Origin of the sequence: Pseudomonas sp. GD04015, assembly GCF_029837675.1 — a bacterium.
Lineage (GTDB): Bacteria > Pseudomonadota > Gammaproteobacteria > Pseudomonadales > Pseudomonadaceae > Aquipseudomonas > Aquipseudomonas paralcaligenes.
Genome location: NZ_JAOEEE010000012.1, coordinates 55,939 through 112,511, shown reverse-complemented (window position 1 = coordinate 112,511; position 56,573 = coordinate 55,939). Strand labels below are relative to the sequence as shown.

The following is a 56,573-nucleotide window of genomic DNA, read 5'->3' as shown; positions in this document are numbered from 1 at the left end:
CGAAGTGCTTGGCGGTGCGCTCGGCCTTGATCGGATCACCCATGGCGCACCCCCTTGTCGACCAGGGTGGTAGAGGCGCAGTAGAGGTTGATGCGTTTTATCCGCTCATCCTGGGCCACGATGGCGTGGAAGCGCAGGGTCATCCTGCTTGTGTCGAGGTCGAGCAGCACCGTGTCCAGCGACATGGCCTGGGAAATCCGCGAGCCGTCCTCGTAGCTGCACACGGCCGCCGCATCGTATGGCGGAATGGTCAGTTCCAGGGGCGCGCCGGGACGGATGCCCGCGAGGCGGATGCGGTCACCGGCCTTGAGGTAGCCGGCCGGGCGCTGGTCGGCGGGCGCGGTGTTCCAGTAGCGCAGGTCCATGTCGTGGGGAATGTTCGGCGCCACTTCCTGCTGCCACTTCTCGTCGTAGGTGCCGGCATGCTGCAGGCGCTCCGGAACGTAGGCCGGCAACGGCCCGAAGCCACCCGGGCGTACCGGCCGGCCGAATTCCCGCAGCGGTGAGTCCCAGGCTTCGATCTGGGCGGCCCGGTAGCGTTGCGCCTTGTCCGCCTGGCGAACGTCGATGAAGCCGCAGCCAACGGGGTTGTCGGGGAAGTATTCGCCGTCCTCGTAATGCGGCTTGTCGCCGATGCAGCCGCCGAAGGCGTTTTCGTAGAGCAGCGCGACGCCGTCGGTGGGTTCCGGCTCGCTCAGTGTCCAGCCGCTCAGAGCGCCGTACTGCCAGTGGCGTGGACCGAAGAAACGCAGGCGCTTTTCCAGCTCGCCGATCTGCAGCGAGGCGTACCACATCGGCAGGGGCCGCTCTTCCGGCGGGCGGACGGTGCCCAGGATCAGCACGTCCGTGCTCGGCTTGAACGGAATCAGGTCGCTCGGGTAGAGCAAGCTGGAGCGCTCGGGCTGGTCGCGCCAGGTGTCGTGCAGGCATAGCGGATGTTGGCGCTCCAGCGCTGTGAGCCTGCCGTCGGCGTCCCAGGTCAGGGTCACCTTGGTGGAGAGACAGTGATAGCGATTGCCGTGATAGAAGCGATGCTCGAATCCCTGCGCCGGGAACGAGGACTGGCTGACAATGATCGTCATGGCGTCCTTGCCTTAGTTGAGGTCGATCTTCTTGGCGTCTACGTCGACCAGTTCCGTTCCGTTGACCGCGATGTTCAGCCCTTCGATCGTGATGGTGCCGTTGTCCTCCAGGACGATCTTGGATTTGCCGACCTGCAGCAGGATGCTCTTCTCGTCCATGACGACGGTGCTGTTGCCACCGGCGGTCAGGGTGTAGACATCCCCTACCGATGCGCTGTGGTTCTTGAGGATGGTGTCGGTACGGCTCATGCCCACGTTGGTGACCATCATCATGCCGACGTTGAGGTTGTAGGCCGCGCCGATGTTCACCATCTTGCCCAGCCCCACGTTCTGCATGTACGCCAGGCTGATCGTCTCGGTCTTGTTCATCCCCACGTTGATCGACCAGTTCTTGCCGATCCGGTCCGTCTCGTTCAGGTCCACCTTCTTCGTGCGGTTCTTGTGGATCGTCACCTTCTCGTTGCCATCCACCGTCTCTGTACGGTTCTGGTGGATGTCGATGGTCTCGTTGCCGTCCACTTCTTCCTTGCGGTTGCCGTGCACCGTGATCGTCTCGTCACGGTCCACCGTCTCCGTACGGTCACGCTTGATGTGGCTGGTCTCGTCGCGGTCGATGGTCTTGCTGCGGTCGTTACCTACCCAGTGTGTCTCGTCGTTCTCGACTTCGATGTCCTGGTTCTTCTCGGCATGGATCCACAGCTGCTCCTCGCCCTTGCGGTCCTCGAAGCGCAGCGCGTTAGCGTTCTCGTAGCCGCCGCCCAGGCTCGACCGGGTCAAGATGCCCGACTGGGTGGCATTGGCCGGCAACTGCCACGGCGGCATCTGGAAGGCGTTGTACAGCCGGCTGGTGATCACCGGTCGGTCCGGGTCGCCGTTCAGGTAGTCGACCAGCACTTCCTGGCCGATCCGCGGCAGGTGGATGCCACCGAAGCTCGACCCCGCCCACGGGTGCGATACCCGTATCCAGCAGGAGCTGTTCTCGTCCTTGCTGCAATAGCGGTTCCACGGGAACGACACCTTCACCCGGCCGTATTCGTCGGTGTAGATTTCCTGGCCCTTCGGCCCCGTCACCGTCGCCGTGTCCGGGCCCATGGTCTGCGGCCGAGGCGTCAGCCGCTGGGCGCGGAACGGCTGGTCCGACGGGTGCGTCTCGACCCGGATGCGCAGCACGTGGCTGCTTGAGCCGCCCGCCGCCTCGTAGTCGTTGTCGCTGAACTGGTAGTGCGCCGCCACCACCAGGTATTCCCGGTTCTGGCTCGCGCTGGGGTGGCGCTCCAGGGTGAACAGGTAGCCCGGCGCTAGTCCCCGCGCCCGCCCAGTCGCCTGGCCGCGCAGGTGCGCGCTCTGCAGCTCCTCGACCCGCACCCGGGCGTAGGCCTCGCCCTCGCCCAGGTTGGTGTAGCCGCCGGGGTAGTCGAAGATCTCGTAGCTGCCGTGGGCATGCCCGGGCGACTGGTCGCGGCGCACCGCCAGGTCCGAACGCGGCATGGTGAAGTTGTAGTCGTGGGACATGTACTGCCCCGGCTTGACCGAACCACCGGAGGACCAGGTGTCGATGTGGTCCTCGTCCGGGTAGGTCACGTCCGGATCGAAGTAGGGAATGCTGGCGTAGCCGGGATAGGGGTTGCACAGCCCGATGTCGTCGGTGATGACCATCACGTGCTCACCGGCGCTGTGCTCGAACCAGAACCAGATGCCCTCGTTCTCCAGCATGCGCATCACGAACTGGGTGTCGCTCTCGCGGTACTGCACGCAGTACTCCCACACACGGTAGCTGCGGGTGAGCATGAAGCGGGTCGGGAACGGGTAGTTGCCCAGCACCTGCTTGACCATGTCCGGCGCGGTCATGTTCTGGAAGATGCGGTAGTCGCTGCGGCGCGTGCCGTACCACAGCCAGGGCTTGAGCCGGGCCTGGTAGAGGTAGTGGCGGCCCTCCTTGCCGACCAGGGCGAATTGCTCGCACTGGCCATTGATGTGGCGCCGCGCACCGCCGGCCAGCTCGATCGCCACCGTCACCGGGGTGCCCAGGATGGCCTGGGGGTCCAGGCCCTTCTGCTCGCTCTTCATGACCAGCGTCATGTCGAACAGCCGGGAGATTTCCTCGTGGCCGTTCAGGGTCGAAAAGCGCAGCGCGTCGTCACCGAATACCGTGGTGACATTGAGGACTCGATTCATCTGCCCGCCTCCCTGCAAGCTACGCTGACCGTCACCCTCCAGCGACGGTCGTTTCAAGTGCGCGGATTTCACCCGAAGCAGACAGCCTCAACAAGGAGGCCCGTGCCGTAAACGCCGAACAGGTCTCATCTTGAATCCCGATTCTGGGATGTCCGCCGCATCTCGCCGGGTGTATCGAGCGGAAACGAAAAGGCCCGCGCTAGCGGGCCTTTTCCTGTTTACGGGACCAGCCTCAGCGGCTGGCCTTCATCGCTTCGCGCGGCACATACTTGCCCACCTCGAACTTGCCGATGGCGGCGCGGTGCACTTCGTCCGGGCCGTCGGCCAGGCGCAGGGTGCGCTGCATGGCGTAGAAGTAGGCCAGCGGCGTGTCGTTGGAGACGCCGGCGCCGCCGTGGATCTGGATGGCGCGGTCGATCACGTTCAGCGCGACGTTGGGCGCCACCACCTTGATCTGGGCGATCTCGCTCTGCGCCACCTTGTTGCCCACGGTGTCCATCATGTAGGCGGCGTTGAGAGTCAGCAGGCGGGCCTGGTTGATCTCGATGCGCGAGTTGGCGATGTGGTCGATGTTGCCACCCAGGCGCGCCAGCGGCTTGCCGAAGGCGGTACGGCTGACGGAGCGCTTGCACATCAGTTCCAGCGCGCGCTCGGCCATGCCGATGGAGCGCATGCAGTGGTGGATACGGCCCGGGCCGAGGCGACCCTGGGCGATCTCGAAGCCCCGGCCCTCGCCGAGCAGCACGTTTTCGTAGGGCACGCGCACGTTCTCGAACAGCACTTCGGCGTGGCCGTGGGGGGCGTCGTCGTAGCCGAACACCGGCAGCGGACGAAGTATCTTCACGCCGGGGGTATCGGTCGGCACCAGGATCATCGAGTGCTGCTGGTGGCGCGGCGCGTCCGGGTTGGTCAGGCCCATGAAGATCATGATCTTGCAGCGCGGGTCGCAGGCGCCGGAGGTCCACCACTTGCGGCCATTGATGACCCACTCGTCACCGTCGCGCACGGCGTTGGCCTGCATGTTGGTGGCGTCCGAGGAGGCCACGCCCGGCTCGGTCATGGCGAAGGCGGAACGGATCTCGCCGGACAGCAGCGGCTCCAGCCACTGCTTCTTCTGCGCCTCGCTGGCGTAGCGCACCAGGGTCTCCATGTTGCCGGTGTCCGGCGCGGAGCAGTTGAACGGCTCGGAGCCCATCAGCGAGCGGCCCATGATCTCGGCCAGCGGCGCGTATTCCATGTTGGTCAGGCCGGCGCCGTACTCGGATTCCGGCAGGAACAGGTTCCACAGGCCCTCGGCTTTCGCCTTGGCTTTCAGCTCTTCCATGATCGCGGTCGGCTGCCAGCGATCGCCTTCGTTGACCTGCTGCTCGAACACCGCTTCGTTCGGGTAGACGTGGGCTTCCATGAAGGCGGTGACGCGTTCACGCAGTTCCTGGACCTTGGGGGAGTAGGCGAAATCCATGGGGACACCTTGGTGGTTGGCTTCGATGGGGAATGATGCTAGAACAGCACCCACGATTTATCTAAGCTATTTTCCTGCCTTATCAACATTCATAAGCAATATGTGATGAGGCTTGATCCCGCGGAGAAGGCCATGAACTTGAACAAGGTAGACCTCAACCTCTTCATCGTCTTCGATGCCATCTATACCGAGGCCAACCTGACCCGCGCCGGGCAGATCGTCGGCATTACCCAGCCGGCCGTGTCCAACGCCCTGGCCCGCCTGCGCGAGACCTTCAACGACCCGCTGTTCGTGCGCACCGCCCAGGGCATGGTGCCCACGCCCATGGCGCAGAACATCATCGGCCCGGTGCGCAACGCCCTGCAGCTGCTGCGTGTGTCGGTGCAGGAGAGCCGCACCTTCGACGCCAAGCAGGCGAACAAGACCTACCGCATCAGCATGACCGACCTGTCCGAGCAGATCCTGCTGCCGTCCCTGTTCCAGCGCCTGCGCCGCCTGGCTCCGGCGGTGCAGATCGAGAGCTTCCAGTCCAAGCGCCGCGAGACCACCAAGGAACTGGCCGCCGGCCGCCTGGACTTCGCCGTGGATGCTCCGCTCAACACCGACCCGCAGGTGCGCCACGTCAAGCTGATGGAGGACCGCTACGTCTGCGCCATGCGCCCCCGCCATCCGCTGGCCAAGGACAAGATCAGCCTCGACGAATACCTGTCGCTGGCCCATATCCAGATTTCCAGCCGCCGTAGTGGCCTCGGCTACATCGATCTGTCACTGGGCAAGATGGGCCTGCAGCGCAAGGTCGCCCTGCGCTCGCAGCATTACCTGATGGCCTCCACCGTACTGCACAACACCGACATGGCGATGACCGTGCCGGAGCGCTTCGCCCGCCGCCACGGCCTGCATTTCGTCGACCTGCCGGTAAACGATGTGCCGGCACTGGAGACCCACCTCTACTGGCACGAGAGCACTGACCAGGACCCGGCCAACCGCTGGATGCGCGAGCAGCTGATCGAGCTGGCACAGCAGATCATCGTCCAGGAGAAGAAGGCTCCGGAGCCGGTCTGATGTGGCCGTAGGGTGCGCCGTGCGCACCGGAGATTGATTCGATGCTTCCTGAGCAGAGTGAGGGCATCACAGACGGCTCGGAATAGCCTGGAAAAACCCTCACCCCCGCCCCCTCTCCCACAGGGAGAGGGGAGCACTCACAGGCTCCGCGCGATCACCATCCGCTGCACATCGCTGGTGCCTTCGTAGATCTGGCACACGCGCACGTCGCGGTAGATGCGCTCCACCGGGAAGTCCTTGAGGTAACCGTAGCCGCCTAGGGTCTGGATCGCCGCTGAGCAGACCTGCTCCGCCATTTCCGAGGCGAACAGCTTGGCCATCGAGGCCTCGGTCAGGCATGGCAGCCCGGCTTCGCGCAGGGCGGCGGCGTGATGCACCATCTGCCGTGCCACGGCGATGCGGGTCGCCATGTCGGCCAGGCGGAAGGCCACCGCCTGGTGCTCGATGATCGGCTTGCCGAAGGTCTTGCGCTCATGCGCGTAGTCGCGCGCCGCCTCGAACGCGGCGCGGGCCATGCCCACCGACTGCGCGGCGATGCCGATGCGCCCGCCCTCCAGGTTGCTCAATGCGATGCGATACCCCTCACCCTCCTCTCCCAGGCGCAGGCTGGTCGGGATGCGCACTTCGTCGAGCTGGATCTGGCAGGTGTCGGAGGCATGCTGGCCGAGCTTGTCCTCGACCCGTACCACCGAGTAGCCGGGCGTGTCGGTCGGCACGATGAAGGCACTGATGCCCTTCTTGCCAGCTGCCGGGTCGGTCACGGCGAAGACGATCACCAGCCCGGCGTGGCTGCCGGAGGTGATGAACTGCTTGGCGCCGTTCAGCACATAGTGGTCGCCGTCGCGACGCGCGCGGGTGCGCAGGTCGCTCGCGTCGGAGCCGGCCTGGGGCTCGGTCAGGGCGAAGGCGCCAAGCATGGCGCCGCTGGCCAGCGGCTGCAGGAAGCGCTGCTTCTGCTCCTCGCTGCCGAACTTGAGGATGGGCATGCAGCCCACCGAGTTGTGCACGCTCATGATGGTCGAGCAGGCGCCGTCGCCGGCGGCGATCTCCTCCAGGGCCATGGCGTAGGCCAGGTGGCCGGTCTGCGCGCCACCCCACTCCTCCGGTACCAGCATGCCGAGGAAGCCGAGATCGGCCATTTCCTTCAGCGCCTCGGCGGGAAAGCGATGATCGCGGTCCCAGTCGGCGGCAAAGGGCTTCAGCCGCTCCTGGGCGAACTGGCGGGCCATGTCGCGGATCAGGATGTCCTGTTCGGCGGGAATCATCGGCTCACCTCACTTGGCAGCCATGCGCAGCGCGCCATCCAGGCGGATGACCTCGCCGTTGAGCATGGCGTTCTCGACGATATGGCGGACCAGCGCGGCGTACTCGGCCGGACGCCCCAGGCGCGGCGGGAACGGCACGTTAGCGGCCAGGGAGTCCTGCACCTCCTGGGGCATGCCGGCCATCATCGGCGTCTCGAAGATGCCGGGCGCGATGCACATCACGCGGATGCCCGAGCGCGCCAGGTCGCGCGCCGCCGGCAGGGTCATGGCGGCCACGCCGCCCTTGGAGGCGGAATAGGCGCTCTGCCCCATCTGCCCGTCGAAGGCCGCCACCGAGGCGGTGTTGATGATCACGCCGCGCTCGCCGCCCGCGTTCGGCTCGTTACGGGCCATGGCTTCGGCGGCCAGGCGCAGCATGTTGAAGCTGCCGATCAGGTTGATCTCGATGGTGCGGCGGAAGCTGTCCAGGCCGTGGGCGCCATTGCGGCCGATGACCTTCTCGGCCGGCGCGATGCCGGCGCAGTTGACCAGCCCATGCACGGCGCCGAAGGCCTGCAGCGCCTCGTCCACGGCGGCGCGACCATCGGCCTCGCTGCTGATGTCGGCGCGCAGGAAGCGCGCCCGCTCGCCCAGTCCGGCGGCCGCCCTGGCGCCGGCCTCGGCATTGATGTCCAGCAACAGCACCCTGGCGCCCTGCTCCGCCAGTTCTCGGGCGGTGGCTAGGCCGAGGCCGGAGCCGCCGCCGGTGATCAGGAACACGGAATCTTCGATGCGCACAGCCCACTCCTCATCCAACGATGAATGTCGAATCGGGCCGGAGCCCGAGATTGACAGTCAGGCTGGCACAAGTTTACGTTAACGTAAAGGTAAACGAGAGCCGGTCATGTCCATCACCTATTCGATCTCCGATCTGGCCCGCGAGCTGGACGTCACCACCCGTGCCATCCGCTTCTACGAGGAGCAAGGCATGCTCGCCCCCGAGCGCCGCGGTCAGGAGCGCATCTACCGGCCCAAGGACCTGGTGGCCCTCAAGCTGATCCTGCGCGGCAAGCGCATCGGCTTCTCCCTGGCCGAGTGCAAGGAGCTGATCGACCTCTACGACCCCGCCAGCGGTAATCGCAGGCAGCTGGAGACCTTCATGAGCAAGATCGCCGCCCGCCGCGCCCAGCTGGAGCAACAGCTGCTGGACATCGAACAGATGCAGCTGGAGCTGGACACCGCCGAGGAACGCTGCCTGGCGGCGCTGGCCGAGACGACCGCGTAGGGCAGCGAGCCGTCCAGGCTGAGTCCCTACCCAACAGCCCCGGTGCGCGCGGCGCACCCCATGACAACAAGAGCAGGTGCACCATGAGCTACCCGACCCTCAACTTCGGTCTCGGCGAAACCATCGACATGCTGCGCGACTCGGTGTACCAGTTCGCCCAGGCCGAGCTGGCACCGCGCGCCGCGCAGATCGACCGCGACAACGAATTCCCCATGGACATGTGGCGCAAGTTCGGCGACATGGGCTTGCTCGGCATGACCGTGGAAGAGGAATACGGCGGCACCAACATGGGCTACCTGGCCCACGTGGTGGCGATGGAAGAGATCAGCCGCGCCAGCGCCTCGGTCGGCCTGTCCTACGGCGCCCATTCCAACCTGTGCCTGAACCAGATCCGTAAGAACGGCACCCATGAGCAGAAGCTCAAGTACCTGCCCAAGCTGTGCTCCGGCGAGCACGTCGGCGCCCTGGCCATGAGCGAGCCCAATGCCGGCTCCGACGTGGTATCGATGAAGCTGCGCGCCGAGAAGCGCGGCGACCGCTATGTGCTCAACGGCAACAAGATGTGGATCACCAACGGCCCGGACGCCAACACCTACGTGATCTACGCCAAGACCGATATCAACGCCGGCTCGCGCGGCATGACCGCGTTCATCGTCGAACGCGACCTCAAGGGTTTCTCCCGCCACCAGAAGCTCGACAAGCTGGGCATGCGCGGCTCGAACACCTGCGAGCTGGTGTTCGAGGACGTGGAAGTGCCGGAAGAAAACATCCTCGGCGGAGAAGGCCGTGGCGTGGCCGTGTTGATGAGCGGCCTGGACTACGAACGCACCGTGCTCTCCGGCGGCCCGACCGGGATCATGAGCGCCTGCATGGACGTGGTGCTGCCCTACGTGCACGAGCGCCAGCAGTTCAAGCAGTCGATCGGCGAGTTCCAGCTTGTACAGGGCAAGCTGGCCGACATGTACGCCGGCATGAACGCTTCCAAGTCCTACCTGTACACCGTGGCCAAGGCCTGCGACCGGGGCGAGGAATCGCGCAAGGACGCCGCGGCGGTGATCCTCTATACCGCCGAGATGGCCACCAGGATGGCTCTCGACACCATCCAGTTGCTCGGCGGCAACGGCTACACCAACGAGTACCCGGCCGGCCGCCTGCTGCGCGACGCCAAGCTCTACGAGATCGGCGCCGGCACCAGCGAAATCCGCCGCATGCTGATCGGCCGCGAGTTGTACAACGAGACGAAATGATCCTTCTCCCTTTGGGAGAAGGTGCCCGAAGGGCGGATGAGGGAGCCATGACCAGCACCCTCACCCTAGCCCTCTCCCAGAGGGAGAGGGAATCAAAGCATACGAGGCATCCATGGCCATCCTGCACACCCAGATCAACACCCGCTCGCCGGAGTTCGCCGCCAACCAGGCGGCCATGCTCACCCAGGTGAACGACCTGCGCGCCCTGCTCGCCCGCGTCCACGAAGGTGGCGGCGCCAAGGCCCAGGAGCGCCACACCTCGCGTGGCAAGCTGCTGCCGCGCGAACGCATCAACCGCCTGTTGGACCTCGGCTCGCCCTTCCTCGAAGTCGGCCAGCTGGCCGCCCATGAGGTGTACGGCGAAGACGTGCCGGCCGCCGGCGTGGTCGCCGGCATCGGCCGCGTGGAAGGCGTCGAGTGCATGATCATCGCCAACGACGCCACGGTGAAAGGCGGCAGCTACTACCCCCTGACCGTGAAGAAGCACCTGCGCGCCCAGACCATCGCCCAGCAGAACCGCCTGCCGTGCATCTACCTAGTGGACTCCGGCGGTGCCAACCTGCCGCGCCAAGAAGAGGTGTTCCCGGACCGCGAGCACTTCGGCCGGATCTTCTTCAACCAGGCCAACATGAGCGCCCAGGGCATCCCGCAGATCGCCGTGGTCATGGGTTCCTGCACCGCCGGCGGCGCCTATGTGCCGGCGATGAGCGACGAGACCATCATGGTGCGCAACCAGGCCACCATCTTCCTGGCCGGCCCGCCGCTGGTGAAGGCCGCCACCGGCGAGGTGGTGACCGCCGAGGAACTCGGCGGCGCCGACGTGCACTGCAAGACCAGCGGCGTGGCCGACCACTACGCCGAGAACGACGAACACGCCCTGGCCCTGGCCCGCCGCTGCATCGCCAACCTCAACTGGCGCAAGCTCGGCCAGCTGCAGGCCCGCACGCCCATCGCCCCGCTGCATGACAGCGAGGAGCTGTACGGGGTGATCCCGGCCGACGCCAAGCAGCCCTTCGATGTACGTGAAGTGATCGCGCGCATCGTCGACGGCAGCGAGCTGGACGAATTCAAGGCGCTGTTCGGCACCACCCTGGTCTGTGGTTTCGCCCATATCCACGGTTACCCGGTGGCCATCCTGGCGAATAACGGCATCCTGTTTGCGGAAGCGGCGCAGAAAGGCGCGCACTTCATCGAACTGGCCTGCCAGCGCGGTATTCCGTTGCTGTTCCTGCAGAACATCACCGGCTTCATGGTCGGCAAGAAGTACGAGGAAGGCGGCATCGCCAAGCACGGTGCCAAGCTGGTTACCGCCGTGGCCTGCGCCAAGGTACCGAAGTTCACCGTGATCATCGGCGGCAGCTTCGGCGCCGGTAACTACGGCATGTGCGGCCGCGCCTACGACCCACGCTTCCTGTGGATGTGGCCCAACGCGCGCATCGGCGTGATGGGCGCCGAGCAGGCTGCCGGCGTGCTGGTGCAGGTCAAGCGCGAGCAGGCCGCCCGTGCCGGCCAGCCGTTCAGCGACGAGGAAGAGAGCCGCATCAAGCAGCCCATCGTCGCCCAGTATGAGCAGCAGGCCCACGCCTACTACTCCAGCGCCCGCCTGTGGGACGACGGTGTGATCGACCCGGCGCAGACCCGCGACGTGCTCGGCCTGGCGCTGTCCGCCAGCCTCAATGCGCCCATCGAGCCGACCCAGTTCGGCGTGTTCCGGATGTAAGGCACTACTCCCCTCTCCCTCCGGGAGAGGGGCCGGGGGTGAGGGACAGCCTGTCGAACGCAGAGCACCCTCACCCCAGCCCTCTCCCAAAGGGAGAGGGAGAACCACAGAGTTTCCTGGAGCCGCCATGACCGACTTCACCACCGTACAGCTTGAAACCGACCCGCGCGGCTTCGCCACCCTGTGGCTGAACCGTCCGGACAAGAACAACGCCTTCAACGCCGAGATGATCCGCGAGCTGATCATCGCCATCGACGCGGTGAGCGCCGACAAGACCCTGCGTTTCCTCCTCCTGCGCGGGCGCGGCAAGCACTTCTCCGCCGGCGCCGACCTGGCCTGGATGCAGGCCTCAGCCAAGCTCGACTACAACGCCAACCTCAACGACGCCCGCGAGCTGGCCGAGCTGATGTACAACCTCAACGCCCTGAAGATCCCGACCCTGGCCGTGGTCCAGGGCGCGGCCTTCGGCGGCGCGGTGGGTCTGGTTAGCTGCTGCGATATGGCCATCGGTGCGGATGACGCGCTGTTCAGCCTGTCCGAAGTGCGCATCGGCTTGGCCCCGGCGGTGATCAGTCCCTTCGTGGTCCAGGCCCTCGGCGAGCGTGCCGCGCGCCGCTACGCGCTGACCGCAGAACGCTTCTCCGGCAATCGCGCCCGTGAGCTGGGCCTGCTGGCCGAAGCCTACCCGGCCGCGGAGCTGGAGGCCCAGGTCGAGAGCTGGGTCAGCAACCTGCTGCTCAACAGCCCGCAGGCCATGCAGGTGAGCAAGGACCTGCTGCGCGAAGTGGCCAGCGGCGTGCTCAACCCGCCGCTGCGCCGCTACACCGAGAATGCCATCGCCCGCATCCGCGTCAGCCCCGAAGGCCAGGAGGGGCTCAACGCCTTCCTGGAAAAACGCACGCCCGCCTGGCAGGAGCCGCAAGCATGAGCCGCAAGCACATCGATACCCTGCTGGTGGCCAACCGCGGCGAGATCGCCTGCCGGGTGATGCGCACCGCCAAGGCCCAGGGCCTGAAGACCGTGGCCGTGCACAGCGTCATCGACACCAACGCACGGCATGTACGCGAGGCCGATATCGCGGTGAACCTCGGCGGCGCCAAGCCGGCTGACAGCTACCTGCTGGTCGACAAGATCATCGCCGCGGCCAATGCCAGCGGCGCCCAGGCCATCCACCCGGGCTACGGCTTCCTCTCCGAGAACGCCGGCTTCGCCCGCGCCATCGAGGCCGCCGGGCTGATCTTCCTCGGCCCGCCCGCCTCCGCCATCGACGCCATGGGCAGCAAGTCGGCGGCCAAGGCGCTGATGGAAGACGCCGGTGTGCCGCTGGTGCCCGGCTACCACGGCGAAGCCCAGGACCTGGAGACCTTCCACGCCGCTGCCGAACGCATCGGCTACCCGGTGCTGCTCAAGGCCGCTGCCGGTGGTGGTGGCAAGGGCATGAAGGTGGTCGAGACGGAAGATCAGCTCGCGGAGACCCTAGAATCCGCCCGGCGCGAGGCCCAGTCGGCCTTCGGCGACTCCCGCATGCTCGTGGAAAAATACGTGCTGCAGCCGCGCCACGTGGAGATCCAGGTATTCGCCGACAGCCACGGCAACTGCCTGTACCTCAACGAGCGCGACTGCTCGATCCAGCGCCGCCACCAGAAGGTGGTCGAGGAAGCTCCGGCCCCTGGCCTGACGCCCGAACTGCGCCGCGCCATGGGCGAGGCGGCGGTCAAGGCCGCCCAGGCCATCGGCTACGTCGGTGCCGGCACTGTGGAGTTCCTGCTCGATGCCCGCGGCCAGTTCTTCTTCATGGAAATGAACACCCGCCTGCAGGTGGAGCACCCGGTTACCGAAGCCATCACTGGCCTCGATCTGGTGGCCTGGCAGATCCGCGTGGCCCGTGGCGAGGCGCTGCCAATCACCCAGGATCAGGTGCCGCTGAATGGCCACGCCATCGAAGTGCGTCTGTACGCCGAGGACACCGATAACAACTTCCTGCCCGCCTCCGGCGACCTGAAGCTCTATCGCGAACCAGCCGCCGGCGAAGGCCGCCGCGTCGACAGCGGCGTAGCCCAAGGCGACACGGTTTCGCCGTTCTACGACCCCATGCTCGGCAAGCTGATCGCCTGGGGCGAGGACCGGGAGCAGGCCCGCCAGCGCCTGCTGGCCATGCTCGAAGAAACGGTGGTCGGCGGCTTCGCCAGCAATCTGCCCTTCCTGCGTCGCGTGCTGGCCCATCCGGCCTTCGCGGCTGCCGAGCTGGATACCGGCTTTATCCCCCGCCACCAGGCGCAGCTGCTGCCGGCAGTGACCGAGCTGCCGAGCGAATTCTGGCAACTGGCCGGCGAAGCCTGGCTGCAGAGCGAGGCACCGCGCCGCAGCCACGAGGACTATCTCTCGCCTTGGAGCGGCAACCTCGGCTGGCGCGCCGGCCTGGCCAGCGAGACCGATCTGCAGCTGAGCTGCGGTGAGCAGCGCCAGACCGTGCACCTGCGCGGCGCGCTGCAGTCAAAGCTGCTGGGCGAGCAACTGTGGCTCGAGCACGACGGCCTGCGCCGTGCCCACCGCGCCATCCGCCAAGGCGATGCACTGTATCTGGAGTGGCAGGGCCGCCTGCACGAGGTGCGCAAGGTCGACCCGATCGCCGAGGTCGAGGCCAGCCACGCCCAGCACGGCGGGCTGACGGCGCCCATGAACGGCAGTATCGTGCGCGTGCTGGTCGAACCCGGCCAGGCTGTGGAAGCCGGCACCGCCCTGGTGGTACTGGAAGCCATGAAGATGGAGCACAGCATCCGCGCACCCCACGCTGGCACGGTCAAGGCGCTGTACTGCGCCGAAGGCGACATGGTCGGCGAAGGCGCCGCACTGGTAGAGCTGGAAGAGGCCTGAGGGCCACCCACGAAGCGAGAGAGAACAGATGAACCTGCCGCAACACGTCCGCCTGGTCGAAGTCGGCCCGCGCGACGGCCTGCAGAACGAGAAACAGCCGATCAGCGTGGCCGACAAGGTGCGCCTGACCGATGACCTGAGCGCCGCCGGCCTGAGCTACATCGAGGTGGGCAGCTTCGTCTCGCCCAAGTGGGTGCCGCAGATGGCCGGCAGCGCCGAAGTATTCGCCGGCATCCAGTACAAGCCCGGCGTGGTCTACGGCGCCCTCACCCCCAACCTCAAGGGTTTCGAGGCCGCAGTCGAGGCCGGCGTGAAGGAAGTGGCGGTGTTCGCCGCTGCCAGCGAGGCCTTCTCGCAGAAGAACATCAACTGCTCCATCGCCGAGAGCCTGGAGCGCTTCGTGCCGGTGATGGAGGCGGCCAAGGCCCACGGCATCACCGTGCGCGGCTATGTCTCCTGCGTACTCGGTTGCCCCTACGAGGGCGAAGTGGCGCCCGAGCAGGTCGCTGCCGTGGCGCGCGAGCTGTTCGCCATGGGCTGCTATGAGGTATCGCTGGGCGACACCATCGGCACCGGCACCGCCGGCAAGACCCGCACCATGTTCGAGGTGGTCGGCCGCGATATCCCGCGCGACAAGCTGGCCGGGCACTTCCACGACACCTACGGCCAGGCCCTGGCCAATATCTACGCCAGCCTTTTGGAAGGTATCGCCGTGTTCGACAGCTCGGTCGCCGGCCTCGGCGGCTGCCCCTACGCCAAGGGCGCCACCGGCAACGTCGCCACCGAGGACGTGCTCTACCTGCTGCAGGGCCTGGGCATCCACACCGGCATCGACATGGATAGGCTGATTGCCGCCGGCGCGCGCATCTGCCAGGTGCTCGGCCGCGATAACGGCTCGCGGGTGGCCAGGGCTTACCTGGCCCGCGCCTGATCGCTGTCAGCTTTTCCTGACAGCCTGTAAAGCCGCGCCACAGCGGCGAGCGTGCCCCGTAGCGCCTGGCGCACGGCCAGAAGCCGCGACAGGCATCGTGCCATGTGAGACAGATGCGCCATCGCCTCGCCCCAGGCCTTAGGCTAGGGCCAACAAGAACCATCGAGGAATCGAGATGCTGCAACCGCTCTGGACCCCTTCTGCCGAACGCATCGCCGCCACCCGCATGGATGCCTTCCGCCGCTTCGTCAACCAGCAGCACGGCCTGCAGTTGGCCGACTACCCGGCCCTGCACGCCTGGAGCGTGAGCGAGCGCGAGTCCTTCTGGCAGGCCATCGCCGACTTCTTCGAGGTACGCTTCGGCGCCCGGCCCGAAGCTGTGCTGCGCGAGGGTGTGGCCATGCCCAGCGCCCACTGGTTCCCTGGCGCCACGCTGAATTTCGCCGAGCACCTGCTGCGCCGCCGCGACGGCACGCCGGCGCTGGTCGCCATCGGTGAGGACGGCTCGCGAGAAGTGCTCAGCCACGCCGACCTGGCGGCCCACGTCGCCGGCCTGCAACGCAGCCTGAAGGCGGCCGGCGTAGGCATCGGCGACCGCGTCGCGGCCTTCATGCCCAACACCTGGCAGACCGTGGTCGGCATGCTCGCCACCGCCAGCCTCGGCGCCACCTGGTCGAGCTGCTCGCCGGACTTCGGCACCCAGGGTGTGATCGACCGCTTCGGCCAGATCGAACCCAAGGTGCTGATCGCTGCCGCCGGCTACCGCTATGCCGGCAAGCACCTGGACCTGACCGACAAGCTCAACGAAATCCTCGCCCAGCTGCCGACCCTGCAGCAGCTGGTGGTGGTGCCCTACTCCCGGCCCGAGGCCAGAACAACTGATTACAAGTCAGTTGCTCAACCCGCCCTGTGGGGCGACTTCTACCAGCCCGGCGGCGAGCCCGAGTTCACTCCGGTGGCCTTCGAGCAGCCGCTCTACATCCTCTATTCCAGCGGCACCACGGGCGTGCCCAAGTGCATCGTCCACGGCGTCGGCGGTACCCTGCTGCAGCACCTCAAGGAACTCGGCCTGCACAGCGACCTGGGCGAGCGCGACCGGCTGTTCTACTACACCACCTGTGGCTGGATGATGTGGAACTGGCTGGCCTCCGGCCTCGCCGTCGGCGCCACCCTGGTGCTGTTCGACGGCTCACCCTTCCACCCGGGGCCGGAGCGCCTGATCGACCTGATCGACGCCGAGGACATCAGCCACTTCGGCACCAGCGCCAAGTACCTGGCTGCCCTGGAGAAGGCCGGCGTCCGCCCGCGCGACAGCCATCGCCTGGACAGCCTGCGGGCGATCTTCTCCACCGGCTCGCCGCTGGCCCACGAGAGCTTCGACTACGTGTACCGCGACATCAAGGCCGAGCTGTGCCTGTCCTCCATCTCCGGCGGCACCGACATCGTGTCCTGCTTCGCCCTCGGCAACCCGGTGCTGCCGGTGTGGCGCGGCGAGCTGCAGAGCAAGGGGCTGGGCATGGACGTGCAGGTGTGGAACGACGCCGGCCAGGCGGTGACCGGCGAGAAAGGCGAGCTGGTCTGCGCCCGCCACTTCCCCTCGATGCCGGTGGGCTTCTGGAACGACGCCGACGGTGCCAGGTTCCGCGCCGCTTACTTCGAGACCTTCCCCGGTGTCTGGGCCCACGGCGACTACGCCGAGGAAACCGCCCACGGCGGCCTGGTGATCCACGGCCGCTCCGACGCGGTGCTCAACCCCGGCGGCGTGCGCATCGGCACCGCGGAAATCTACCGCCAGGTGGAAAAGGTCGAGGAAGTGCTGGAGTCCATCGCCATCGGCCAAGACTGGCAGGGCGACGTGCGCGTGGTGCTGTTCGTGCGCCTGCGCGACGGCGTGCCCCTGGACGACGCGCTGCGCCAGCGCATCTGCGCCACCATCCGCGCCAACACCACGCCACGCCACGTGCCGGCCAAGGTGATCCAGGTGACCGACATCCCGCGCACCATCAGCGGCAAGATCGTCGAACTGGCCGTGCGCAACGTGGTGCACGGCCAGCCGGTGAAGAACACCGACGCCCTGGCCAACCCGCAGGCGCTGGAGCTTTACCGCGACCTGCCCGATCTGAGGGACTGACCCAGACGGAGCGGCGCTTGCAGCCGCTCCACCCACCTTGAGCAAAGCGCCAGCATTGGGGCAGACTGCCCTGCCGTCGCTTTGCAGAACCAGCAGCCCCGGCTAGCTCAAGGTCAGAATGGGTAAAGCATGAGCAAACTCAGGCTCTCTTTAATCTACATTGGCGCGGGATTATCACTGCCCGCCTTTCTTGTTGCAGCCGTCCTTATCCTTCCAGAACCCTATTCAAACCCAATCATCTGGTTCGCTACAGCGCCATCCGAGTGGATCCCACTGCTCAAAGATCAAGATACCCTGCACCAACTTACGCTCATGGTTTTCAGAAGACCGACGCCAAACTACGCTCCAATCTTGATGGTCTTCCTATCCCTGTTCTGGTTTACCACCGCGGTGATCGTGTTGCTCTTTGCGAGAGCCCTTCGCAAAAAACTCAAAGCCCGTGCATGCCGCTAGCGCACCGTTCAATTACCGCCTCCCCCCCAATGTGGCAACCGATACCACTGAATGAACTGGAAGCACTGATTGCCAGGCAGCTCGCAGGGTGCACGCCCGGAACCCACGCGCTGTACGAACTCAACGCCATCCCCAGGCAGAAATGGGCGCGCTCACCTTGGGCGATGCAGGCGGCGGCTTTTGGGCTATAGCCATTCTTGGCAACTCCGTGCTCTGGTACAACGATATTGAAGATGGCTTCAATGCATCTACATAAACGAAGGGGAAATCGAGCATTACTGGTGTAACCAGAACACACTGCATATCGCGCTACTTGGTCTAATCCGAAACTCACCGAAGCTGGGGACACCCGATTTACTTGCGTAAGATCCACCCTCTCACTCAAGTCACTTAGTCCATGAACCTGAACCGTACCCGACAACTTCTTCGAGAAGACATCGACCGGGATAACCCTCTGGAAAGTCTCGTTCATCTCCTGGAATCGGTCCTGGAGCTGCTTTCGCTACCCGACAATGATTTCCTCTGGTCATTCTGGAAAGATGAGGATGAGGCGAAACGGGACATCGTGGAGTTGATAGGCACCCTGCGCAATGGCGCCTTGCCGGAAAAAGTGAAGGTCTCGGGGCTGTTCGTTCCCACGGGGCCGCTGCAGGAAGTCAGTCTCGGCAGCGGCTGGGGCGATGCGTTCATCGCGGTAGCCGCGAAATATGATGAAGTCGAAGCACTGCTGTGGCGGCAAGGCAGCCAATAGACGGGAAACTCATGCACGAAACGCTCAAGGTATCCGCGATCCTCTGGGCCTGGGGATGCTGGGCCTGGGCGGCCTATAGCCATCAATGGTTCTGGCTGGCGATCTCGCTGTTTCCCTACCTGGCGCTCAACTGGCTCGACCATCCCGACCAGCGCAAGGAATGACCGCGAGCCGCCAAAACCAGCACCTGCTGCTCAGAACCGCTCCATACCGACAGGTATCCTACCGCATGCCGCAGGGTGCGCCGCGCGCACCGCCGATGCAGCCCATTTCTGCACCGCAGCCTCTCGGGAAGCCTATGAACATTACCGAAGAAAGAGTCGATCAAACGACCATCGACAAGCTCACAGCCCTGACCGAATCGGTCATGACCCAGATACGCCCTTCCGGAGCGGAAGACCTGATCGGGTTCGTGGACAAGACCGTCCATGAATGGCAGGTCTCGGGCACACCGCCGAAGGCTTACAACCTGGACCAGGACGACCTTATCTACGCCTTCGGTACCGCCTGGGGCGACGCGGTCATCGCCCAACATGGCTGGCACTGGGCGGACCTGACGTTCCACGACCATGGCGACTGGACCGGAAGAGCGGTCGTCTCTGCCGATGGCAGCCTCTTCATCCTCCCCTACGCCCATATTCACGAATGCCTGAGCCAGGAAGACGAGGTGAAGATCGGCATGTCGCTCAACGTGATCAGCTCCGATCTGATCCCTGCTCTCGAGCCAGGGACCTATACCAACCTGACCCACAACATCCAGCGCATCATCCCGCGGCAATGATCTTCGCGGGTCCAATCGATTCAGTCGCCCAGCGGCATGACTGACCACCTTCAGGGAGATTTCATGGAACAGGAAGACCTCCAGGCATCCGGCTGGGATGCCATCGACCAGGCGCTCGCCCCCCTCTACGCGGGCCAGGAGCCGAAGCACTACGGCAACCTGATCGCCTACGAGCTGGGCGGCCCGAACCCGCTCAGGGGGATCAGTGCGTACAAGCGGCTCGAGCCCGTTCCCCACTGGCATTTCGTCACCTACGGCTTCACCGAACTCTACGACAAGGAATCCACGGACCTGCTGGTGAGCGGCTGGGGCTTCGAGCTGACCCTGCGGCTGAAGACCGAGCCGGATGCCGAGGAGCCGCCGGCCTGGGCGATCAACTTCCTGCACAACCTCGCGCGCTATGTCTTCGGCTCCGGCAACGTCTTCGCCAACGGGGACTACCTGAACGCCAATGGTCCCATCGCGGTGGAAAGCGATACCCTCCTGCGCTCAGTGGCCTTCATCCAGGACCCCGAACTGGCCCCCATCGATACGCCCAACGGGCGCGTCGAGTTCCTCCAGGTGGTCGGCATCACGAACGACGAAGAGCTGGCCATCAAGCAATGGAAGACCCTGCGAGTGCTGGAGGTCTTCGAGGAACACCTTCCCCTGCTGGTGACCGACCTCTCGCGGGCATCCCTGCTGGAGCTGCAGGACGTGCGGGAAAGGCTGAGCGCAGGCGCTGCCAGCGAAGGCTCCAGCACAGGCTATCTGTTCGTCGACCAGCTCGCCTGGGCGGAGCGCAAACGCCTCCTGCGCAAGCCGGAGTTGCAGGTGACCCTCGGTGCACGGCAGGTCCGGGAAGTGCTCGGGGTACTGCCCAACCGGCTACCGTTCGACCGGGAACTCACCCTGGTCGGCGAGGAAACCCGGGTAGTGTTCGCCCCGGGCGACGAGAACCGCTACACGACGGAGGACACCACCCTGCGTCTGGAGATTCGTCCGGAGGTGCTCGACGAGGTCCGCTCATGCCTGAAGCCGCAAGAGGGCTCCTACGGCCTGTCCCGTTTCCCGGGCGTGGTGCTTCAGGTCAGGAAGACCCTTATCAAGGACAACGACGGCCAGGTGGTCGATACGGTCGGCTAGCGCGGTTGCCTGGTCATGAGACACGCGAGCGATGAGTAGACGTAGAACACTGAAGGGAGTCGCGGCCGGTGTATCCTCCAGCTTCGCCTCCCGGAACAACGACATCGAGGGGTACTGGGGGCTGGGCATCATCTACCGGGAGATAGACACGGCCGGCAGATCGAGCGTCCACCTCGACATCTTGAGCGGCGAATCATGCCCACCCATCAGGCACGCGGAAAGACTGGCCGAAACCTATCGCTCGTTCCTGTTCGCACGGGTGAAGAGCCTGGGCCTGCAAGAACACCACATCAGCAACGCCGCCATAGAACTGGCTTTCAATATACCCTCCACTGGAAAAGATCTTGCCAGGCAATCTCGCGGCGAGGCCTTCAGGTGCCAGGTGAGCATTACCGATGACCTTGGCAAGACGTGGGTGCATAGCCATGAAGGCCGATGTCGCAGACACAACCCCCGCATGGAGCAGAGAAGCGGCAGGTATGTCTTGTAACACTCATCCTGGCTCACTCGGACCCGTCGTCACCCAACCCTGGAAGGGAATCCACAAGGAGTTTTTCATGTCCGCGATCGAACACGGGATCATCTGTCAGGCCTCTGACGAGAAGGCGCTGGTAAGGAATGTCAACTCATTCCTGGCGAGCCTTGGCTACAGCAAGATGTACAAGCGCCCTCCTTCCGGCCTGCGCAATCCCGAGCGGCCGGAGGACGAACCGCGTTACTCGCATTACTACTATCAGTTCCTGAAAGAGCACCCACGCTGGTACTTCGATCTCTATCCGAATGTCGATCTGGACGGCAAGGCCCGATTCCCCGATCGGCCAGAGGTGGGCTGGACCCTCTATGTCAGCAAGACCATGCCGGAACAGAACTCCGCGGCAGACGATGCCAGCCTGGACAGCTTCTTTTCCGCCCTGATACTCGGCACCGGCTTTTCGAGCGTTCTGCTTCACACCTACCGACAAGACGAAGATCGGTTGTGAACGCTCGCGTGTCGCTTCCGGGCCATCAAGCGTTCTTCCCTTGCAGAGGCGGAGCATAACGATGCAGGACGCACCGCCCTCCGAACGGGAGCTGACCGAGGCAATCAGGCAGGCCGCCTGCCTGGCATTGCGCGACCTGTTCACCAGTCGATTCGAGCGCTTCTACTACATCGCTCTGATCACCACCGGAGAGGCGCTGCCGCCCTTTCTATCGGCGTGGTCCCGAGAGGCGCTGGCAACGGAAGTGGAAAAGGCCGGGCTCGCGGACGAGACGTTTCTCAAGTGGTCCTACGCCGACTCTCCCTACCTGTGCTTCGGCGATCGCCATTTCGCCGAGGTGAACCGGCTGTTCGCCTTGCGCCCCGGAATCGACACGCTCGACGAAGACGGCTGGCAGAAGGAATACACCTTGCGCCTCGATGCCATGGAGCAGGCCATCAGGCTGCTGGATGACGAAGGTGCGTTCGGCACGGGCGACGAGCGCAGCAATCTGGTCATCAACGTCGAAGTGATGCCGCCGGACCGCACGAACACCGAACGCGCCTACCGCCTGAACCCCGAGGGCTCGCCGGCATTGATCGAGTGGCTGGAGGAAGCGGGCGAGGAATGAAAAACCCTGTGTCCGCCTAGATCCCCTGCCGCCCCGGGTCTTCCGGCGGGCTCTCCTCCTCGATGTCCTCCAGCTTCAGCTCCATGCCCCAGCTCGCCACGTCGGCCACCGGGGCGGGCGCGGGCTTGGCAGCGGTGGTGCTGGCGGCGGCGTTGGCCGGGTTGTCGCGGTACAGCTTGAGCTTGAGGCGCACGTTGTTGGCGGAGTCGGCGTTCTTCACCGCCTCTTCCTCGTCGATCACCCCTTCATGGACCAGGTCGATCAGCGCCTGGTCGAAGGTCTGCATGCCGAGGTTCTTCGACTTCTCCATGATCTCCTTGAGCTCGGAGAACTCGTTGCGCTTGATCATGTCGCGCACGGTCGGCGTGCCCAGCATCACTTCCACGGCGGCGCGGCGCTTGCCGTCGACGGTCTTGACCAGGCGCTGGGAGACGAAGGCCCGCAGGTTGTTGCCGAGGTCGTTGAGCAACTGCGGGCGGCGCTCCTCGGGGAAGAAGTTGATGATCCGGTCCAGCGCCTGGTTGGCGTTGTTGGCGTGCAGGGTGGAGATGGCCAGGTGCCCGGTGTCGGCGAAGGCCAGGGCGTGCTCCATGGTCTCGCGGTCGCGGATCTCGCCGATCAGGATCACGTCCGGCGCCTGGCGCAGGGTGTTCTTCAGCGCGGCGTGGAAGCTGCGGGTGTCCACCCCCACCTCGCGCTGGTTGATGATCGACTTCTTGTGCCGGTGCACGTACTCCACCGGGTCCTCGATGGTGATGATGTGGCCGCCGCTGTTGCGGTTGCGGTAGTCGATCAGCGCCGCCAGGGAGGTCGACTTGCCCGAGCCGGTGCCGCCGACGAACAGCACCAGGCCGCGCTTCTCCATCACCGTCTTGAGCAGCACCTCGGGCAGCTTGAGGTCTTCGAACTTGGGGATTTCCATCTTGATGTTGCGCGCGACGATGGAAACCTCGTTGCGCTGCTTGAAGATGTTGATACGGAAGCGGCCGACGTTGGGTATCGAGATGGCCAGGTTCATCTCCAGCTCCTTCTCGAACTCGCCGCGCTGCTCGGCGTCCATCACCCCGGCGGCGATGGCGGCCACGTCGCCGGGCTTGAGCGGCTCCTGGCTGAGCGGCTTGAGCACGCCGTTGAACTTGGCGCAGGGCGGCGCCCCGGTGGACAGGTAGAGGTCCGAACCGTCCTGGCTGGACAGGATTTTCAGCATCTGGGTGAGGTCCATCGCGCGCGCTTCCATCCGAATCACGTTAACAAGGTAGGCCAGCCTGGCCGGAGCGTTTGGCCTGAAAATTGGCGTCATTCTGATGGCGCACGAATTGCTGGCACAATAGCGCCTTCGCAAAATGAGGAGCCGATCATGCCCAAGGCGATGGCCCGCCACATCCTGGTGAAGACGGAAGCCGAAGCGGCCGCCCTGAAGAAGCGCATCGCCGCCGGCGAGGCCTTCGACGTACTGGCCAGGAAGTACTCCACCTGCCCCTCCGGCAAGAAGGGTGGCGACCTGGGCGAGGTGCGCCCGGGGCAGATGGTGCGCGCGGTGGATCAGGTGATCTTCAAGAAGGCCCTGCGCGAGGTGCACGGACCGGTGAAGACCCAGTTCGGCTATCACCTGATCCAGGTGTTCTACCGCGAGTGAGCGTCGCTCAGGTCCGGCTCAGGCCCAGTCAGGTAAGGCCCAACCCAGTGGCGCCCAGCCCAGCGTGATGGCGGCCAGCGCCAGGTAGCGGCCGGTCTTGGCCAGGCCGACCAGCAGCAGGAAGCTCCACCAGGGCTCGCGCATCACCCCCGCCACCAGCGTCAGCGGGTCGCCGATCACCGGCACCCAGCTCAGCAGCAGCGACCAGCGCCCGTAGCGCCGATAGGTGGCCTTGGCCCGCTCCAGACGCGCTGGGCTCACCGGGAACCAGCGCCGCTCGCGGAAGCGCTCGAGCCCCCGCCCCAGGGCCGCGTTCAATACCGAACCCAGCACATTGCCGACGCTGGCCACCGCCAGCAGCGTGGCCACCGGCTGCCCGCCGCCCAGCAGCAGGCCGACCAGCAGCGCCTCCGACTGCAGCGGCAGCAGGCTGGCGGCGCCGAAGGCGGCGAGGAACAGGCCGAGGTAGACGGAGAAATCGAGCAATGCGCAATCCGGCGAGAAGGTCGGGCCAGCCTTATAGCCTGTTCGGCGCCGGACGCGAAGCCCGGCGGGCGCGGCAACTGGCCTAGACCAGAGATGAAACGGCGCTGTCATGAGCGCGCCGTGCGTGCCTTGCAAAACTGTAACAGTGCTCCAGGATTCTTCGGGCGCCTGGTCTATTCCAGACCGGGAACGCCACCGACAAGAGGCCGTAAAGGCCACAGGAGTCCTTCAGGATGAAGTCCATCACGCTCGCCTGCTGCACCCTCGCCCTGCTCCACTTCTCCATCGCGCCGGCATCTGCATCCCCCGGCGACCAGTACAAGCTGCTGGCCCACAACGTGTTCTTCCTGCCCGCCACGCTCAAGCCCGGCTGGGGCCAGGAAACCCGCGCCCGCCTCATCGCCCAGGCCGACTACATGAAGGGCCAGGATGCGGTGATCCTCAACGAACTGTTCGACAACCCGGCCGCCGCCATCCTGCTCGACGGGCTGAAGGCGGAATACCCGTACCAGACGCCCATCCTCGGCCGTTCGCGCAACGGCTGGGACGCCACCCTCGGCGCCTATGCTGAGACCACGCCGGAGGACGGCGGCGTGGCCATCGTCAGCCGCTGGCCGATCCGCGAGCGGGTGCAGTACGTCTACGCCCAGGGTTGCGGCGCCGACTACTTCTCCAACAAGGGCTTCGTCTACGTCCGCCTCGACCGCGGCGGTCAGCCGCTGCACGTGATCGGCACCCACGCCCAGGCCGCCGACACCGGCTGTTCCGACGGCAAGGGCGCGGCGGTGCGCGCCAGCCAGTTCGACGAGATGCGCACCTTCATCGAGAGCAAGGGCATCGCGCCGAACGAGGTGCTGTTCATCGGCGGCGACTTCAACGTGATCCGCGACACCACCGAATACCACGACATACTCGACCGCCTGCAGGTGCACGCGCCGGACAGCTTCGCCGGCAGCGACACCACCTTCGACACCCGGCGCAACGGCATCACCCACTACCAGTATCCCAACCACGCGCCGGAATACCTGGACTACATCTTCGTCTCGCGCCACCACGGCCAGCCGGACTACTGGCACAACCAGGCGCTGGACGTCCCGTCGCCGCGCTGGAGCGTGACCCAGGCCGGCGCCACCTGGCAGTTCCAGGACTACTCCGACCACTCGCCAGTGGCCGCCTTCGTGCGCGCCGACGCCGGCACCCCGACCCGCGCCGCCAAGCCCCGGGAGAACCGCTATGGCCAGGTCACCCTGCGCAGCCAGAGCAACGGCAAGACCCTGCGCACCAGCGCCGGCCAGGCCAACGACTGGCTGCGGGTGACCGGTGACGGCAGCGAGGCGGAAAGCCTGTTCAGCCTGCGCAACTGGCACTACCCGGTGAGCTTCTGCATCCGCAGCGGCGACTATCTGGAGATCGAATCGGTGCGCCATCGCAGCCACTGGCTGAACTGGTGGCTGGGCGGTGGGGGCGGCAACTACGCCTACTACCCCAAGGCCGGCGATTCCTCCAACCAGCTGCGCATCGAGCTGCCGAACAAGCCCACCGGCTGCCTGGCCGACGGCGACCTGGTGCGCCTGCTCGACCGCGACACCGTGCGCGGCACCGATTACTACCTGATGCGCTGGCCCTCCGGCAGCTGGAAGGACCACCTCTACCTGTGGACCGGCAACGCCGCCGAGGCCGAGCAGTTCCGCGTGCAGTTGAAGCAACCGGCCGAGTACGAGGACTGGAGCGCCAGGCTGCGCTACTGACCCTGCCCCGCTGCCGCCCCGCGGGGCGGCAGCCTTCTTCGGAAGAGCCGATCACGAGCGGGCCGCAGGCCATGAAAGTGATAGCAATCTGACATTGACAGCCTCACCCGCCGGCCACCACCATCGGCTCTCCCCTCGACTGTGGATGGAGCTGTCCATGAAGCACCCGCTGACCCTCGCTCTCGCGTTCGTTTCCCTGTCCAGCGCCATCGCCATGGCCGACTCCACCGTCCAGATCGTCAACCAATCCGGATGGGAGCTGCACGAAATCTATTTTTCCCCGGCCAGCCAGGACAACTGGGGCGAGGACCACCTGGGGGAAGACGTGCTCGAACAGGGCGATTCCCTGACCCTCACCGGCGTCGAATCCGGGAACTGGGATATCCGTCTGGTGGACGAGGACGGCGACGAGTGCACCCTGGAAGACGTGCACATCACCGAATCCGAGCAATGGGTCGTCACCGAGGACGACCTGCTCGGCTGCCAGGCCGCCACCGACTGACCACGGCGGCAGCCACGCGACCTCAGTCCTGGCTGTTGGCGCCGATCTTGTGGATCGACAGGTCGGCGCCGTAGTACTCCTGCTCCTGGCTCAAGCGGATGCCGGCCACCGCCTTGAGCAGGCCGTAGACCAGGAAACCGCCGACCAGCGCCACCAGCACGCCCAGTGCGGTGCCGATCGCCTGGCTCGCCAGGCTGACGCCGCCGAGGCCGCCCAGGTAGCTCTGGCCGAAGATGCCGCAGGCAATGCCGCCCCACACCCCGCACAGGCCGTGCAGCGGCCAGACGCCGAGCACGTCGTCGATCTTCCATTTCACCTGGGTGGCGGTGAACGCCCAGACGAACAGCACGCCGGCGATGGCGCCGGTCACCAACGCGCCGACCGGGTGCATCAGGTCGGAGCCGGCGCAGATCGCCACCAGGCCGGCCAGCGGGCCGTTGTGCAGGAAGCCGGGGTCGTTGCGCCCCACCAGCAGCGCGGCGACGGTGCCGCCGACCATGGCCATTAGCGAGTTGACCGCCACCAGGCCGCTGATGCTGCCCAGGGTCTGGGCGCTCATCACGTTGAAGCCGAACCAGCCGATAATCAGGATCCACGAGCCCAGTGCCAGGAACGGGATGTTCGACGGCGCGAAGGCCACCAGGCGACCGTCACGGTAGCGGCCATCCCGGCGACCGAGCAGGATCACCGCGCCGAACGCCAGCCAGCCGCCCACCGCGTGCACCACCACCGAGCCGGCGAAGTCGTGGAACGAGGCGCCGAAGCGCTCGGCCAGCCAGGCCTGCAGGCCGAAGTTGCCGTTCCAGATCAGGCCCTCGAAGAAGGGATAGACCAGGGCCACGATCAGCAGCGTGGCGCACAGCTGCGGGCCGAACCGGGCGCGCTCGGCGATGCCGCCGGAGATGATCGCGGGGATGGCGGCGGCGAAGGTCAGCAGGAAGAAGAACTTCACCAGCGCGTAGCCGCTGCCCTCGGTGAGGGCCGCCGCCGGGGCGAAGAAGTTCACGCCGTAGGCCACCCAGTAGCCGACGAAGAAGTAGGCCAGGGCCGAGACGGCGAAGTCGGAGAGGATCTTCGACAGGGCGTTGACCTGGTTCTTGTGGCGCACCGTGCCCACTTCCAGAAAGGCGAAGCCGGCGTGCATGGCCAGGACCATGATCGCGCCCAGCAGAATGAACAGGGTGTTGGAACCGTGGATGAGGGTTTCCACGGCGCTGTGTAGGTTTTCCATCGAAGGGTTTTCCCGGCAGAAAGGCACCAAAAAAGATCTCTTCCACGACCTGGCGCACCAAAGGCGGGCAGAAGCCCCGGGTGCCGGTCGATGGCCCCGCCCCGATTCCGCGCAGAACACTCGCCAGAAAATCGTGGAATCGATTTTTCGGCTTGTTTTTCAGCGACATACGAAAAGAGGCAGCGGAACCACCATGGACTCGGCGCCCCTCATGGGGGCACCGTAGGGCCATGGCGCACCACGACGTGGCAAAAGCTGTGCCAGGGGTGGGCGAAAAAAAGCTGAACCTGGCCGCGACGGGGCCGCTCGAACCTGAAGAGTCCGCAACCACGATCTCAGGAGAGAGAGCCATGCCCACTACCCCTAACTCCGATCTGTCCGGCTTCGAAGCCACCGGCAAGAAAATCGCGTCGAACATCGACAAGGAAGCCCATCGCCGCAACCTGCGCGATGCGCAGAACGCCCTGTCGTCCGAGTTCCAGGCGCTGGTCAACGACACCGAGAGCCTGCTGAAGCAGACCTCCGAGGTCGCCGGCGTCCAAGTGGACGAGCTGCGTGCGCGCATCAGCAACAACATCGATCGGGCCAAGGTCATCCTCAAGGACACCGAGCAGACCCTGGAAGAGCAAGGCCGCCTGGCCGTGGCCAAGACCGAGGAATACGTCCAGCAGCACCCCTGGCAGACCCTGGGTGTCGCCGCCGGCGTAGGTTTCCTGCTCGGCCTGCTGGCCGGCCGTCGCTGAATCGGGGCGCGCCATGGACGACATGCACATCGACGACCTGCAGCCCCAGCCGGCTCCCGAGCCGCCCAAGCCTTCCCTGAAGAAGCTGGGCGGTGCCGTGGTCGGCCTGGTGCAGGGCCATCTGGAACTGCTGGGTATCGAGTTCCAGGAAGAGAAGTCGCGCGCCTTCCGGCTGTTCCTCTTCTCCGGACTCTGCCTGATCTTCGCGCTGCTGGTCCTGCTGGGCCTGTCCACCGTGGTGCTGATCGCCTTCTGGGATACCCACCGCCTGCCCGCCGCCATCGGGCTCTGCCTGGTGTTCGGCGCGGCACTGGCATTCTGCGTGGCCAAGGCCATGCACCTGGCACGTCAGGGTGAGTCGCCGTTCCGGGCCACGCTGGCGGAGCTTGCACGCGACAAGGAGCGCCTGCTGCCATGAGCCAATCGCTATCCAGCGCGGCACGCCGCGACATGCGCAAGGAGCTGGTCCGCCTGCGCATGGAAATGAACCGCCAGCAGCTGCGCTACCACGCGCAGCCGCTGACCCACCCGCTGCAGCAGTTGCGGCAGGCGCGGCGCGGCAGCGCGGCCAACGTGAAGACACCGCTGATGATGGCCGCCGGCGTGTTCCTGACCCTGTTCGGCGGGCGTCTGGGCACTTTCGGCAAGCTGGCGCGTGGCGCCATGGTCATCTATCCGCTGGTGAAGGGGTTGCAGCAGAGCAAGAAGAAGGACGCTCTCGAACTGCACCACCGTTGAAACATCTGGCCGCATTCTTGCAAAAGCGATGAGTCGTCGACCGGTCCATCCGGTCAGGTTTTTCATCTGAGCAAGGAAACGGTCCGTGATCGACGGGCAACCCATAGCAGTCTTCCAGCCCTTCATCGACACCGCCACCGGGCGCATCGCCGGGGTCGAAGCCCTCGGCCGATTGCGCCAGGAGGACGGTACCCTGCGCTCGGTGGGGCCACTGTTCACTGATCCCAGGGTCTCCCCCGCCCACCTGCGCCGCCTGGATCGGCAGATCCGCGACGACGCCCTCTCCCGCCTGCACGCCGCACCGCGTGAGTGGTTCATCAGCATCAACATCTCGCCGCGCTGGATCACCCGCATGCGCCCCAACCAGGCCCTGCACAGCCTCAAGCAGTTGCAGCGCCACGGCGTGCCGCCGGAGCGGGTGGTGTTCGAGATCACCGAACTCGGCGGAGCCAGCCAGAAGCTGTCCGAGGTGGTGGCGCGCTACCGGGAAGCCGGGGCGCGCATCGCCATCGACGACTTCGGCGCCGGCTACTCGCAGCTGGACCGGGTACTGGCCCTGCAGCCGGACATCCTCAAGCTGGACATGCGCCTGTTCCAGGCCGCCGCCCGGGGCGGGCCCAGCGGTGAAGTGGTCAAGGCACTGGCGCAGATGGCGGAGAAGACCGGCTGCTGGATCATCGCCGAGGGCGTCGAGACCGAGGCCGAACTGGACTTCGCCCTGGAGTGTGGCGCGCGCTACGTGCAGGGCTACCTGTTCGCTCGACCCGAGGAGCGCTTCTTTGCCAGCGACGCCTTCGTCAAGCGCTTCGCCAAGCTCCGCGAGCAGTACGTGCAGCACAAGCTGGCCGAACGCGCCCGCCTGGTGAAGCTGCAGCAGCAACTGGCCGAACTGATGGGGCTGGTGCGCCGCTGGGCCGAGCGCGGCGGCAGCCTCGACTCGCTGCTGCGGCCCACCGACTACCCCTGGCTGCTGCGCATCTACCAGTGCGACCGCCACGGCACCCAGGTCAGCCCCAACCTGCAGTGGGACGGCCAGCGCTGGCAGGAAGACGCCCGCTACCTGGGCCACAACTGGTCCTGGCGGCCCTACTTCTACCAGTTGCTAGCGGAAGGCTGGGCGGAGCGCCGGCTGACTCTCTCCAACACCTACCGCGACGCCACCAGCAACCAGTACTGCCTGACGGCCGGCCAGTTCATCGACAGCGGCCGCCGGCTCCTGCTACTGGATATCGACGCGGCGGGCTTCTGACCGTGAGGTGACGACTACATCAGGATCGGCCGGTGGAAGGGGGCCAGCTCCATGCGGTCGCGGCCGTTCTGCTTGGCGCGGTACAGCGCCTTGTCGGCCCGCTCGATCAGCTCCGATACGCTTTCCAGCAGGTAATACTGGGCCACGCCGATGGACGCGGTGACGCGCGCGCCCTCCGGCAGGCCGTCGTACGAGACCTCGGCCAGCGCCTCCTGCATGCGCTTGATGCAGTGCTGGGCCATCTCGATGGTGGTCTGGGGCAGGAACAGGATGAACTCCTCGCCACCGTAGCGGGCGAAGAAGTCGGTGCTGCGCAGCAGCGGCTGCACGGTGCCGGCGAAGGTCCTGAGCACCTCGTCACCCACCGGGTGGCCATAGGTGTCGTTGATCCGCTTGAAGTGGTCGAGATCGAAGATGCACACGCAGAAGCCGGCGCCGCCGCGGTCGGTCCGGTTCTTCTCGTGGCCGAGCATTTCCAGCAGGTAGCGGCGGTTGTAGGCCCCGGTCAGCTCGTCATGGGTGGCCAGCTCGGTGACCTGCTGCAGCACCTCCTGCAACTGGGCGTTGCTGGCCATCAGCTTCTTGCGCAGGTCGCTGATGCTGCCGCCGAGCACCGAGATGAACGGCAGGAAGACGGAGAAGCTGCACCAGAGCACCATCTCCACCGCCAGGTTGAAGCGCTCGCCGTCGATGCGCTGGATCACCGGCAGGGTCATGGCGTAGGCGGCGATCGTCAACAGGCTGAGCATCAGCAACTGGCGGGTGCGCAGCTTGAAGCAGCCGAACATCATGATGATCAGCAGCACCACCAGGTAGGCACCCCTCGCCTCGCCCGCGTAGAGCTGGGTGAACAGCACCATGGCGATGGCCGCCACCATCTGCGCCATGGTCATGCTCGGGTCGCGGAAGCGCCGGTTGATGCCGAAGTGGAACAGCAGGTAGAAGCCCAGGTTGGTGAGCGCCGCGATCACTGCCCAGACCTGCATCACCCAGGCGGGGGAAATATCGTTGTAGAGGGACACGCCCTGGGGAACGCTGGCCAGCACGTACATGGCCACGCTCATCAGGAAGCGGCGGACGCGCAGCTGCTGCTGCGAGTTCCTGGGCAAGGCGGCTTCGGAGATCACGTGCGCAATGCTCATTGTTGTTATGTCTGCGATGTCACGACGATATCACCGTGGCCGCAAAAATCCCGCCACCGCCCGTCGCCCGCCCGGCGGACCGGGGCCACGGCGCCGGCCCCTTGCAGGCGCCGGCGCGAACGCCGAAGCTAGCGCCAAATGAATCGGCGAGGACAGCCCTTGGATTGGCAAACCCTGCTCACCCGCGAACGGCTGGGCAAACCCGTGCACAGCTCCGACGAACTCGGCCGCAGCCCGTTCCACAAGGATCACGACCGCATCATCTTTTCCGGCGCCTTCCGCCGCCTGGGCCGCAAGACCCAGGTCCACCCGGTCTCCAGCAACGACCACATCCACACCCGCCTCACCCACTCGCTGGAAGTGGGCTGCGTCGGCCGCTCCCTCGGCATGCGCGTCGGTGAGATGCTGCGCGGCGAGTTGCCGGACTGGTGCGCGCCGAGCGACCTGGGGGTGATCGTGCAGTCCGCCTGCCTGGCCCACGACATCGGCAACCCGCCGTTCGGCCACTCGGGCGAAGACGCCATCCGCCACTGGTTCCGCCAGGCCGCCGGGCGCGGCTGGCTGGACGACATGAGCGACGCCCAGCGCGCCGACTTCCTCAGCTTCGAGGGCAACGCCCAGGGCTTCCGGGTGCTGACCCAGCTGGAATACCACCAGTTCGACGGCGGCATGCGACTGACCTACGCCACCCTCGGCACCTACCTGAAATACCCCTGGACCGCCCGCCACGCCGAGGCCCTCGGCTACAAGAAGCACAAGTTCGGCTGCTACCAGAACGAGCTGCCGCGCCTGGAGCAGATCGCCGCCAAGCTCGGCCTGCCGCAGATCGACGAGCAGCGCTGGGCGCGCCACCCGCTGGTGTTCCTGATGGAGGCGGCCGACGACATCTGCTATGCGCTGATCGACCTGGAGGACGGCGTGGAGATGGAGCTGCTCGACTACGCGGAAGTCGAGGCGCTGCTGTTCGACCTGGTCGGCGACGACCTGCCGGAAACCTACCGCCAGCTCGGCCCCAACGACTCGCGGCGGCGCAAGCTGGCTATCCTCCGCGGCAAGGCCATCGAACACCTGACCAACGCCGCCGCCCGCGCCTTCGTCGAGCAGCAGCCGGCGCTGCTGCGAGGCAGCCTCGAAGGCGACCTGGTGGAGCACATGCACGGTCCGGCCAAGCGCTGCGTGCTGCGTGCCAAGGCGGTGGCGCGCGAGCGGATCTTCCAGGACAAGCGCAAGACCCTGCACGAGATCGGCGCCTACACCACCCTGGAGATCCTCCTCAACGCCTTCTGCGGCGCGGCGCTGGAACAGCACTCGGGGCGCGACCTCTCGTTCAAGAACCGGCGCATCCTCGACCTGCTGGCCCACTACGCGCCGGAGCCGGGCTGGCCGCTGTACCTGTCGTTCCTGCGCATGATCGACTTCATCGCCGGCATGACCGACAGCTACGCCACCGAAATGGCCCGGGAAATGACCGGGCGCTCCAGCCCGGTGTGAAACGATGAAGGCGCTGTTCCGGCAGGCGATCACCTGGCACGCGGGCCCTCCGGCCTGGGGCCCGGCGGTGGTCGCCGGCCTCGGCTGCGCCCTGCCCCTGCTGCTCGGCCTGTTCAGCGGCCACCCGGGCTTCCTCTGGGCCTCGGCCGGCGCCTTCCAGGCGGCCCAGGCCAATCCGCTGCACCGCTTCGGCATGCTCCGCCTGCTGCTGCTCGTCCTGCTCGGCGCCTGCAGCGCGGGCCTGGGCTTCTGGTCGGTCAGCCACCCCGCGCTCAGCCTCGGCCTGTTCGCCCTGTACGGTTTCCTCCTGGCCTGGCTGCAGCGCTTCGGCACCGAGGCCGGCAAGCTCGGCCTGGGCCTGGCGGTGTGCCTGTGCCTCGGCCAGGGGCAGCACGGCCTGGGCACGCTGAAGAACGCCGACGCGGTGGCCGCCCTGTTCGTCCTCGGCGGCCTCTGGGTCGCCCTGCTCGCCTTCGGCCTGCGCGGGGTGCACGGCCTGCGCATGTGGCCGCACATGCCGCGCCTGATGGCCGTCCTCAAGGTGCTCAAGCGCCATGCCAGGCGCCTGCCGGAACAGCGCTGGCGGCTGCACGCGCTGGGCTACACCCTGGGCTGCGCCGCGGCGGGCCTGATCGTGCAGGTGGCCGGGCTGCAGCGCGGCTACTGGCTGACCCTGGCGCTGATCGCCACCCTGCAGCTGGAGATGCGCGGCAGCCTGGTGCGTGCCCTGCAATTGAGCATGGCCAGCCTGTGCGCCTCCCTGCTGCTGATCTACTTCGGCCACAGCCTGCAGAGCCCGCCGCTGATGGTCGCCTTCATCCTGCCGCTGATCATCCTCAGCCGGGCCTTCCAGGCCCACCACTACGGCCTGTTCGTGCTGCAGGTGACGATCAGCTTCGTGCTCCTGGCCGAGAGCCTGTCCCACGACTGGCACCTGGCCCAGGTGCGCCTGTTCAACAGCCTGATCGGCGTGGTGCTGGCGATGCTGGTGGCGCTGCTGATGCACGGCCTGCAACAGTGGCTGGAGCGCGGTAAGGCGCCTTCGCAATCCTGACCGAGCGTCTATGCTTTTGCCCTGACCGGGAACGCTGCGGAGCAGGAATATGCAGGGCAAGATCCACGGAAAAGGACGGCGCTTTCCACTTCACGTTCACATCAGCGTGCTGTTCACGCTCCTGCTGCTGGGCAGCGGCACTCTGCTCGGCCTGTTCAACTACCACCAGACCACCCGGATCATCCTCTCCAGCAGCCAGCAGCTGTTCGGCCAGATCCGCGACGAGGTCGAGGCCGACCTGCGGCACACCTACCAGCCGATCCGCCACCTGCTCGGCCTGCTCGCCCTCGACGAGCGCGGCCCGTTGCTGGACACCCGCCAGCGCATGGGCCTGCTGCCGGTGTTCGCCCAGGCGCTGCGCGACAACCCGACGCTGGCCTCGCTCTACCTGGGCTACGAGGACGGCGACTTCTTCATGGTGCGGCCGCTGCGCGACGAGCGCCTCAAGCGGATCTTCGCCGCTCCGGCCGGCGCCGCCTACCAGGTCTGGAGCATCGAGCGCAGCGGCGACGCGCGGCCACTCTCCGAGGCGCACTACTTCGACACCGACCTCAACCCGATCAGCCGCCGCCAGCAGCTGAGCGAAAGCTACGACCCGCGCAGCCGCGACTGGTACGCCAGCGCCCGGGCGAGCGGCGACCTGATTACCACCGAGCCCTACGTGTTCTTCTCCACCCGCGACGTGGGCACCACCCTCGCCCGGGTGAGCGCCAGCGGCGCCGTGCTCGGCGCCGACCTGACCCTGGCCGACCTGTCGGCGACCCTGGCACGGCACCAGGTGACACCCTCAACCGAACTGGTGCTGTACCGCCCCGACGGCGCCGCGGTGGCCTACCCGGACGTGGAGCGGCTTGTGCTGAACAGCGAGTCCGTCGAACTGGTGCCGGTGGAGCGGCTCAGCCCGGCGCTCGGCGAGCTGTTCCAGCGCGACCTCGCCAAGGACCGCGAAGGCGCGATGAAACTCGCCGGCAAGCGCTGGCAGGTCTCCTACAGCCAGCTCGCCGAGGGCGGCCCCAACGGCCTGCGCCTGGCCCTGCTGGCCCCAGAGCAGGAACTGCTCGCCGACGCCTACCGCATCCGCTGGCAGGGCGCGGTCCTCACCCTGGCGATCCTGCTGCTGTGCATCCCACTGGGCTGGCTGATGTCGCGACTGCTGGTCAGGCCCCTGCGCGCCCTGGTGGTCGAGGCCGAGGCCATTCGCAGCTTCGACTTCGCCCACCCCGCCAGCGGCCGCTCGCCGGTGCTGGAGATCGACCAGCTGGCGCTGGCCATGGGCCGGATGAAGGAGACCCTGTCCGGCTTCCTCGAAATCACCGCCAGCCTGTCCGCCGAGACCCGCTTCGACGCCCTGTTGCGCCGGGTTCTGCGCGAGACGGTGGACCTCAGCGAGGCCAGCGCCGGTCTGCTCTACCTGCGCGACCGCGACAGCGGCGCCCTGGAACCCCACGGCCTGTTCATCAACAACGAGCAGCACAGCCTGGAGGAACACCGCATCCCCACCTACGTGCCGGGCGAAGCACGGATGCCCGACTGGGTGCGGCAGCCCGCCGAAGGCGGCGACACCGCCGTGGCCTCGCTCGGCTTCGACCAGGCCAACGGCCTGCAGAGCCTGCTGCACACCCTGGACAGCCCCCGCGTGCACCTGGTCTGCACCGGCCTGCACAACCGCCAGGGCGAGACCCTCGGCGTGCTCCTGCTGCTGCACCGCGACACCGGCGAGGAAGCCGAGCCGGCCATGCTACGCCCGCAGCGTATCGCCTATGTCGAGGCGGTGTCCGGCGTGGCCGCCCTGTGCATCGAGAGCCAGCGCCTGCTGGAGCAGCAGAAGCGCCTGCTCGACGCCTTCATCCAGCTGATCGCCGGCGCCATCGACGCCAAGAGCCCTTACACCGGCGGCCACTGCCAGCGGGTGCCGGAACTGACCCTGATGCTGGCCCGCGCCGCCGCCGACAGCGAGGCCGAGCCGTTCCGCGACTATCGGCCGAGCGACGAGGACTGGGAGGCCCTGCACATCGCCGCCTGGCTGCACGACTGCGGCAAGGTCACCACGCCCGAGCACGTGGTCGACAAGGCGACCAAGCTGGAGACCCTGTACGACCGCATCCACGAGGTCCGCATGCGCTTCGAGCTGATCAAGCGCGACGCCTGGGTGACCTACTGGGAAGGTGTGGCCCGGGGCGGCGACGAGTCTGGCCTGACCGCCCTGCGGGACGAGACCCTGGCCACCCTGGACGAGGAATTCGCCTTCATCGCCCGCTGCAACCTGGGCGGCGAGGCCATGGAAGAGGCGGACCGGGAACGCCTCGCCAGCATCGCCGGCAGGACCTGGACGCGCACCCTGGACGACCGCATCGGCGTGTCCTGGGAAGAAAACCAGCGCCAGGCGCGCACCCCGGCGCCGGAGCTGCCGGTGCGGGAGCCGCTGCTGGCGGACAGGCCCGAGCACCTGTTCGAGCGCCCGGCCAGCGAGGCGATCCCGGCCGACAACCCCTGGGGCTTCCGGCTGGACGTGCCGCCGCACAAGTACAACCGCGGCGAGCTGTACAACCTGGGCATCGCCCGCGGCACCCTTACCCCCGAGGAGCGCTACATCATCAACAACCACATCGTGCAGACCATCCGCATGCTCGACCACCTGCCCTTCCCCCGACACCTGGCGAACGTCGCGGAGATCGCCGGCGGGCATCACGAGAAGATGGACGGCAGCGGCTATCCGAAACGCCTGAAGCGCGAGGAAATGAGCCTGCCGGCGCGGATGATGGCCATCGCCGACATCTTCGAGGCCCTCACCGCGGTGGACCGCCCCTACAAACAGGGCAAGACCCTGAGCGAAGCGCTCACCATCATGGCCCGCATGTGCCGCGATGCCCATATCGATCCGGAACTGTTCGCCCTGTTCGTCACCTCGGGCGTCCCCCAGGCCTACGCCGAACGCCACCTGCGGGCGGAGCAGATCGAAACGGTGGACAACGCCGAAATCCTGGACCGCGCCGGCCTTCCTTCGTAGAGGGAATACCATGCGCCCCTGAGGGAGCCCGGTGAGTTTTTGCGGCAAGCGCCGTGCACCGGAACACTGCCGTAACCGGATGCAATCCGGAACCGGTACCGGCCCTACACAAACCGTAGGGAAGGCAACATCACTCGCACCCTACTAACCCTTTTCGCCCCAAAAGCAGAACGCCCGATGCGAAGCATCGGGCGTTCCGGGTACAGCCAGGGTCAGGTCGAGATCAGTGCGCGAACAGCGAGCCGCCCTGCTTGCCGGCGAGTTTCTCCGGGCGGATCAGGAAGCGGGCCAGGGCCGGCAGCAGCCACAGCGCGCCGAACATGTTCCACAGCAGCATGAAGGTCAGCATCAACCCCATGTCGGCCTGGAACTTGATCGCCGAGAAGATCCAGGTCACCACGCCGATGGCCAGGCACAGACCGGTGAACAGCACCGCTTTACCGGTGGAGCGCAGGGTCTGGTAGTAGGCCTCCTGCAGCGGCATGCCGGCGCGCAGGAAGCTTTCCAGGCGGCTGTAGATGTAGATGCCGTAGTCCACCCCGATGCCCACGCCGAGCGCGATCACCGGCAGGGTCGCCACCTTCACGCCAATGCCCAGCCAGGCCATCAGGGCGTTGCCCAGGATGGAGGTCAGGATCAGCGGCAGGATGATGCACAGCATGGCGCCGAAGGAACGGAAGGTGATCAGGCACATCACCGCCACGCAGATGTACACCAGCACCAGGATCTTCAGCTCGGAGGTGGCGATCACCTCGTTGGTGGCCGCCTCGATACCGGCGTTACCGGCGGCGAGGATGAACTGCAGGTCGTCCTTGTTGTTGTCCTTGGCGAAGTCCTCGACCACTCCCACCGCGCGCTTGAGGGTCGCGGCCTTGTGGTCGTTGAGGAACACCAGCACCGGCGCCAGCGAGCAGTCGGCGTTGTACAGGCCGTCCGCGCGGGCGATGGAGTTGTTGAGGATGTCCGGGTTGCGCGACAGGCTTTCCCACTTGAGGCTGCCTTCGTTCATGCCCTTGATCACCTGCTTGGACACGCTGACCATCGAGATGGCCGACTGCACGCCCTCGGTGTTCTCCAGGCGCCACATCAGCTCGTCCATCGGCGCCAGGGTCTGGTGCGTGGAGCAGCCTTCGTTCGGCGTCTTGACCATCACCACCAGCACGTCGGAACTGGTCGAGTAGTTGTTGATGATGAAGTCGTTGTCCTTGTTGTAGCGCGAGTCCGGACGCAGCTCCGGCGCACCCTGGTCGAGGTCGCCGATCTGCAGGTGGGCCTTCTGGTACCAGAAGGCGGACACGCCGGCAGTCAGTGCGATGACCACAGAGATCGGCGCCACCACCGGGTGGGCGAAGTTGGACAGCAGGCGCCAGAACGGCTGGTCGCGGTTGGCCTCGCGCTTGCTGCGCTCGACCGCGCGCTTGCTGATGCCGATGTAGGAGATCGCGACCGGCAGCAGGATCAGGTTGGTGAACACGATCACGCCGACGCCGATGGAGGCGCCGATGGCCAGTTCGCGGATCACGCCGATGTCGATGATCAGCAGGGTGATGAAGCCGACGGCATCCACCAGGATGGCGATCATGCCCGGCAGGAACAGCTGGCGGAAGGTCCGCCGCGCGGCGGTCAGGGCGTTGTCCGCGTCACTCGACTGCAGGGCGATACCGTTGATCTTCTGCACGCCGTGGGAAATACCGATGGCGAAGATCAGGAACGGCACCAGCATCGAGTACGGGTCGAGGCCGAAGCCGGCCAGGTTCATCAGGCCCAGCTGCCAGACCACCGCGATCAGGGTGGTGGACACCACCGAGATGGTCGAGCGGATGCACCAGCTGAACCAGTACAGCAGCACCAGGGTGATGGCCAGGGCCACGCCGAAGAAGGCCACCACCATGAGCAGGCCGTCGATCAGGTCGCCGACCTTCTTGGCGAAGCCGACGATGTGGATCTGCACGTTCGGGTTCTGCGCCTGGTACTTGTCGCGGATCTTCTCTTCCAGCTCATGGGAGAACTGGCGGTAGTCCAGGTTGAGCAGCTTGCTCTGGTCGTTCGGGTCTGGATACTGCTCTAGCAGCGGCACGTCGACGATGCTGGACTTGAAGTTGTTGGCCACCAGGCGGCCGACCTGGCCGGACTTCAGCACGTTGCCGCGCAACTGACTGAGGCTGCGCGCCGAGCCGTCGTAGGTCTGCGGGATCACTTCGCCGCCGTCGAAGCCCTCTTCGGTCACTTCGGTCCAGCGCACGCTCGGGCTCCACAGCGACTTCAGACCGGAACGGTCGACGCCGGGGATGTAGAACACTTCGTCGTGGATCTGGCGCAGGGTCTCCATGTATTCCTTGGAGAAGATGTCGCCATCCTTCGCCTCCACGGAAATGCGCACGGTGTTGCCCAGGTTGGCCAGGTCGTTGCGGTGCTCGAGCATCTTCTCGATGAAGGGGTGCTCCAGCGGGATCATCTTCTCGAAGCTGGTCGAGGGGCGGATGTGCGACGCCTGCCACAGGAGCAGGATGGTGATCAGCGCGCACAGCGCGATCACCACGGGCCGGTTGTTGAAAATCAGGCGCTCGAGGAAGGTCGCCTTGTCCTGGTGATGGCTGCTGGTGGAACTCATATGCTCATTCGCCCCGACTTATTGTTTTGTGCCTGGCTCTTCGCCAGTCGAATCGGCGACATGCACGCCGCCCTGACCCACCAGGATCAGGTTGCCCGCCGCATCGTCGGTCACCCCGGAAAGCGAGGCACGGTCGGCGCGGTTGACCACCGAGAAGGTCCGGCCGGAGTCCTTGCTGGTCAGCACGCTGCCGCCATGACCGACGATGACCACGGTGCCGTCCTTGAGCAGGCTGGCGTTGGCCAGGCCGAACTCCAGCGGGCCGCTGTCGGAGAGCAGCTTGACCTGCTGCCAGGTATTGCCGAAGTCGGTGGAGCGGTACAGGTTGCCGCGCAGGCCGTAGGCCAGGACGGTATTGGCGCTGGAGGTGCCGATGGCGCCGAACAGGGTGCCCTCGTACGGTCCCTGGACCTTTTCCCAGGTCTGGCCCCAGTCGGCGGAACGGAACATGCTGCCCGCCTCGCCCACGACGAACAGGCCGGCGTCCTTCACCGCGGCGATGCCGTTGAGGTGATAGCCGTCCTCGTTGTCGAGACGATCGCTGACGTTTTCCCAGTGCTTGCCGCCATCGCTGGTTTCCAGCAGTGCACCGTAGGCGCCCACGGCGTAGCCGTTGCTGGCGTCGCGGAACCAGATGTCCAGCAGCGGCGCTTCGCGCTCCAGGTCTTCGAACTGCAGCGTCCAGTTGGCGCCGCCATCGTCGGTGGCGAGGATCTGCGCGTCGTGGCCGACGGCCCAGCCATGCTTGTCGTCGACGAAGTACACCGCGGTCAGCAGCTGGCGGCTCGGCACCCGGGCCTGGACCCAGTTGCGCCCCGCGTCTTCGGAGAACAGGATGTGGCCGCGATCACCGACGGCGACCAGGCGCTTGCCGGCATGGGCGATGTCCAGCAGCAGGCTGGTGACGGCCTTGGGCGATTCGATGGAAGTGACGGTGGCGGCGTCCGCGGCCTGGAGCGGCAGAGGCGCAGCGAAAGCCAGAACGGAACAGACGCTGAACAGCGACAGCGCCTTCGCCAGCGGCGATGGATGACGGGCCTGGGCCTGGACGGATGTCAGGCAACCGGAGCGGGTGCGCCGCATGACGGGCTCACGCATGTATTCCCCCTTTATTCTTATAGGTGGGTTCAAGCCTTTGTTAGGCGGACCTCATGCTATACGGCTTTGGAAAAAACTGACAATCGGCGTGACGTTATGTTTTGTTAAGCGCCGCAGCGGCTCTGTGACGAGCCCCACAGCCCAGAACGAACACGGCGCACCCTACCCGAAATGGCCCGCTGGAAAAAGGCGACCCGGCCGGGGCCGGGTCGCAAAGGGGCCGCGCCAAGCCGGCGGCCAGGGCGTCGATACCTCAGCGGGTGCCGCGACGGCGCAGGGCGGACGGCGTGAAGTAGCTGTCTTCCGGGGTGGCCTTGGTGAAGTCGACGGTGGCCGGCTCCTCGCTGTCCAGGTTCTGCACGTGGTAGCGACGGCTCTGCAGGTCGTGGAAGGCCTCCATCGCCGACCAGGTGGTGGGCAGGTCGTAGTAGTTCTTCAGGTAGGCGACCGACACGCGCCACAGCTCGCCACGGCCGTCGTACTGGTCGACGATGGCGGCCTGCCAGCTGTCCTCGTCGAGGTACAGGGTGCGCTTGGAATAGATGTGGCGGGCGCCCGGCTTGAGCGTGCCCTCCACCACCCAGACGCGGTGCAGTTCGTTGCGGGTCAGCGCCGGGTTGAGGTGGCCGACCTGCAGCACGTCCTTGTACTTCACCCCCGGGCTGGAGATCTTGTAGTTGTTGTAGGGGATGTACAGCTCCTTCTTGCCCAGCAGCTTCCACTCGTAGCGGTCCGGCGCGCCGTTGAACATGTCGGTGTCGTCGGCGGTGCGCAGCCCTTCCGAGGCGGCGATCGGCGTGTCGTAGGCCAGGTTCGGCGCACGCCGCACGCGGCGCTGGCCGGCCGCGTAGGCCCAGGCCTGGCGCTGCTCCTTGACCTGGTCCAGGGTCTCGTGCACCAGCGCCGCGCCGCCGGCCAGTCGCGCCGGGCTCTTGGTGAAGGACAGGTAGTAGAAGAGGATGTTCTTCAGGTCGCCGTAGCTGCCCTTGGGGTCGTAGTAGCGGAACAGCGCCTCGGTCTCCGACACCACTGGCGAATAGGCACCGTTGCGCTGCACCGCCACCTCGGCGGAGCGCCGGGTGATGTAGGTGCCGCGGTAGCGCACGATGTGATTCCACAGGGCTTCCAGGCCGTTCTGCGGGATCGCGAAGGGAATCCCGCCGTAGGCGTCGGCGAAGCCGTTGCCACCGGCGACCAGTTTGGCGCTGGTGGCGTTCTTGATGGTGTTGTCGTAGACCCACTGGGGCGCCGAGCCGGAGCGACGGCTCTGGTACACCGGCATCTGGAAGGTCTCCGGGTAGGCTTCGAACAGGGCGATCTGGCCCGCGCTCAGCTTGTCCCGGTACTGGTCCAGGTTGGCCTTGGTGATGGTGAACAGCGGCTTGTCGTCCGGGAACGGGTCGATGTGGTGCTGGCCGCCGCCCTTGAAGCCCGCCGGCGGCTGGGTGATGCCGCCGGTCCATTCCGGGATGCTGCCGTCGGCGTTGCCGGCCTTTTCCGCACCGAACGGGGTCAGGCTGGTGCCCAGCTTGGCCGCCTCATCGGCGGAGACGGCCGCCAGGGCGCTACCGGCGGAAAGCGCGAGGGCGACTGCGGCGCCCATCAGCGTGTGTTTCATCAGCATTGTCGATTCTCCGTACGAACGGGCCGGGCGGCCTGGCCGCCCTGCCCTGGGATGCGGTTTCAGAAGGAATACTTGAGGTTGACGCCGATGTTGTCGCGGTCACGGCCGCTGTTGTTCTGCCCGCCGCCATAGTATTCGGTGTACTGCACTTCGGCCTCCAGGCTGTTCAGGTAGCTGGCGCGCAGGCCGACCGAGTAGGCCATGGCCCCTTCGACGAAGTTGCCGGTCTGGTGCGAGTTGCCCTTGAAGTTGTGCTTGAACACGGCGAAGGGCGACAGATTGACCCCGGCGTAGACGTCGTTCCAGGTGCCGGACAGGGCCAGGGTGTAGCCGTAGGCGTCGCGGTCGAGCTGGTCCTTGTCGTCGTAGCCGGATACGTAGGCGCCGTTCGGCCGGCCGGAGAAGCCGCGCTTGCTGCCGTCGTAGGCGGTGTAGCTCAGGCTGCTGGCGCGGGCGTGCTCGGAGGCCAGTTCGGCCACGCCCATCAGCGAGTCGAAGCTGAGCGCGGGGCCGAAGTTGTAGATGGTGCCGATGGACAGGTTGAACGCCTCTATGCGCTCGTAGTTGTGGAAGGTCGGGCCGCGGCACAGGCGCTTGCCGGAGATGTCGGCGCAGGCCTGGTCGCCCGCCACGCCGGCGTCGTAGATGTCGGTCAGGCCGAAGAAGCCCTGGCCCAGCAGGTCGCCGAGCAGGTCGTTGGTGGCGCTGATGCCCACCGGCAGGTTGGGCCGGTAGGCCAGTTCGCCGAATACCGAGGCCTCGCCGATGGTGGTGTTGAAGCTGAAGCCGTAGACCCGGATGTCCTCCACGTACTCGCGGCGGGCGATGGCGTTGCTGGCGGCGTCCAGGGTCGCCAGGCCGGGCCGGGCGGCGTCGGGCACCGCGCCCCACAGCGGATTGGTGAAGTCCACGCCTTGGTAGCTGCCCAGGTCGACGGCGATCTGCGGCTCCTTGGCGTGGTAGTTGATGAAGTAGAAACCGAACTCGGTGAGGTTCAGCTCCTCCGCCACGTAGCGCAGGGCGAAGCCGTACTGGCCGTCGTTCTTGGCGTTGATGTCGCTGCCGATGTTGGCCACCTTGAACACGTTGTTGGTCGGGTCCAGGTAGGCGTTCGGGCCGTACGGTCCGCTGCCCACCAGGCCGAACTGGGCGGCCAGCGGATAGGCCGCCAGCAGCTGGCTCACCAGCGGATCGTCGAAGCGGGTGTAGGCGGTGTTGCCGCCCTCGGCGAACAGGTCCGTCTCGGAGAAGAAGGTGCCGGACGGGTCGATCGCCGATTCCTTCCAGTTCCACTGGTAGAAGCCTTCCAGGGACAGGTTGTCGGTCAGGCCGACGTTGAAGTTGAAGGCCTCTACCGGGACCAGCACTTCCTTGAGTTCGGAGCCTGGCAGGCGGAACTTGCCGGCGTCGATCGGGTTGGTGGTGTTGATGCCACCGCGGTAGAAGATGCCCTCGCCCCAGTTGAACACCTGGCGGCCGACCTTCACGGTCAGCGGCATGGTGCCCACGTCCCAGTTGCCATAGACGTAGGCGTCGAGGATCTCGGCGCTGCGGCCGGCGCTGCGCCGGGTCGCATCGGTGAAGCGCTCGTTGTGCGGGTAGCTCTGGCTCGGCCGGAAGTCGTCGTTGTCGTTGCGCTTGTCCATGATCTGGGTGTCATAGAAGGCGGTGCCGCGCACGAGCATGCCGTAGTTGCGGTAGTTGGCCTCCAAGTCGGAGGTGATCTTGAACACCTCGGAGACCAGCCCGGTGTCGAAGTTGCGATTGCCGTCGTTGCCGTTGGTGTCGTCGTTGGTCTTGTCCTGGCCCTGCACCCGGTACAGCTGGCCGTAGGACACGGTGGTGTCCAGCGAGCCGGTCACCTCGCCATCGACGAAGCTGAATTCGACGGCCGAGGCCGGCGCCGCAAGCAGCAGCGGAACCAGCCCGGCGAGGGCGAAGCCCGCCTTGGCGGGAGCGAGGGACAGGGACGACTTGCGCAAGGGGATGGCCATCGGCAACTCCATGGATCGATTGTTCTTGTTATGGGCACTGGGCCACGGGACCGCGACGGCGGCCGAGCACCTGCCATTCAAGATCGATACCAAGAAGGCCCGATTTCCCGCTTCCGCCATCGCGGTCCGGAAAATGGCCGATCACGCCCGAGGTTGTCTCAATTTGTCCCCTGCCTGGCGCAGTCTAGCCTTGAGAATCCGGGGCTTCCGCAGAGGAAAAGGCGTCTGCGGCGGGGCCTGCGGCGAGGTGGAAAAGCTGATCAGGTAGAAAGGAAACAGTCGGTAACAGATGGCGTTACCAAGCAAGCGCTCGGTAACGCCATCACCGATCAGGCCAGGCTCTTGCTGACCACCTCGTAGACGTCGCTGGACAGCTCGCCCGAGGCCAGGATGCGCTCCAGCTCGCCGCGCATCAGCGCCTGGCGCGGCGCGTCGTACTTGCGCCAGCGGGTCAGCGGGCTGAGCTGGCGCGAGGCGATCTGCGGGTTGGAGGCGTTCAGGCTGATCACTTGGTCGGCCAGGAAGCGGTAGCCGCTGCCGTCGGCCGCATGGAAGTTGATCAGGTTCTGCCCGGCGAAGGCGCCGATCAGCGCGCGCACCTTGTTCGGGTTCTTCATCGTGAAAGCCGGGTGCTGCATCAGCGTCTGCACCCGCGCCAGGCCGCCCGGCAGGGTGCAGGCGGCCTGCACGCTGAACCACTGGTCCATGACCAGGGCGTTGTCCTTGAAGTGCTCGGCGAAGGCCTCCAGCGCCTTGGCCTTCTCCGCCTCGAACGGCGAGTTGACCAGCACGGCCAGGGCGGTCAGGCGCTCGGTCATGTTGTCGCAGGCCTCGTACTGCTCCAGGGTCGCGGCCAGCACTTCCGGCCTGCCGGTGAGCATCAGGTAGGACAGCGCGATGTTCTGCAGGCTGCGCCGGGCGAAGTGGCTGGACTCGGCCACGTAGGCGGTGGCGCGGGAAATCTCGCGGTTGGCCTGGTAGCGCTTCCACAGCGGCTCGAACAGCGCCTCGGCCAGTTGCGCGCGGGCGAACTCGCGGGCCGCGTGGATGGCGTCGACGTCGGCCACTTCGGCGATCTCGGTGAGGTAGCCCTCCCCCGGCAGCGACAGCATCTCGGCGACCATGGCCTGGTCCAGCGACTCGTTCTCCAGCACGCTGCGCAGCGCGGCGACCAGGCGCTGGTCGAGCGCCAGGGCCTCGCCGCGCTGGTGCTGGCCAATCAGCTCCTGCAGCACCTGCACGGCAAGCTGCTGGCCGGCCTCCCAGCGGTTGAAGCCGTCGGAGTCGTGCTGCATGAGGAACATCAGCTGGTCGCGGCCGTAGGGGAAGCTCAGCTTGACCGGCGCGCTGAAGCCGCGCAGCAGCGACGGCAGCGGCTTCTCCGCGATATTGACGAAGGTGAAGGCCTGCTCGGCCTGGGTCACCTGCAGCACGCGGGAGCGGCCGGCCGGGCGGTCCTCGCCGACCAGCTGCAGCGGCAGTTCGCGGCCCTGGGCGTCGAGCAGCGCCAGTTCCACCGGGATGACGAAGGGCAGCTTCTCGGCCTGGCCCGGCGTGGCCGGGCAGCTCTGGCGGAACTGCAGGCGGTAGGTGTTGGCCGCCGCGTCGTAGCTCTCGCTGACCTCCAGGCGCGGGGTGCCGGCCTGGCTGTACCAGCGCTTGAACTGGCTCAGGTCGACGCCGCTGGCGTCCTCCATAGCCTTGACGAAGTCGTCGCAGGTCACGGCCTGGCCATCGTGGCGCTGGAAGTACAGGTCCGAGCCCTTGCGGAACTTCTCCGCGCCCAGCAGGGTGTGGATCATGCGCAGCACTTCGGAACCCTTCTCGTAGATGGTCAGGGTGTAGAAGTTGGAAATCTCCATGTACGCATCCGGGCGCACCGGGTGGGCCATGGGGCCGGCGTCCTCGGCGAACTGGTGGGTGCGCAGGTAGGCCACGTCCTCGATGCGCTTGACCGTGCGCGAGTTCATGTCGGCGCTGAATTCGGCGTCGCGGAACACGGTGAAGCCTTCCTTGAGCGACAGCTGGAACCAGTCGCGGCAGGTCACCCGGTTGCCCGACCAGTTGTGGAAGTATTCGTGGGCCACCACCGCCTCGACGCGCTGGTGGGCGGCGTCGGTGGCGGTCTCGGCGCGAGCCAGCACGCAGCTGGAGTTGAAGATGTTGAGGCCCTTGTTCTCCATGGCGCCCATGTTGAAGTCGTTGACCGCGACGATCATGAAGATGTCCAGGTCGTACTCGCGGCCATACACCTGCTCGTCCCACTTCATCGACTTCTTCAGGCTGTCCATGGCGTGCTGCACCTTGTCGATGTTCTCCGGCTCGACGTAGATGCGCAGGGTGACTTCGCGGGCGCTCATGGTGGTGAAGGTATCTTCCACGCACCAGAGGTCGCCGGCGACCAGGGCGAACAGGTAGGCCGGCTTCCTGAACGGGTCTTCCCAGGTCGCCCAGTGGCGACCACCCTCCTCGCTGCCGCTGGCGATCGGGTTGCCGTTGGACAGCAGCACCGGGTAGCTGTGCTGCTCGGCGCTGAGCGTGGTGGTGAACGTGCTCATCACGTCCGGGCGGTCAAGGTAGTAGGTGATCTTGCGGAAGCCCTCGGCCTCGCATTGGGTGCAGAACATGCCGCTGGACTTGTACAGGCCCTCCAGCGCGGTGTTGCTTTCCGGGTGGATGCGCACGCTGCTGTCGACCACGAAGCGTTCCCGGGTCGGCTGCAGGGTCAGGTGGCTGTCGCTCAGCTGGTAGTCGCCGGCGCCCAGCTCGCGGTCGTCCAGCTTCAGTTCCAGCAGCTCCAGCTGCTGGCCGTCCAGCACCAGCGGCGGAAGGCCCGCGCCGGCCTCGGGGTTGCGCCGCATCACCAGCTGGGCGTGCACCAGGGTGTGGTCCTCGAACAGCTCGAAGGTCAGGTGGGTCTCGTCGATCAGGTAGTCGGGGGCCTGATAGTCCTTGAGGTAGATCATTTTCGGCTGTTCGGTACGCATGGCTTGTGGCCCTTGTTGTGCGGGCCGGCGATACGGCCCGTTGGCGATGAGTTCGGCTGGATCAGTGGTGCACGGCCAGCTGATAGGCGGTGTACTTGCGGATGTTGATGACCCCGGTGTCGAACATCAGGTACTGACCCTTGATGCCGAGCAAGGTGCCCTCCACCAGCGGCTCCTTGTCCAGGTTGAAGCTGGTGATCTTGGCCGGGTAGGCCTCGATCGGGTAGCGGATTTCCACCACCGGCTGCTCGCCGAGCGGCTGCACGGCCTGGATGCCGAAGCGCTGCTGCAGGGCGTGCAGGCCCTCGGCGCAGGCGTCGAGGATGCGCTCGCGGACCGCCGGCAGGTCGACCGGCGCGGCGTCGCTCTTGAGCAGCGCGCGCCAGTTGGTCTTGTCCGCCACCTGACTGCGCAGCAGGTCCTCGACGAAGCCCGACTGCTGACGGGTGGCGACGCGCAGGATCGGCAGCGCCTGGGTCGCGCCCTGGTCGATCCAGCGGGTGGGAATCTGGGTGGCGCGGGTGATGCCGACCTTCACCCCGGACGAGTTGGCCAGGTAGACCACGTGGTCGGTCATGCAGAACTGCTCGCCCCAGCTCGGCTCGCGGCAGGTGCCGGCCTCGAAGTGGCAGCGCTCCGGGCTGACGATACAGATGTCGCACTGGGCCAGCTTCTGCATGCACGGGTAGCAGTAGCCCTGGCTGAAGCTGGTCTTGGTCCGCCGCCCACAGTGGCTGCAGTGGATCGCGCCGAGGTATTCCAGGCGCAGGGTCTTGCCGATCAGCGGGTTGACCGGCACCTCCTCGTCGCCCAGGCGGAAGGCGTATTGCACCGGCGCGTCCAGCTGCGCCTTCATCTTGCTCAGGGAGCCACGGGCCAGCTCGACCATCAGTGCAGGGTGTCCACGGAGGTGTACAGCAGGTTGGGGATCGGCTCGGACTTGGAGCCGCACTCCGAGGTGCCCATGTAGCCGGTGCGCTCCTCCTCGGGCAGGTTCTGGATCTCCCAGGCGATCATGGCCTGCAGCGACAGCTCCTTCTGCTCCTGGGTGAGCTTGCGGCCATCCGGCCACTTGCCGATCTCCACGGCCAGCTTGAGGCTCTGGTAGATCTCGGGGGTGATGTTCTCGATCATTTCGGCAAAGGACGACATACGGGGCTCCGGTAACGTCAGAACGCATGCAGGAACGGCTTCGCGACCAAGGCCGCTCCCACAATCTGGGGGGCAGTTTACCGACGCGCGCGCGCCAGCGCACCGCCGATCAGGCCGGCGGCACAACCGGCGACCAGGCCACCGACGTGGGCGGCGTTGGCGATGGAGCCGAAGCCCAGGGTATCGATCACCCCGCTCAGGCACACCACCAGCCAGATCAGCATCATGCCCAGCACGCCGCGCGGCAGCACGTAGGCCGGCGTCGGCGCCAGCAGCTGGAAGATCCAGCAGTAGCCGAGCAGGCCGTAGAGCACGCCGGACAGGCCGCCGAACCGCCCAGAACCTCCAAACCAGAACTGAGCCAGGTTGGATAGCAGACCAAATAGCAATGTCAGTCCGATTAATCCCAGGCGCCCCTGGCGGTACTCAATACGCCGGCCCAGTTCCCAGTACCACAAGCCATTCATGGCGAGATGCAGCCAGTTTAGGTGCAGCAACATGGGGCTAAACAAACGCCACCACTCACCAGCCCTAAGGCTGTCGAGCCAGGGTACGAAATAGGCGTATTCACCACGGACCTGATAGTCCACGAAAGTGATCCAGTGGGTAACGGCGTGGTTGTCACCGAACTGGCTCAGCAAGGTCACCGCCAATGTCAGCAGCAGGACCAGGCTGGTCATCCAGCTCGCCCGCAGCTGTGCGGCGAAGCCGGGCCGCTGGGGCAGCGCCGGGCTAGGTAGCTCCTCCTCCGCGGCGCCGTGCGGGTAGCGCAGGTACAGCTCGCGCACCTGGGCAGCCAGCGGCTCGGCCGGCACCCAGAGCACCTGCGAGCCGCGCTCCTCGCTGACCCGGTGCGGCACCTGCAGGCGGCGCAGCAGGGCGACGAAACCGCCGAGGTCTTCCTGCAGCGGGCGACGCAGCGCTTCCACGGGCTTCATTGCGGCACCTCCGGGCGTTCCACCTCGACCCAGACGAACTTGTCCGGGTCGATCCGCGTCTCTTCATCCAGGCGGTAGGCCACCAGCTTGCCGTACATCACCGCGCTGTAGTCCAGGCAGGCCAGGTTGGGGCGCAGCGGCGCCGGGCGGCCGCGGCGCCAGTAGTGGCCGACGAACAGCATCGGCTCGTCCAGGCCGTACTGCAGCAGGCGGCCCTTGTCGGTCGCGCTCAGCGGCAGGCTGGCCACCCCGTCGGGCAGGCCGTCGGGCTGGAACACCACGTCGCCGTAGGTCTGCGGGTCGTCTTCCCAGAACTTGGTGCGGAAGTAGGCCCGGGTGAAGCCCTCCTCGCTGGTCAGCGTCAGGCCCTGGGGCAGGCGCAGGTCGGTGCCGCGCAGCAGGCGCTCGAACACCCGGTTGGCGAAGCTGCCTGGCACCGCCGAGGCCACCACGAAGTCGCGGTCGATGCGGCCATCCGGGTAGTCGGCCTTGAGCGCGCCGATCAGGCGGTTGTCCCAGCAGGCATGGACCAGGCGGAAGCGCCCGGCGTCGATGAACAGCGGCATGCGCTGGAACCAGTCGAGGAAATCGTGCCAATCGGCCGGGTGGTTCTCGAACTGGCGGAAAGTCTGCTGCAGCAGGCGCTCGTGGCGCGGCGTGTGTTCGCGCACATGGCGCCGCTCGCTGCTCGGCGGCGCCTCGGTGTACCAGCCGAGGGCGTTGTATTCGTGGTTGCCCATGATGCACAGCGCCTGGCCGGCCTCGACCATGTCGTGGACCAGGTGCAGCGCCTCGCGGATGCGCGGGCCGCGGTCGATGATGTCGCCGAGGAACAGCGCCATCCGCCGCGGATGCCGCCAGACGCCCTTCTCGCGGTGGTAGCCCATCTGTTCGAGCAGGCGCGCCAGGCTGCGCCCGCAGCCGTGCACGTCGCCGATCAGATCGTAGCCGCGCCCGCTGTCGAGCAGCATGTCAGTCGTGGCTCCACTGGCGGCCACCCCAGCCGAGCTTGGTCCGGCAGGCCTCGTAGTAGTTGTGGTCGAGCGGATGGATCAGGCGCAGCTTCTGCGGCTTCTTGGCCACCGTGATGGTATCGCCGGGAGCGCAGGTGAAGTGGTTCTGGCCGTCGCAGGAGACCAGCGGGTAGATCGGCAGGTCATCTGCCACCACGATCTTCAGCTCGCTGTTGCCGTCGACCACGATGGGCCGGCTGGACAGGGTGTGCGGGTACATGGGCACGATCACGATGGCGTCCAGGCGCGGGTGCATGATCGGCCCGCCGGCGGACAGCGAATAGGCGGTGGAGCCGGTGGGCGTGGCGATGATCAGGCCGTCGGCCTTCTGGCTGCAGACGAAGTGGCCGTCGATGAACAGCTCGAACTCGATCATCTTGGTCGACTTGCCCGGGTGCAGCACCACGTCGTTGAGCGCGTCGCCCTGGCCGATGGCCTCGCCGTGGCGGCGCACCTCGGCCTCCAGCAGGAAGCGGCTCTCCTCGAGGAAGCGCCCTTCCAGCACCTCGGCGACCTTCACCTCCAGTTCGTCCGGCTTGATGTCGGTGAGAAAGCCCAGGCTGCCGCGGTTGATACCGAGCACCGGGATCTTGTGGCGCGACAGCGCCCGCGCCGCGCCCAGCATGCTGCCGTCGCCGCCGACCACGATGACCAGGTCGCAGACTTCGCCGAGGTTCTTCCGCGAGCTGGTCTGCAGGCCGTGGCCGGGCAGTACCTCGGCGATGGTGTCTTCGAGGATCACGTGCAGGTGACGCTCGAGCAGGAACTTCTTCAGGCGGCGGATGGTGTCGAGCGCCTGGGCGCTGCCCAGCCGGCCGATGATGCCGATATTGCGGAATTGCTCCATGGGGCGCTCTGCAACGGGGGTAGATTCGCCCGGATTATGGGCGAAAGGCGCTGACCGCAGCAAACCGGCTCGGCTATGCTCGGCCGATGAACCTGCCGCTGGACGACCTGCTGGCGCGGCTGCGCCAGCCCCGGGTGCGCGATCTGGCCTGGGCCCTGCTCTCCCCGCCCCTGCTCGCCGGCGGCGACCCGCCGCTGCACCATCCGCTGGCCGCCAGCGCCTGGTTCGCCGACCGCCAGCGCCTGGCCGACTGGCTGTTGCGCCAGGAGGCCGACCCCACCGCGCTGCACGCCCACCTGGCCAGCGGATCGAGCCGCCTGGGCCGCTACTACGAGCGGCTCTGGCTGTTCGCCCTGTCCGCCGCGCCCGATGTCGAGCTGCTGGCGGCCAACCTGCCCGTGCGCGAACAGGGCCGCACCCTGGGCGAACTGGACCTGCTGCTGCGCGACGCCGAGGGCGTGCACCACCTGGAACTGGCGATCAAGCTGTACCTCGGCCCGGAACGGGACTCGGGGGCAGACCCGGGCCACTGGCTGGGCCCCGCCAGCGAGGACCGCCTGGGGCTCAAGCTGGAGCACCTGCGCCGGCACCAGCTGCCGCTCTCCACAAGCCCGGCCGGGCGCCAGGCGCTGGCGACGCTGACGCCGGCCGCGCCGAACGCCGCCGCCTGGCTGGGCGGCTATCTGTTCTACCCCTTCGAGCGTCCCTGCGCGGTGCCCAACGGCTGCGCCACTGAGCATCTGCGCGGGCGCTGGCTGCACCGCCGCGACTGGCCGACGCTGGCGAGCGCGAACTGGCAACCGCTGCCACGTCAGGCCTGGCTGGCGCCCGCGCGTCTGGCCGAGTGCTGGCCCCGTGGGCAGCTGGAAGCCTGGCTGGACCAGCTCGACACACACGCGCCGGCACAACTGCTGGTGCGCCTGGAACAGGGAGCGGACGGCGACTGGTGGGAGCGCGAGCGGCTGTTCCTGGTGAGCGACGACTGGCCCGCTCCGCCGCAGGACGGCGCCTAGCGATACGCTCAACCCCGGCGGATCAGCCATATCCCGCCGACGATGAGCCCCAGGCCCAGGACCTTGCCCGGCGTCAGCGGGGACTCGCGGAAGCCGGCCCAGCCGTGGTGGTCGAGCAGCAGGGCCATGCCCAGCTGGCCCGCCAGGACCAGGGCCATGAACAGCAAGGCGCCGATGCGCACCCCGGCGAAAGCCGCGGTGGCGATGAAGAAGGCGCCCAGCAGCCCGCCGCTCCACTGCCACCAGCTCAGCGCCCGGAGGGCCGCCAGGGTGGGCAGCTCGCGATTGACCAGGGTCAGCAGCAGCAACGCGGCGCCACCGACCGCGAATGACACCAGGGATGCCGCCAGCACCCCCGGCAGACTCTTCGCCACTTGTCCGTTGATACCGGCCTGCAGCGCCAGCATCGCGCCCGCGAGCAGCGGCAGCAGGATTAACCAACCGTTCGGCATAGGCTTCTCCACGCTCGGCCACGAACTAGCCGAACGCCGCCTCGATCCAGTTGGAGAACTCGCTCGCCAGGTGCCAGCGGTGGGCGGATACGGCCCCCGGCAGGATCATGGCCGGGAACTCCACCGTCAGCCTGGCGCGAAAGCCGAAGCCCTCGCTCCTGAACTGGTGGCGCACCCCGCCGAGAGCCAGGCCGTTCTCCGCCCGCGCGACGCCGGCGGCCTGACAGGGATAACGGGGATCGGGCACTGAACGCAGGCTGGAGAGGTCCCGGTAATCGATCAGGAAACGGCCCACCAGCGGCGAGCCGCCGGTGGTCTCGATCACCTCCTGGGCGCCTTCGGCGTTGGTCCGGATCAGGTAATGGTCGGGACACGCGGCCAGCATGGCGATCTCGTCGTTGCGCGCGGCACGCTCGAGGAACCATTCGACGAAATCCTTCGCCGAGCCGCGGTCGACCAGCAGCTCGGTCACGCTGAAGCGGCGGAACCCGCACGAGATCCGGGCGACGGCATTGGCCAGCGGCTGGGCCACGGCCAGTTCGCGCCGGAGGATGTGCCGGAGCCCGTCGGCGCCGAGGGCGATCTTGCGCTCCAGCAGTTGTTGCCTGAGGCTCTCCAGGTCCTCGCCGTCGCCGGGTCGCTCGCCCAGCCTCCTGAGCACCACCAGCGCACGCCGCCGCTCCCACTCCAGCACGTGCCCGCGGGGAATCTCGCGCTCGCCGATGAAGGTTCTGATACCGATAGCCATGAGCCCAGCTCCGTTGTTGTTGTGATCTACGCCCGGACGTATCGCCGGGTGATAAAAAGGCTGTGTCCCCGTTACGGGTTGGTGGCGCAATCCTGCTCTTGTGGGAGCGGCTGGGCGGCATTCCGATTGGCCGCGAAATTCGCGGATAAATCCGCTCCCACAAGGTGTGCAACAGCTAACGGGGACATAGCCATAAAAAAGGCCGCCACGGGGGCGGCCGAGGGTCTCGGGCTCGCGCCGTCGACAGGAGCAGCGCCCGCGCGCAAACCGCGGGCGCCGTCGATTCGGCCCTGGGCCTCAGCGAATCCCCATGGTGCGCAGCGTCGCCGGCAGGAAATCCTTCTTCGACGCCTTGAAGGCGAAGTCGTAGGCCATGGGCCGCTCGTTGATCATCCCGGAGGCGATGTAGCGGCCCGCGATCAGGTCGTAGAGGGCCTCCGGCGTCGGGTGGCTGGTCTGCACGTCGTAGAAGTACTGCAGGTGGGATTCGCCGACGCGCCATATCGCGTCGCGGTTGTCGTAGTGGTCGGCCAGGGAGATGGCCCAGGTGTCCTCGTCGATGTAGAGGTGACGCTTGGCGTAGATGTGGCGCTCGCCGGGCTTGAGCGTCGCCACCACCTCCCACACCCGGTGCAGCTCGTAGCGGGTGAAGTCGGGGTTCAGGTGGCCGGGCAGCAGCAGGTCCTTCAGCTTGATGTCCGGCGAGCCGGCGAGATAGCTGTTGTAGGGGATGTACATCTCGCGCTTGCCGACCAGCTTCCACTCGTAGCGGTCGGGGGAGCCGTTGAAGTGCTCCAGCCCGTCCGCCGTGCGCATGCCGTCGGCGGCGGTGCCCGGGCCGTCGTAGGACACCTGCGGCGCGCGGCGCACGCGCCGCTGGCCGGCGTTGTAGAGCCAGGCCAGCCGCGGCTCCTTGACCTGGTTGAGGGTCTCGTGCACCAGCAGGACGTTGCCCGCCAGGCGCGACGGCGCGGTGATCCGGGAGTTGTAGTAGTACAGGAGGTTGCCGGCGTTGCGCGGGTCGTAGTCGGTCGCCTGGTCCGCGAGCACGTAGCGCTCCTCGGCGTCCACCTGGACGAACACGCCGTTGGCCTGGGGCGCGGCGAGGGAGGTCTGGCGCTGCATGCTCTTGCCGCGGTAGCGGGCGATGTGGTTCCAGATCACCTCCAGCCCGTTCTGCGGGATCGGGAACGGAACGGCCGTGGTGAAGTGCTCGACGCCGTTGCCGCCCTCGATCAGGCGGGTGGCGAGCGCGTTCTTGCCGATGCTCTGCGCTACATCGTCGGGGATGCCCACGGAACGGTGGGTGGGGTACACCGGCATCCGGTAGCTCGCCGGGTAGCGCTTGAACAGGGCGACCTGGCCGGGGCTGAGCCGGTCCAGGTACTGGGCGTGGTTCTGCGCGTCGATGACGAAGATCGGCTTCTCGGCCGCGAACGGGTTGCTCCTGAAGCCGTTGCGCACGTCGCCCGCGTTCGTCGGCAGGCCGCCCTGCCACTCGGGGATGCTGCCGTCGGCGTTGCCGGCCCGTTCGGCGCCCACCGGCGTCAGCGAGCTGCCCAGGCGTGCGGCCTGCTCCTGGCTGACGGCGGCGAAGATGGGGGCGGAAAGGACGCAGCAGAGCGCCACGCCCGAGGCGAGTCTGGTTGCAGTGATCATCGGTTCGGTCCTTAGAAATTGACGCCAACGGTGACGGACAGGAAGTCGCGGTCGACCAGGGAGTTGTAATCGCCACCGAAGTAGTCGGTGTAGGTGATGGCAGCGATGTAGGTATTCAGGTAGTCCGCGCCCAGGCCGACGCTGATGGCCTTGGCGCCCTCGTTGAAGTTGGGGCCGTAGCCGTCGACGTCGTGGGACCAGGCGAACGTCGGCGTCAGGTTGATGCCGGCGATGACGTTGGCGTATTCGAGGCTGGCCCGCAGGCGGTAGCCCCAGGAATGGCGGGTGTAGAAGCCGTCGTCGTTGCAGTTTTCGGCCTGGGGGTTCAGCAGCGTCTCGCAGAGGTTGCCGCCCAGCAGCGACGGCTGGGTGTACTCGCCGGAGCCGAACACGGAGTCGCGGCCGAAGCGGGGCTCGTCGCCGCTGCCTTCGCCGATGCCGGCGATGTGGTTGTAGCCCGCTTCGCCGATCAGGATCAGGCGGCTCGCCTTCAGCACCTGGTCGAACGTCTGGGTGAGCGACACCTGCGCCTGGGTCACCGGCTTGCGCCGGTAGCCCTGGATGTATTCGTCCGGCAGCCCGGCCGCGCCCAGCTGGGTCGGCAGGAACGGCCCCAGGTTGTAGGAGGTGGTGGCCAGGTCGAAGGCGTTGAGCTGCAACGGCTGGTTGGGCCGGTAGCTGATCTCGCCGGCCAGGCTCGCCGAACCGGCGTTGGTCTGGAAGCTCAGGCCGTACAGGCGGATGTCCTCGGGGTATTCGATCCGGTAGGCCGTGTCGGCGGCACCGAAGGCCGGCGCCGTCAGCGGGTTGGCCGTGGTGCCGTACATGCTGGTGAAGGGCATACGGCTGTGGTACTTCAGCGCGTACAGGCCGAATTCCGTGCCGTTCAGCGCCTCGGAGAACCAGCGCAGGGCCACCCCGTACTGGCCGGCGTCCCGCGCGTCGTTGTCGCCCCGGCGCGGGACGTGGATGTAGCCCGGGTCGTCGCGCTCGAAATCCGTGCCGGCGACGCTCAGCCCCTGCGGGCAGCCGTCGGCGACGAAGTCGACGGACGCGAAGAACGTGCCGCAGTTGTCGACCACGGTCTGGTCCCATTCCAGCTGATAGAACAGCTCGGCCGACAGGTTCTCCGACAGCCCCTGGGACAGGTAGAACATGTTCACCGGGATCAGGCCTTCCTTGATCTCCGCCCCGGGCCGGCGGAAGGCCGCCACGTCCACCGGGTTGATCGCGTTGATGCTGTTGCCGATGAACACACTCTCGCCCCAGCTCGCCACCTGCTTGCCCAGCCTGGCCGAGCCCGGCAGGTCGCCGATCAGGTAGTTGTGGTAGACGAAGGCGTCCAGCAGCTCGTAGCCGGCGCTGCGGGCGCCCGTCTTGCGGTTGCCGTCGTCGATGTCGTAGAGCAGGTGGTGCTCGTCCTTCAGCTCGAAGTCGTACCAGTACTTGCCACGCAGGAAGAGGCCGGTGTCGCCGTACTTCAGCTCCAGGTCGTGG

At 66.6% G+C, this 56,573-nt stretch carries 51 protein-coding genes (2 of these 51 only partly in view); 27 read left to right on the top strand and 24 right to left on the bottom strand.

Annotated elements, in window-relative coordinates:
• From N7640_RS12950 to N7640_RS12935, 4 genes are all read right to left on the bottom strand, one after another.
• Positions 1-43 carry the start of an RHS repeat-associated core domain-containing protein gene (locus N7640_RS12950; RefSeq protein ID WP_279905966.1) on the bottom strand. 5,285 nt of this gene lie to the left of the window's left edge, so the window shows 43 of its 5,328 coding nt (coding positions 1-43); its start codon is at positions 41-43; its stop codon lies off the left edge, out of view.
• A complete protein-coding gene (locus tag N7640_RS12945; protein WP_279905967.1) occupies positions 36-1,082 on the bottom strand; it encodes a DUF2169 domain-containing protein in 1,047 nt (348 codons plus the stop codon). The genes N7640_RS12950 and N7640_RS12945 overlap by 8 nt, the downstream gene beginning before the upstream one ends.
• Before the next feature lie 12 nt (positions 1,083-1,094).
• Positions 1,095-3,257 carry a type VI secretion system tip protein TssI/VgrG gene (tssI, locus tag N7640_RS12940; protein WP_279906199.1) on the bottom strand — a complete coding sequence of 721 codons (2,163 nt, stop codon included), beginning with the start codon at positions 3,255-3,257 and terminating at the stop codon, positions 1,095-1,097.
• A gap of 232 nt (positions 3,258-3,489) precedes the next feature.
• Positions 3,490-4,719, bottom strand: a complete 1,230-nt coding sequence (locus N7640_RS12935) for an acyl-CoA dehydrogenase (RefSeq protein WP_279904846.1) — start codon at positions 4,717-4,719, stop codon at positions 3,490-3,492.
• Positions 4,720-4,851: 132 nt separating this feature from the next.
• Between N7640_RS12935 and N7640_RS12930 the strand changes: the two genes are divergently transcribed.
• The gene (locus N7640_RS12930; protein ID WP_279904847.1) at positions 4,852-5,781 is read left to right on the top strand and encodes a LysR family transcriptional regulator; all 930 of its coding nucleotides are present in this window, start codon (positions 4,852-4,854) and stop codon (positions 5,779-5,781) included.
• 137 nt (positions 5,782-5,918) lie between these two features.
• Here N7640_RS12930 and N7640_RS12925 read toward each other — a convergent pair whose 3' ends face one another.
• Both N7640_RS12925 and N7640_RS12920 read right to left on the bottom strand, forming a co-directional pair.
• Positions 5,919-7,046 (bottom strand): acyl-CoA dehydrogenase family protein, encoded by a 1,128-nt coding sequence (locus tag N7640_RS12925; protein ID WP_279904848.1) that lies wholly within the window; start codon positions 7,044-7,046, stop codon positions 5,919-5,921.
• Positions 7,047-7,055: 9 nt separating this feature from the next.
• On the bottom strand, positions 7,056-7,823 hold the full coding sequence (locus N7640_RS12920; protein WP_279904849.1) for a 3-hydroxyacyl-CoA dehydrogenase: 768 nt from the start codon (positions 7,821-7,823) through the stop codon (positions 7,056-7,058).
• A gap of 106 nt (positions 7,824-7,929) precedes the next feature.
• Between N7640_RS12920 and N7640_RS12915 the strand changes: the two genes are divergently transcribed.
• The 15 genes from N7640_RS12915 (at position 7,930) to N7640_RS12845 (ending at position 21,913) form a co-directional block, all read left to right on the top strand.
• Positions 7,930-8,310 carry a MerR family DNA-binding transcriptional regulator gene (locus N7640_RS12915; RefSeq protein WP_279904850.1) on the top strand — a complete coding sequence of 127 codons (381 nt, stop codon included), beginning with the start codon at positions 7,930-7,932 and terminating at the stop codon, positions 8,308-8,310.
• Between the two features lie 83 nt (positions 8,311-8,393).
• The gene (locus N7640_RS12910) at positions 8,394-9,557 is read left to right on the top strand and encodes an isovaleryl-CoA dehydrogenase (protein WP_279904851.1); all 1,164 of its coding nucleotides are present in this window, start codon (positions 8,394-8,396) and stop codon (positions 9,555-9,557) included.
• Between the two features lie 112 nt (positions 9,558-9,669).
• Entirely contained in the window at positions 9,670-11,277 is a 1,608-nt protein-coding gene (locus N7640_RS12905) for a carboxyl transferase domain-containing protein (RefSeq protein ID WP_279904852.1), read from the top strand.
• A 127-nt stretch (positions 11,278-11,404) separates the two neighbouring features.
• Positions 11,405-12,205, top strand: coding sequence for a gamma-carboxygeranoyl-CoA hydratase (locus N7640_RS12900; protein WP_279904853.1), 801 nt, complete (start codon positions 11,405-11,407; stop codon positions 12,203-12,205).
• Entirely contained in the window at positions 12,202-14,151 is a 1,950-nt protein-coding gene (locus N7640_RS12895) for an acetyl/propionyl/methylcrotonyl-CoA carboxylase subunit alpha (protein ID WP_279904854.1), read from the top strand. Before N7640_RS12900 ends, N7640_RS12895 begins: the two co-directional genes overlap by 4 nt.
• A gap of 28 nt (positions 14,152-14,179) precedes the next feature.
• Complete coding sequence (locus tag N7640_RS12890) at positions 14,180-15,082, top strand: hydroxymethylglutaryl-CoA lyase (RefSeq protein ID WP_279904855.1); 903 nt, start codon at positions 14,180-14,182, stop codon at positions 15,080-15,082.
• Positions 15,083-15,257: 175 nt separating this feature from the next.
• On the top strand, positions 15,258-17,213 hold the full coding sequence (locus N7640_RS12885) for an acetoacetate--CoA ligase (RefSeq protein ID WP_279904856.1): 1,956 nt from the start codon (positions 15,258-15,260) through the stop codon (positions 17,211-17,213).
• A 129-nt stretch (positions 17,214-17,342) separates the two neighbouring features.
• Entirely contained in the window at positions 17,343-17,666 is a 324-nt protein-coding gene (locus N7640_RS12880; protein WP_279904857.1) for a hypothetical protein, read from the top strand.
• A gap of 397 nt (positions 17,667-18,063) precedes the next feature.
• On the top strand, positions 18,064-18,417 hold the full coding sequence (locus tag N7640_RS12875; protein WP_279904858.1) for a hypothetical protein: 354 nt from the start codon (positions 18,064-18,066) through the stop codon (positions 18,415-18,417).
• A gap of 11 nt (positions 18,418-18,428) precedes the next feature.
• Positions 18,429-18,581 (top strand): hypothetical protein, encoded by a 153-nt coding sequence (locus tag N7640_RS12870; protein WP_279904859.1) that lies wholly within the window; start codon positions 18,429-18,431, stop codon positions 18,579-18,581.
• Positions 18,582-18,715: 134 nt separating this feature from the next.
• Positions 18,716-19,198, top strand: coding sequence for a hypothetical protein (locus N7640_RS12865; protein ID WP_279904860.1), 483 nt, complete (start codon positions 18,716-18,718; stop codon positions 19,196-19,198).
• A gap of 63 nt (positions 19,199-19,261) precedes the next feature.
• Positions 19,262-20,323: a suppressor of fused domain protein gene (locus tag N7640_RS12860; protein ID WP_279904861.1), complete on the top strand. Its 1,062-nt coding sequence runs from the start codon at positions 19,262-19,264 to the stop codon at positions 20,321-20,323.
• Between the two features lie 31 nt (positions 20,324-20,354).
• Positions 20,355-20,813: a hypothetical protein gene (locus N7640_RS12855; RefSeq protein WP_279904862.1), complete on the top strand. Its 459-nt coding sequence runs from the start codon at positions 20,355-20,357 to the stop codon at positions 20,811-20,813.
• Positions 20,814-20,880: 67 nt separating this feature from the next.
• Positions 20,881-21,303: a hypothetical protein gene (locus tag N7640_RS12850; protein ID WP_279904863.1), complete on the top strand. Its 423-nt coding sequence runs from the start codon at positions 20,881-20,883 to the stop codon at positions 21,301-21,303.
• A 61-nt stretch (positions 21,304-21,364) separates the two neighbouring features.
• A complete protein-coding gene (locus N7640_RS12845) occupies positions 21,365-21,913 on the top strand; it encodes a DUF4303 domain-containing protein (protein ID WP_279904864.1) in 549 nt (182 codons plus the stop codon).
• Between the two features lie 16 nt (positions 21,914-21,929).
• Here the strand turns inward: N7640_RS12845 and N7640_RS12840 are convergent, their stop codons facing one another.
• Entirely contained in the window at positions 21,930-23,135 is a 1,206-nt protein-coding gene (locus tag N7640_RS12840; RefSeq protein ID WP_279904865.1) for a PilT/PilU family type 4a pilus ATPase, read from the bottom strand.
• A gap of 135 nt (positions 23,136-23,270) precedes the next feature.
• Between N7640_RS12840 and N7640_RS12835 the strand changes: the two genes are divergently transcribed.
• A complete protein-coding gene (locus N7640_RS12835; RefSeq protein WP_279904867.1) occupies positions 23,271-23,549 on the top strand; it encodes a peptidylprolyl isomerase in 279 nt (92 codons plus the stop codon).
• Positions 23,550-23,567: 18 nt separating this feature from the next.
• On the opposite strand, the gene N7640_RS12830 is transcribed toward N7640_RS12835, so the two are convergent.
• The gene (locus N7640_RS12830) at positions 23,568-24,035 is read right to left on the bottom strand and encodes a DedA family protein (protein ID WP_279904868.1); all 468 of its coding nucleotides are present in this window, start codon (positions 24,033-24,035) and stop codon (positions 23,568-23,570) included.
• A 233-nt stretch (positions 24,036-24,268) separates the two neighbouring features.
• On the opposite strand from N7640_RS12830, the gene sph reads away from it, so the two are divergent.
• Both sph and N7640_RS12820 read left to right on the top strand, forming a co-directional pair.
• Positions 24,269-25,783 carry a sphingomyelin phosphodiesterase gene (gene sph / locus N7640_RS12825; RefSeq protein WP_279904869.1) on the top strand — a complete coding sequence of 505 codons (1,515 nt, stop codon included), beginning with the start codon at positions 24,269-24,271 and terminating at the stop codon, positions 25,781-25,783.
• 157 nt (positions 25,784-25,940) lie between these two features.
• Positions 25,941-26,285: a hypothetical protein gene (locus N7640_RS12820; protein ID WP_279904870.1), complete on the top strand. Its 345-nt coding sequence runs from the start codon at positions 25,941-25,943 to the stop codon at positions 26,283-26,285.
• A 22-nt stretch (positions 26,286-26,307) separates the two neighbouring features.
• On the opposite strand, the gene N7640_RS12815 is transcribed toward N7640_RS12820, so the two are convergent.
• A complete protein-coding gene (locus N7640_RS12815) occupies positions 26,308-27,516 on the bottom strand; it encodes an ammonium transporter (protein WP_279904871.1) in 1,209 nt (402 codons plus the stop codon).
• Between the two features lie 350 nt (positions 27,517-27,866).
• Between N7640_RS12815 and N7640_RS12810 the strand changes: the two genes are divergently transcribed.
• The 4 genes from N7640_RS12810 (at position 27,867) to N7640_RS12795 (ending at position 30,246) form a co-directional block, all read left to right on the top strand.
• Positions 27,867-28,259 (top strand): DUF883 family protein, encoded by a 393-nt coding sequence (locus N7640_RS12810; RefSeq protein ID WP_220815214.1) that lies wholly within the window; start codon positions 27,867-27,869, stop codon positions 28,257-28,259.
• 13 nt (positions 28,260-28,272) lie between these two features.
• Positions 28,273-28,677: a phage holin family protein gene (locus tag N7640_RS12805; protein ID WP_262880210.1), complete on the top strand. Its 405-nt coding sequence runs from the start codon at positions 28,273-28,275 to the stop codon at positions 28,675-28,677.
• Positions 28,674-28,997 carry a hypothetical protein gene (locus N7640_RS12800; RefSeq protein WP_220815215.1) on the top strand — a complete coding sequence of 108 codons (324 nt, stop codon included), beginning with the start codon at positions 28,674-28,676 and terminating at the stop codon, positions 28,995-28,997. Before N7640_RS12805 ends, N7640_RS12800 begins: the two co-directional genes overlap by 4 nt.
• 85 nt (positions 28,998-29,082) lie before the next feature.
• Positions 29,083-30,246: an EAL domain-containing protein gene (locus N7640_RS12795; RefSeq protein ID WP_220815216.1), complete on the top strand. Its 1,164-nt coding sequence runs from the start codon at positions 29,083-29,085 to the stop codon at positions 30,244-30,246.
• A gap of 14 nt (positions 30,247-30,260) precedes the next feature.
• Here the strand turns inward: N7640_RS12795 and N7640_RS12790 are convergent, their stop codons facing one another.
• Positions 30,261-31,388 carry a GGDEF domain-containing protein gene (locus N7640_RS12790; protein ID WP_279904872.1) on the bottom strand — a complete coding sequence of 376 codons (1,128 nt, stop codon included), beginning with the start codon at positions 31,386-31,388 and terminating at the stop codon, positions 30,261-30,263.
• 159 nt (positions 31,389-31,547) lie between these two features.
• On the opposite strand from N7640_RS12790, the gene N7640_RS12785 reads away from it, so the two are divergent.
• From N7640_RS12785 to N7640_RS12775, 3 genes are read left to right on the top strand one after another with little or no spacing between them, the layout of a single operon-like run.
• Positions 31,548-32,879 (top strand): deoxyguanosinetriphosphate triphosphohydrolase, encoded by a 1,332-nt coding sequence (locus N7640_RS12785; protein WP_279904873.1) that lies wholly within the window; start codon positions 31,548-31,550, stop codon positions 32,877-32,879.
• Between the two features lie 4 nt (positions 32,880-32,883).
• On the top strand, positions 32,884-33,933 hold the full coding sequence (locus N7640_RS12780) for an FUSC family protein (protein ID WP_220815219.1): 1,050 nt from the start codon (positions 32,884-32,886) through the stop codon (positions 33,931-33,933).
• Between the two features lie 49 nt (positions 33,934-33,982).
• A complete protein-coding gene (locus N7640_RS12775; RefSeq protein WP_279904874.1) occupies positions 33,983-36,940 on the top strand; it encodes an HD domain-containing phosphohydrolase in 2,958 nt (985 codons plus the stop codon).
• Between the two features lie 223 nt (positions 36,941-37,163).
• On the opposite strand, the gene N7640_RS12770 is transcribed toward N7640_RS12775, so the two are convergent.
• The 10 genes from N7640_RS12770 to N7640_RS12725 form a co-directional block, all read right to left on the bottom strand.
• A complete protein-coding gene (locus N7640_RS12770; RefSeq protein ID WP_279904875.1) occupies positions 37,164-39,551 on the bottom strand; it encodes an RND family transporter in 2,388 nt (795 codons plus the stop codon).
• Between the two features lie 18 nt (positions 39,552-39,569).
• Complete coding sequence (locus N7640_RS12765; protein ID WP_220815286.1) at positions 39,570-40,634, bottom strand: YCF48-related protein; 1,065 nt, start codon at positions 40,632-40,634, stop codon at positions 39,570-39,572.
• Between the two features lie 268 nt (positions 40,635-40,902).
• A complete protein-coding gene (locus N7640_RS12760) occupies positions 40,903-42,273 on the bottom strand; it encodes a DUF1329 domain-containing protein (RefSeq protein WP_220815222.1) in 1,371 nt (456 codons plus the stop codon).
• Positions 42,274-42,332: 59 nt separating this feature from the next.
• Positions 42,333-44,267, bottom strand: a complete 1,935-nt coding sequence (locus tag N7640_RS12755; RefSeq protein WP_279904876.1) for a DUF1302 domain-containing protein — start codon at positions 44,265-44,267, stop codon at positions 42,333-42,335.
• A gap of 329 nt (positions 44,268-44,596) precedes the next feature.
• A complete protein-coding gene (gene pepN, locus N7640_RS12750; protein WP_279904877.1) occupies positions 44,597-47,254 on the bottom strand; it encodes an aminopeptidase N in 2,658 nt (885 codons plus the stop codon).
• 61 nt (positions 47,255-47,315) lie between these two features.
• Entirely contained in the window at positions 47,316-48,143 is an 828-nt protein-coding gene (locus N7640_RS12745; protein ID WP_279904878.1) for a DUF2797 domain-containing protein, read from the bottom strand.
• Positions 48,143-48,406, bottom strand: coding sequence for a DUF1315 family protein (locus N7640_RS12740; protein ID WP_220815226.1), 264 nt, complete (start codon positions 48,404-48,406; stop codon positions 48,143-48,145). Before N7640_RS12740 ends, N7640_RS12745 begins: the two co-directional genes overlap by 1 nt.
• Positions 48,407-48,483: 77 nt before the next feature.
• Complete coding sequence (locus N7640_RS12735; protein WP_279904879.1) at positions 48,484-49,344, bottom strand: rhomboid family intramembrane serine protease; 861 nt, start codon at positions 49,342-49,344, stop codon at positions 48,484-48,486.
• The gene (locus N7640_RS12730) at positions 49,341-50,312 is read right to left on the bottom strand and encodes a metallophosphoesterase (protein WP_279904923.1); all 972 of its coding nucleotides are present in this window, start codon (positions 50,310-50,312) and stop codon (positions 49,341-49,343) included. The genes N7640_RS12735 and N7640_RS12730 overlap by 4 nt, the downstream gene beginning before the upstream one ends.
• 4 nt (positions 50,313-50,316) lie before the next feature.
• Positions 50,317-51,204, bottom strand: a complete 888-nt coding sequence (locus N7640_RS12725; RefSeq protein WP_220815228.1) for an NAD(+) kinase — start codon at positions 51,202-51,204, stop codon at positions 50,317-50,319.
• Between the two features lie 86 nt (positions 51,205-51,290).
• Between N7640_RS12725 and N7640_RS12720 the strand changes: the two genes are divergently transcribed.
• Positions 51,291-52,217: a DUF1853 family protein gene (locus N7640_RS12720; RefSeq protein WP_279904880.1), complete on the top strand. Its 927-nt coding sequence runs from the start codon at positions 51,291-51,293 to the stop codon at positions 52,215-52,217.
• A gap of 8 nt (positions 52,218-52,225) precedes the next feature.
• Here the strand turns inward: N7640_RS12720 and N7640_RS12715 are convergent, their stop codons facing one another.
• The 4 genes from N7640_RS12715 to N7640_RS12700 all read right to left on the bottom strand — a co-directional run.
• Positions 52,226-52,669, bottom strand: a complete 444-nt coding sequence (locus N7640_RS12715; protein ID WP_279904881.1) for a DMT family transporter — start codon at positions 52,667-52,669, stop codon at positions 52,226-52,228.
• Positions 52,670-52,694: 25 nt separating this feature from the next.
• A complete protein-coding gene (locus N7640_RS12710) occupies positions 52,695-53,417 on the bottom strand; it encodes a hypothetical protein (protein ID WP_279904882.1) in 723 nt (240 codons plus the stop codon).
• A gap of 297 nt (positions 53,418-53,714) precedes the next feature.
• Positions 53,715-55,076, bottom strand: coding sequence for a DUF1329 domain-containing protein (locus N7640_RS12705; RefSeq protein ID WP_279904883.1), 1,362 nt, complete (start codon positions 55,074-55,076; stop codon positions 53,715-53,717).
• Positions 55,077-55,087: 11 nt separating this feature from the next.
• Positions 55,088-56,573, bottom strand: partial view of a DUF1302 domain-containing protein gene (locus tag N7640_RS12700; protein WP_279904884.1) — the 3' portion only. Its footprint extends 287 nt past the window's final position; only the last 1,486 of its 1,773 coding nucleotides appear in the window; the start codon falls outside the window, past its right edge; it ends in the stop codon at positions 55,088-55,090.

What these genes read in the sequence shown, in the direction of transcription:
- N7640_RS12945 (WP_279905967.1), bottom strand. Translation starts at nt 1,082, where the DNA reads ATGACGATCATTGTCAGCCAGTCCTCGTTCCCGGCGCAGGGATTCGAG.
- tssI (WP_279906199.1), bottom strand. Translation starts at nt 3,257, where the DNA reads ATGAATCGAGTCCTCAATGTCACCACGGTATTCGGTGACGACGCGCTG.
- N7640_RS12935 (WP_279904846.1), bottom strand. Translation starts at nt 4,719, where the DNA reads ATGGATTTCGCCTACTCCCCCAAGGTCCAGGAACTGCGTGAACGCGTC.
- N7640_RS12930 (WP_279904847.1), top strand. Translation starts at nt 4,852, where the DNA reads ATGAACTTGAACAAGGTAGACCTCAACCTCTTCATCGTCTTCGATGCC.
- N7640_RS12925 (WP_279904848.1), bottom strand. Translation starts at nt 7,046, where the DNA reads ATGATTCCCGCCGAACAGGACATCCTGATCCGCGACATGGCCCGCCAG.
- N7640_RS12915 (WP_279904850.1), top strand. Translation starts at nt 7,930, where the DNA reads ATGTCCATCACCTATTCGATCTCCGATCTGGCCCGCGAGCTGGACGTC.
- N7640_RS12910 (WP_279904851.1), top strand. Translation starts at nt 8,394, where the DNA reads ATGAGCTACCCGACCCTCAACTTCGGTCTCGGCGAAACCATCGACATG.
- N7640_RS12905 (WP_279904852.1), top strand. Translation starts at nt 9,670, where the DNA reads ATGGCCATCCTGCACACCCAGATCAACACCCGCTCGCCGGAGTTCGCC.
- N7640_RS12900 (WP_279904853.1), top strand. Translation starts at nt 11,405, where the DNA reads ATGACCGACTTCACCACCGTACAGCTTGAAACCGACCCGCGCGGCTTC.
- N7640_RS12895 (WP_279904854.1), top strand. Translation starts at nt 12,202, where the DNA reads ATGAGCCGCAAGCACATCGATACCCTGCTGGTGGCCAACCGCGGCGAG.
- N7640_RS12890 (WP_279904855.1), top strand. Translation starts at nt 14,180, where the DNA reads ATGAACCTGCCGCAACACGTCCGCCTGGTCGAAGTCGGCCCGCGCGAC.
- N7640_RS12885 (WP_279904856.1), top strand. Translation starts at nt 15,258, where the DNA reads ATGCTGCAACCGCTCTGGACCCCTTCTGCCGAACGCATCGCCGCCACC.
- N7640_RS12880 (WP_279904857.1), top strand. Translation starts at nt 17,343, where the DNA reads ATGAGCAAACTCAGGCTCTCTTTAATCTACATTGGCGCGGGATTATCA.
- N7640_RS12875 (WP_279904858.1), top strand. Translation starts at nt 18,064, where the DNA reads ATGAACCTGAACCGTACCCGACAACTTCTTCGAGAAGACATCGACCGG.
- N7640_RS12870 (WP_279904859.1), top strand. Translation starts at nt 18,429, where the DNA reads ATGCACGAAACGCTCAAGGTATCCGCGATCCTCTGGGCCTGGGGATGC.
- N7640_RS12865 (WP_279904860.1), top strand. Translation starts at nt 18,716, where the DNA reads ATGAACATTACCGAAGAAAGAGTCGATCAAACGACCATCGACAAGCTC.
- N7640_RS12860 (WP_279904861.1), top strand. Translation starts at nt 19,262, where the DNA reads ATGGAACAGGAAGACCTCCAGGCATCCGGCTGGGATGCCATCGACCAG.
- N7640_RS12855 (WP_279904862.1), top strand. Translation starts at nt 20,355, where the DNA reads ATGAGTAGACGTAGAACACTGAAGGGAGTCGCGGCCGGTGTATCCTCC.
- N7640_RS12850 (WP_279904863.1), top strand. Translation starts at nt 20,881, where the DNA reads ATGTCCGCGATCGAACACGGGATCATCTGTCAGGCCTCTGACGAGAAG.
- N7640_RS12845 (WP_279904864.1), top strand. Translation starts at nt 21,365, where the DNA reads ATGCAGGACGCACCGCCCTCCGAACGGGAGCTGACCGAGGCAATCAGG.
- N7640_RS12840 (WP_279904865.1), bottom strand. Translation starts at nt 23,135, where the DNA reads ATGGACCTCACCCAGATGCTGAAAATCCTGTCCAGCCAGGACGGTTCG.
- N7640_RS12835 (WP_279904867.1), top strand. Translation starts at nt 23,271, where the DNA reads ATGCCCAAGGCGATGGCCCGCCACATCCTGGTGAAGACGGAAGCCGAA.
- sph (WP_279904869.1), top strand. Translation starts at nt 24,269, where the DNA reads ATGAAGTCCATCACGCTCGCCTGCTGCACCCTCGCCCTGCTCCACTTC.
- N7640_RS12820 (WP_279904870.1), top strand. Translation starts at nt 25,941, where the DNA reads ATGAAGCACCCGCTGACCCTCGCTCTCGCGTTCGTTTCCCTGTCCAGC.
- N7640_RS12815 (WP_279904871.1), bottom strand. Translation starts at nt 27,516, where the DNA reads ATGGAAAACCTACACAGCGCCGTGGAAACCCTCATCCACGGTTCCAAC.
- N7640_RS12810 (WP_220815214.1), top strand. Translation starts at nt 27,867, where the DNA reads ATGCCCACTACCCCTAACTCCGATCTGTCCGGCTTCGAAGCCACCGGC.
- N7640_RS12805 (WP_262880210.1), top strand. Translation starts at nt 28,273, where the DNA reads ATGGACGACATGCACATCGACGACCTGCAGCCCCAGCCGGCTCCCGAG.
- N7640_RS12800 (WP_220815215.1), top strand. Translation starts at nt 28,674, where the DNA reads ATGAGCCAATCGCTATCCAGCGCGGCACGCCGCGACATGCGCAAGGAG.
- N7640_RS12790 (WP_279904872.1), bottom strand. Translation starts at nt 31,388, where the DNA reads ATGAGCATTGCGCACGTGATCTCCGAAGCCGCCTTGCCCAGGAACTCG.
- N7640_RS12780 (WP_220815219.1), top strand. Translation starts at nt 32,884, where the DNA reads ATGAAGGCGCTGTTCCGGCAGGCGATCACCTGGCACGCGGGCCCTCCG.
- N7640_RS12775 (WP_279904874.1), top strand. Translation starts at nt 33,983, where the DNA reads ATGCAGGGCAAGATCCACGGAAAAGGACGGCGCTTTCCACTTCACGTT.
- N7640_RS12770 (WP_279904875.1), bottom strand. Translation starts at nt 39,551, where the DNA reads ATGAGTTCCACCAGCAGCCATCACCAGGACAAGGCGACCTTCCTCGAG.
- N7640_RS12765 (WP_220815286.1), bottom strand. Translation starts at nt 40,634, where the DNA reads ATGCGGCGCACCCGCTCCGGTTGCCTGACATCCGTCCAGGCCCAGGCC.
- N7640_RS12760 (WP_220815222.1), bottom strand. Translation starts at nt 42,273, where the DNA reads ATGCTGATGAAACACACGCTGATGGGCGCCGCAGTCGCCCTCGCGCTT.
- N7640_RS12755 (WP_279904876.1), bottom strand. Translation starts at nt 44,267, where the DNA reads ATGGCCATCCCCTTGCGCAAGTCGTCCCTGTCCCTCGCTCCCGCCAAG.
- pepN (WP_279904877.1), bottom strand. Translation starts at nt 47,254, where the DNA reads ATGCGTACCGAACAGCCGAAAATGATCTACCTCAAGGACTATCAGGCC.
- N7640_RS12745 (WP_279904878.1), bottom strand. Translation starts at nt 48,143, where the DNA reads ATGGTCGAGCTGGCCCGTGGCTCCCTGAGCAAGATGAAGGCGCAGCTG.
- N7640_RS12740 (WP_220815226.1), bottom strand. Translation starts at nt 48,406, where the DNA reads ATGTCGTCCTTTGCCGAAATGATCGAGAACATCACCCCCGAGATCTAC.
- N7640_RS12735 (WP_279904879.1), bottom strand. Translation starts at nt 49,344, where the DNA reads ATGAAGCCCGTGGAAGCGCTGCGTCGCCCGCTGCAGGAAGACCTCGGC.
- N7640_RS12725 (WP_220815228.1), bottom strand. Translation starts at nt 51,204, where the DNA reads ATGGAGCAATTCCGCAATATCGGCATCATCGGCCGGCTGGGCAGCGCC.
- N7640_RS12720 (WP_279904880.1), top strand. Translation starts at nt 51,291, where the DNA reads ATGAACCTGCCGCTGGACGACCTGCTGGCGCGGCTGCGCCAGCCCCGG.
- N7640_RS12715 (WP_279904881.1), bottom strand. Translation starts at nt 52,669, where the DNA reads ATGCCGAACGGTTGGTTAATCCTGCTGCCGCTGCTCGCGGGCGCGATG.
- N7640_RS12710 (WP_279904882.1), bottom strand. Translation starts at nt 53,417, where the DNA reads ATGGCTATCGGTATCAGAACCTTCATCGGCGAGCGCGAGATTCCCCGC.
- N7640_RS12705 (WP_279904883.1), bottom strand. Translation starts at nt 55,076, where the DNA reads ATGATCACTGCAACCAGACTCGCCTCGGGCGTGGCGCTCTGCTGCGTC.